We start from the raw sequence: 40,994 nt of genomic DNA on the forward strand, positions 1-40,994 counted from the left end.
GGCGGGGCTGCCCGCCGCCGATGCCCTTCAGGAGCAGAGCATTGCCGCAGACGGGGATCTTGTTGAGGCAGAACGGGCAGCCTTGGTGCGCGCCCTTTCCCGCTCAAGCGGAAATGTGTCTCAGGCTGCCGTTGCACTCGGCATGAGCCGGGCAACGCTGCACAGGAAGATGAAGCGGCTCAATCTGCATTGACAGCCTTGGCGCTGGCCTGTCGCACGGGTGCGACACTGTGCACTGCGGTATTCTCCAGGGTAACTTTCTCCCGTTGCAAAACTCGCGCAGTTTCCTCTCACCGGTTCGCTCCGAACCTGGCCCTTTCAAGGAGGAGGATCAAATGCTGCATCAGAAGATCGTCGAGTCGCCGTTCAAGACGAGATATGGCAACTTCATCGGCGGAGAATGGCGCGAGCCGATCGAGGGGCGCTACTTCGACAACATCACGCCCGTTACCGGAGGAAAGCTTTGCGAGGTGGCCCGCTCCAGTGAACTGGATGTCATTGCCGCACTTGATGCTGCACACGCCGCCAGGGAGAAATGGGGCAGGACGTCGGTCGCCGAGCGCTCCAATATTCTGATGAAGATCGCCCAGCGCATGGAGGATAAGCTAGAGCTCCTCGCGCAAGCCGAAACATGGGACAACGGCAAGCCGATCCGCGAGACGATGGCTGCTGACATCCCTCTGGCGATCGACCATTTCCGCTACTTCGCCTCCTGCATTCGCGCGCAGGAAGGTTCTATCGGCGAGATCGACCACGATACCGTAGCTTATCACTTCCACGAGCCGCTCGGTGTTGTCGGCCAGATCATCCCCTGGAACTTCCCGATCTTGATGGCGGCATGGAAGCTTGCTCCCGCACTGGCCGCCGGCAATTGCGTCGTGATCAAGCCGGCGGAGCAGACCCCGGCGTCATTGCTGGTCTGGGCTGAACTCGTCGGTGATCTGTTGCCGCCGGGTGTCCTCAATATCGTCAACGGTTTCGGTCTTGAAGCCGGCAAACCCCTGGCGTCCAGCCCGCGGATCGCCAAGATTGCCTTTACTGGCGAAACGACGACCGGTCGTTTGATCATGCAGTATGCCAGCCAGAACCTCATTCCGGTGACGCTTGAACTCGGCGGCAAGTCACCGAACATCTTCTTTGCTGACGTCATGACCGACGATGATGACTTCCTGGACAAGGCGCTGGAGGGCTTCGCCATGTTTGCGCTGAACCAGGGCGAGGTCTGCACATGCCCCAGCCGTGCACTTATCCAGGAATCGATCTACGACCGGTTCATGGAAAGGGCGGTCAAGCGTGTCGAAGCCATCAAGCAAGGCAATCCTCTCGACGCGGCAACGATGATTGGCGCTCAGGCATCGAACGAGCAGCTGGAGAAGATCCTCGCCTATCTCGACATCGGCAAGCAGGAGGGCGCTGAAGTGCTGGCGGGCGGCACGCGCAATGATCTCGGCGGCGAGCTCGCCAACGGCTACTACGTCAAGCCAACGATCTTCAAGGGCCACAACAAGATGCGGATCTTCCAGGAAGAGATCTTCGGGCCGGTCGTGTCCGTAGTCACCTTCAAGGATGAAAAGGAAGCGCTCGAGATCGCCAACGACACGCTCTACGGTCTCGGCGCCGGCGTCTGGAGCCGCGACGCCAACCGCTGCTACCACTTCGGTCGCGACATCCAGGCCGGTCGTGTATGGACGAATTGTTACCATGCCTATCCGGCGCATGCAGCCTTTGGCGGCTACAAGCAGTCGGGCATCGGTCGTGAAACCCACAAGATGATGCTCGACCATTATCAGCAGACGAAAAACATGCTCGTGAGCTACAGCCCAAAGGCCCTCGGCTTCTTCTGAGAGCGGTCGTTTGTGCGCGATCAACGGTTCGCTCCCATAACGGGAGCGGGCCGCTTCAGGAGAGATGGTGATGGAAACAACGAATAATGACCAGCCACGCGTGACCGCAACAGACAGTGCGATCGCACTCATCGAGGAGATCAGGAAAGATCATCCGGACATACTCTTTCATCAATCCGGCGGCTGTTGCGACGGCTCATCGCCGATGTGCTATCCGGCTGATGATTTCGTTGTCGGCGACCACGACGTCAAGCTCGGCGAGATCGCAGGCGTCCCTGTCTAAATCAGCGCCAGTCAATTCGAGACCTGGAAGCATACACAACTGATCATCGACGTGGTGCCGGGGCGCGGCGGCATGTTCTCGCTCGAAAACGGCCGAGAAAAGCGCTTCCTTACCCGTTCCCGCATGCTTGCGCCGGGACGTGACTAAGAGGGTTGGCGCGACAAGTCGGACGAGGCAAAAAGCAGCAGACAACGCAAGCCTGCCTGTGCAACGCGGGGCCAGGCGACGGATGTTATAAAAAGTTTGGGTACCGACTTGATATTTGGCGGCCATGATGCCATCTAGCGCTCACTACCCGTATCGATAGCCTGCAGACATGTCCTCCGGATGTGTCGCGTTCGCTGTCCGGGACAGAAAAGGCGCTCCCCGAAAGGGTTGAGCGCCTTTTTCTCTTTGACATCTGCTGTTGCTCGCCCGAAACAGCGTATGATGCGGCACGAGGAGAAACTGCAGATGAACGATAACGTCATTCAATTCCGACGTCGCAAGCCGCCGCGGCCGCCGCGGCCAGGCCTTCGCAAGCTCGCGATTGCAGTGGCGATTCTTGCGTTGTTCCTAGCGGCATGGGCTTATTTTACTTTTTTCAGCGCCCCGGTCTGACGTCTGTTCCTCCGGCGCAACGGCGTGCGGCTGACCGCGGCAGGTCCGGCGCGTTCTGATAAAGCTCTCCCATTCAGACTTTCATCTCCGACAAACCGCGCTACTGTGTGAACGGAACGGCATGCAAAACCCGTTCTGACTGCAGAGTTTCGCCGGAAGTGTCGTAGCATGAGAAACGTACGTGTCGCGAAATGAGAGATTCCGATGAAAATGCCTGAAATCGACAATGTCGACCGAAAGATTCTCAGACTGCTTCAAAGTGAGGGCAGTCTCAGCCACGCCGCGTTGGCCGAGCGGGTCGGGGCATCGAGCGCCTCTTGCTGGCGGCGCATCAAGGCGCTAGAGGCAGCTGGCATGCTTGGGCCGACTGTACGGCTAGTCAGCCCCGAGGCCGTTGGTCGTGGTCTGACCGTGTTTTGCCAAGTGCGGATGAAGGCACATGATCCGGTCGCGAGAAGTGAGTTCGAGCGCTTCGTGGAAAGTCACGAGGAGGTGCTCGAATGCTATTCGATGTCGGGCGATTGGGACTATCTGCTGCGGGTCGCCGTCGCCGATGTTCAGGACTATGAACGGCTGCTTATGCAAGGGATTCTGACACACCACGCAGTATCGACATCCTCGTCGCATTTCGCCTTGAAGCGGGTCAAGTACTCGACGTCGGTGCCGGTGTGAGCGGCGTATCTTACAAGGTGTCGATGTCTTGCGTTACCTCAGTCGTGTTTCCTCCACTGAAAATCCCCGGACCTTGGTCCTAGGCTAGCCGGACAAACGTCCTGCCGCCATCGAGGAAAGGTCTGAAAGTGGCGATTGCGAATTGACCTTCCGGTCGAGCCATGGGCAAATTCCAGGCAGGAATCTTGGAATGCACGGGAATGACGATACTCGCACGTCGAAAATTTGCTGCGGCCCTGTGCTGCACATCAATCGCGCTATCGCTGGTGGCGATGCCGTACAAGATCGTGGTCTCAGGCGCCTCGCTTAAGCTTGATCTCCAGACTGCCGAGGCCGCCAAAGGCGGGAACGGCAATGGTGGCGGCAACGGCAATGGAAACGGCGGAGGCAATAGTGGTGGCGGCAATGGCAATGGCAACGGTGGAGGAAGCAGCAACAGTGGAGGAAATGCCCACGGCAACGGGAATAGCGGTGGCAGATCGAGCAGCGGCACCACAACCGGCAGTGGCTCGACGACTGATCCCGACGATGAAGACAGCTCAGCGATGGAAGTTCGTCACCGGGATGGCATGAGCGAAGTTATAAGGAATGGCCGTTACATCATGAAAGACGCCAGGGGGCGCACGATTGTCAACCGGCGCGCGACCTCAGCGGATGAAACGCGCCTGGAATCCTTTTCTCATTGATCCTCGCGCCCGTCGATGGCATCTCGCAGTGCCATCGCCGCTTCCGTTCGGTTGGCGACACCAAGCTTGGCCATGATCTGCGTCATGTGATGTTTTATGGTCTTTTCGTGAAGATCGAGCTTGCGTGCGACATGCTTGTTGCTCAAACCGGACGCGACGAGTTGCAGGACCTGTTGTTCACGCGGGGTCAGTCCCACAATAGCCGAGGATCGCCTCGGAGCGGGCGAAGAGCGACTGGAAAGCAGCCGTGCTGATAGCGCCGGGGCGACATAGCTTTCGCCAGCCGCCACGCTACGGATGATTTCGGCAAGTGCCCTGGAGCCGACGCCCTTCAACACATACCCTTTTGCACCGCTGTTCAATGCAGCCGTAACGTCGTCGCTGGACTCGGAAACCGTGAGCATGACAATCTTCTGCAAGGGTACTGTTTCCAGAATTGGAGCGATCGCGTTCAAACCGCCGCCAGGCATGGAAATGTCCATAAGCAGGACATCCGGCTGCAGATTCTCAGCCACGTTGATCGCATCGTCCTTCGTGCTTCCTTCCGCGACGATTTGAAATCCGTCGATCTCCGAAAGGCTGCGAGTTACCCCCTCCCTGAATAACGGGTGGTCATCGATCACCGCGACGCGAATTGCTGTTGTCATGTCTGGGTAATCTCCTCGTTGCTGAGCGACATGCTGACAATGGTGCCTTGTGCGGACGATTGGAGATGGAAGGTCCCCCCAAGGCTTTCGATCCGCTCTCTGAGACCCGCAAGGCCGAGGCTGGTGGGCCCGACGTCATCGGGATTAAAACCGGAACCGCCGTCAGAAACCTCAATGCTGATGCGGTCACCTTCCATGCGATGCACCACGCGTTGTTCTATGCCGCCGCCGTGGCGGTAGCCGTTGTTCAACCCTTCCTGCACGAAGCGGTAGATACAGATCTTTGCGGAGGGCGAGAGATGCTCAGGCGCTTCTGCTATCGACAAATCAACGCGTGATCCGGTTCGCTGTTCATGCGCACGGACGCCGCGCTCCAATATCTCTGGCAGGCTCGCTGCCTCGATCTGCGGCAACACGAGGCCGTTGCAGATCGTCCTGATCTCATGCATGGCCTCGTCGAGGCTTGCCTTGATGGCTGCAATTTCGCGTTCGCGTAATGTCGCGGGCGTCGCAGGATCGACCAGCATATTGCTGTCCAGGCGTAACGAAGCAAATGCGACGAGTTGCGCCGGTCCGTCGTGAAGGTCGGCGCCAATGCGCCGCAGGTGGCTCTCGTTGAGCGCCGTGGCGCGCCGAGACGCGCGTTGGACGCGCGCCCGCAGCGCCTGATTCTGTGACAACAGCGCGGAAAGATCATCAATGCGGCGTCTCAGCGCGCGCCGCTGCTCTTCGATGGTCCTGCTGCCTCTCAAGACGATGGCCGACAGAACGATGAAAAAGGCGAGTGTGAACGCCGCGACGGCCATCCAGCTATGCAAACGCGCCTGATTGAGGCTGCGCTGGAAATCGTTGGCTACTTCATAGAATTCGGAGACGGCGACGACCTGCCCCGACCATGGCTGCAGAACAGGATTGTAGATTTCAAGCAGAGGCTTGTCGCTGGCTCGCTCGGCCTGATCCTCCGGGTCTTCCAGGCGATCGAATTGGGCGACCATCTTGCCGGAAAAAGCCGTCCTGAGATCGTCGCTTAGTTCGAAGCGCTTTCCTTGCATGCTTTTGTCGTTCGAGTAGAGAACGGTGCCGTCCGCGCGCCAAAGCCTAAACGACATCAGGCGGTTTCCAAGTGCGCCCTGCCCGAGGGTCTCGTCGAGTGCGCGGGAGACAGTATCGTCGAGCTCCTGGCCCGCGAGCATGTCAGGCAGGAGGGGCGCGATCACGCTGTCGACATAGAGGGCGGTCGACGCCGCCGAATTACGGGTGACCGCGTCCTCGATCAGACTGCTCACGAACGCGCCGACGAAAGCCATCGCCACCAGCGATACGACACCTCCGGTGAGCAGAAACTGCTTGGTAAGCGATTGCGAATTCCATCGTCTTATGAGTTCACGGGGCCGCACGAGATATCTCGGATCGACCGCCCAGCGGCGGCTCTTCAGTTCATTGAAATTGCAGAATTACCGCCTTCCTCCGAGGGGTCAAACAATATCGCGTCACAGCGAGTGGTTTTCAGACCTTTGGTCTGTGACGGATCAGACCTAGGTCCTAGATGGCTGAGCAATGGTCTGAGCGCCGTGGAACTGATGCCGAACGCAAGCTAACGTCGTTGTTGATTTGGAACGCGGGGTGACCGCGCCAGGCCGGAAAGCTGGCTTCGAGCCCGCCCCGCTCTCCGTCATGCTTTCCGGCCGAAGGAACAACGCATTGCGAAGTGGCATTGAGCCAGGAGGTTAATATGAGCATTTCCACTATTCTTGGACGCAGCGTTATTGCGCTAACAATTGCAGTTGCGCCGTTGGCAGGCGCCGCAATGGGCTTGCCCAATATCGCCTATGCGAAGGGCGGTAACGGCAACGGCAATTCCGGAGGTGGCAGTGGAAACGGGAATGGAGGCGGCAACGGCAGTGGCGGAAGCCATGCCGGCGGCAACTCCAACCACGGAAAATCGAGCGCTGCTGGTACCCATGGAAAGAGCAAGGATCGCGACAGCAGCCAGCGCCCCACGTTGAGGTCGTTGTTCACGCATGAGAAGAAGTCTGGAGCAGCAACAAAGACCAAGGTCGCGACGACCAGTGCGAAAGCTCCGAAGTCCGATTTTGCCGGAATGAGTTCGCTGAACAGAAACTACCACGCCTACATGCATTCCAACGATCCGCGAATGGCGGCGGTTTCGGCCTATGTGATGGCCTACGCCGAGTTCGAGGCCGAGAACGGGCCCGACGCCATTCCTACAGACCCGGCTCTTGGCGACGAAGCGCTGCGCGACGCGCTTTCGGGCTTCACCAAGGATGGCGTTGTGACGGACGGGGCTCTTGCACGCGCGAAGGACATCTTGGGTGTCGGCCCAGCCGTTGGCAAGATTGATCAGATTAGAGATACTCTTCCCGTGGAAGAACCTGTGTCCGATCCCGATGCCAGCGAGCCGGTTGAAAACGAGGCGCCAGCGGCCGTGATCGTCGTGCAGCCCTGAGGATTACGCAATGCAAGGTCATCGCGGGATGCACTCACATGAGGAGCCCCGCGGTGGCCTGTTACCTACGCGCGCCATGAGCCATCCTATTGCCAATTGAGACATTTGTGGCCCGATTGCGCCTCCGGTTCATTAGCCAAGTGACGTCGTTTTACGTCGCCACCACCCCGTGTCGTCGCAGTCCGAGGACAACTAGGTCACGGTAGCTGCCACCTGCTAGGCTCTTCCAAACTCCCACAATTGCGCTAGGCTCCTCGTCAAGGCGCTGAGGAGCGCTCTGCTGTGCGCCTGCCACAACGCAGGCGACACCAGGCATCCGCGAAGGGTTTGCCGAATCTCCCGAATCGAGTTAGTTCTGTAACTACGCAAAAAGGGCGAATTATCGTCCCAGGGCGAAACAATAACCGCATCAACCTTTCACGAACGATATCGGCGCTTAGGCTATTGAAACGAACTGAGGAAAGAATCGTGAACCGGCACTTAAGCAGCCTCGACTTCATGCAGAGCTTTTCCACCAAATTGGAACTCGCGCTGCAAAATCTCTCGATGGCGCAATATCCACCCGATGCGCGCCGCGAGATGCGGAAATTCTCCTCATCGGAAGTCGCAGCGCTCCTGGATGTCTCGGAAGCCTATATCAGGCAGATCGTTCTGAAGGACAAGGGTCTGTCGCCCGAGACGACGTCAAATGGCCGTCGCATGTATACGCTTGAGCAGATCCTCGAGCTTCGCCTGATGCTGGCTGAAAAGGGGCGCAAGAAATGGATGAACCCGCGCCGTGTCGAGGACGAGGAATGCCAGATCATTGCGGTCACCAACTTCAAGGGCGGCTCCAGCAAGACATCCACGACCATCCATCTCGGTCACTACCTGGCACTCAAGGGCTACCGGGTGTTGGCGGTCGATCTTGATCCGCAGGCATCACTTACCAGTTTGCACGGTACCCTTCCTGATTTCGATCCTCGGGAAGACGAAACGCTCTATGCTGCCATCCGCTTCTTAGATCCCAAGCCGACGAAGTCGCTCGTCCACAACACGCATATTGCCGGCTTTGACGTGATCTGCGCGGGTCTCGATCTGACGGAGTTTGAAACAGCGGTCGCTCTCGAGATGCGTAAGAACGGCGGCACGAGCTTCCTCCTGCGGGTCTCGCAGGCGCTCGAACAGGTCGCCGACGACTACGATGTCATTCTTATGGATTCGGCGCCTTCGCTGAACTTCCTGACGCTTTCGTCGCTGACCGCCGCCACTGGCGTCGTCATACCGGTTCCCGCCCACATGCTCGATGTCGATTCAACTGGGAAATTCCTCGAGCTTGCCTCGTCATACATGCAGATATTGAGCGAGATGGGAACCTCGGCGCAGTGGGATTTCGCGAAGTTCCTGGTGACGAAGTTCGAGGCCAACGATCACCCGCAGGCCAATATGACCGCCTTGATGCGACAGGTTTTCGGCGAAGACCTGTTGCTGAACATGGTGGCGAAATCAACTGCGGTTGCCGACGCGCTGACGTGGAAGCAGAGCCTCTACGAGGTACAGCGCTCCCGGTTCTCGGCACCGAAAACCTACGACCGCGCGATGGAGTCGATCAACGCTGCCAATGCTGAGATCGAGAAGTTGCTCTGGGCAGCATGGGGGCGCGAATGAGCCGCAAAGATTCCCGTGGCATGTTTGCCAATGTTCTTGGCCAGCTTGAACAACCGACCGCCGCGCCGGTTGCCAAGCCGACGACGTCTCCGCACCTTCTCAAGGTCGCTGCAGGCGTCAGGCAGATACAAGAAAAGGGCGAGGTGCTCGACAGGCTTCTCAAGGACGGCGACCACATCGTTGAGGTAGACCCCGATGACGTTGCGCCGTCCACCATCCCGGACCGCTTCGACGGCGCCTATGACGAGGCGGCGATCGAAGAGATTGCGACATCCATCAGGGAGCGCGGGCAGATTGTCCCCGGCTTGATCAGACCGCACAAAGGCGATGGGCTGCCCTACCAGATCGTGTTCGGTCGGCGGCGATTGGCGGCAGCCAAGGCGCTTGGACTGAAGTTCCGTGCCATTGTGCGGGAACTTAGTGACGAAGAGGCAATCGTCTTCCAGGGCGAAGAAAACGCAAATCGCAATGATCTGTCGTTCATCGAGAAGTGTGCATTCGCATTGTCGCAAGAACAGGCCGGATATCGGCGTGACGTGATCTGCGCATCGCTGGCAACAGGAAAGTCGCACGTGTCGGAGATGTTGCGGATCGCAACCGCGATCCCACGAGATGTACTGCTTGCGATTGGCTCCTCGCCGGAGATCGGCCGCCGCCGCTGGATCGACTTCGCCGATGCCTTTGCCACGCGCCAAGACGGTGCGATACGCATCAGGCAATCACTGGGTGAGGACAAGGCCGGAACCGGAAAAGATCGCTTTGCGATCGCTCTTGGCGCGCTCAAGGCTGAAGCGGCGCCGACGGTTGCGCAGTCTGCCGCGACGGAAATACGAGCAAATGGCTTTCTTCTGGCGACTGTCAGCTACGCGAAGACGGGCGCCAAGATCAGCTTTACCAAGGCTGTTCCGGCGAGTTTCGTCGATTTCTTGAATGATCGTATGGAAGCGCTTCACAGCGAATTCGTGCAGTCGACACAACGCAGCAGCAAAGGATAACGCCGCAAAAGAAAAAAGCTCCCGAACGTTGCCGTCACGGAAGCCCTTCTCATAGGTTAGCAGCTAGAGAATCGCATTTCCGGGAATCGCTGTCAAGAGTTGGCACCAGTCTGGTGGGCCTATTTCTTTTGCCTTCGAGAAGGTGAAGGTGATGGAATCAGGAAATGTGACGACGCCCTTTGGGCGGCGTTCAATGACGCTTGGCATGCTCGCCAGCCAGAAGGCGGCGAGCGAGCTTCAGGCCGATCAATCGGTCGACAAGTGGAAAGTCTACAGGTCATTGTGTGCAGCCAAGCCTTTGCTTGGCGTGACGGATCGCGCTCTTGCAGTCCTGAATGCGCTGCTCAGTTTCTATCCGAAGAATGTCCTATCGGAAGAAAATGGTCTTGTTGTCTTTCCATCGAACGAGCAGCTTTCGTTGCGTTCGCACGGCATGGCCGAACAGACGATCCGTCGCCACCTGGCGGTGCTGGTAGACGCCGGACTGATCATCCGCAAAGACAGTCCAAACGGCAAACGCTATGCCCGTAGGGCCAGGCAAGGCGAGATCGGAGAGGCGTTTGGCTTTTCATTGGCGCCGTTGATCGTACGCTGCGAGGAAATCGAACGTTTGGCAGCGGAGGTGGCGGCGGAACGGCTTCACCTGCAGCGTTTGCGCGAGCAGTTCAGCCTTTGTCGCCGGGATGTTGCGAAGCTGATTGAGACCGCGATGGAAGAAGACCTGGCGGGCGATTGGGAAACTGCGTTCAGCTACTTCAGGGAACTGGTCGATACCATACCGCGCACGCCGACGGCCGATCAGATTGCAACGGCGCTTGAAGAAATGAAGACGCTGCGCGACGACATCACTAACAGATTGGAAACACTGCTAAAAACAAGAAATACGAGCGGCAATCCCGCTCAAAATGAACGCCACATACATAATTCAAACCCCGACTCTACTTTTGACCTTGAACCAGCTTTTGAGACAAAGCAGGGGGCAAACTCGGCATTCAAAATTGAGCCTCACACCGTTGCGCTGGGGCAAAAGCAAGAGCAAGAGCGTGACGATCGAAGTGCGGCCCGGCCGCAAAACAGTGCAAGAGACGATGGCTCGGGCCTGAAGTCCTTCCCGCTCGGTCTCGTGCTGCAGGCTTGCCCCGACATGGTGAGCTACGGGCCTGGTGGCAAGATTGCAAATTGGCGGGACATGATGGCCGCGGCGGTCGTTGTCCGCGGGATGCTGGCTGTCAGCGCGTCGGCCTATGAGGAGGCAGCCACGACGATGGGACCGGAGAATGCAGCAACAGTGATGGCATGCATCCTTGAGCGCGGCGGCCACATCAACTCGGCGGGCGGTTATCTCAGAGATCTGACACGTCGCGCGGAAAAAGGCGAATTCTCGATCGGGCCGATGTTGATGTCGCTTGTCCGCGCGCGAGGTGGCGGAACGAGAAGAGCTGGGTAGCGGCACGTGCGGATGGGCAACAACTGGAACGGGCCGAGGGTAGTGTGTCATCGATCCAGGTCGGAACCGCGGCATTGCAGATATCGCGCACGGTGCGTGGTTTGGTGATCGGTCGCCTAATCAGGTGATGCGAAACGGTAGCGGCAGCGGAGCTGGCACATCGAGCGAGGTTTCAATTGGGAAGATCGCCTGCTAGGCGTCGTTGGCCCAGATGACCTGGGCTCGCGTCACGCCCTGGCTGGCATTGGCTATGGGTGACAGCCCGAGATTCGTTGCGTCCGCCAGGATCGCTGCCAAAAGAGGACTTTCGTTCGGGTACGTGCCTCCGGTCCGGCAGATTGGTGAATGCGCCGAGGAAACCAGTGTGCTCGACAACCTCGTTGAGCAATTCGGTAATGCGAATTCTCGGTATCATTGCGTCGAGTTGATTGGCCAGGACTTCACCTTCGCCGGAGATGATGGCCTTGACCGGTGTGATGCTCAGACAGCTTCCGTCGAAGCTGACGTCTTCGGAATTGCTCGAAACCGCGAAGATGCTCCGCGATCGCCAGGTCGACCTGCTGAGTCTCGAAGAGAAGATCGACACGTCTTCAGCCGCCGGCGAGCTGATCTTTCATGTGTTCGGCGCCATCGCTCATTTCGAAAGACGTCGGATCTCGGAGCGAACAAGGGATCGTATTGCCGCTGCGCCGGCGAAAGCAAACAGCCCGGCCGCGAACCGCTCGACGTGAAAAGGGTCGAAGCGGCGATCAAGCTTATCGGGGCCAGAAGAGCGAGTTGTCGCGCATGAACTGCCAGACGTCCTCGACGGGGGTTCAGTTCCGGTGAGCGCGGGGGTCGGAACATCAGGGTGATGCTGTCCGACAGTTTGAGTTTCGGCGTGACGTGCCATCCGGCTTGATCGAGAATGAGCACCGCATGCGCGCCGTCATCGGCTCCGGCTGATCTCGGCGAGGATGAGACCCGCTCCCTTTCCCTTCCGCGGGCAGACGGCCCCTAAGATGTGGGCCCGCATTTGCTCTTCTACGTTTTGAGAGTAAAATTCGCGTTAGGGCAGAATGGAGCGCCAAAACCCACTTTTGATTGGGGGGTTAGATCGATGTATATTTCCCACGACGCGTCGCATGTGCGACAGCGAGAGGCGAGCCTCGCCCGGGAAAACCGAGCCGAGATCGTCAGAGCGCTAAATCAGCAACAAGTTACCCGTCGCGAATTGCTGCGGTGGGGTGTTTTCACAGCGAGCGGATATCTCGTCTGCAAAAACGGTCTCAGTCCTTTTGCGAAGAGCGCTTACGCCGCCGTTCCGACCGGCGCGCCGCTGACACCGCTGTTCGGTATCAGGAAATTCTCCCAGCGGCTGAGCCGGCTACACCTGCTCAAGCCGCTGCCGATGGTCCGGACGCCCGACGGCCATGCCGCCTTTCCCGCCCGCCTGGGCGAGCGGCCGGCAAAGCGCCTATCCTACCACACCGACTTTTCGGCCGATCCGACGAACCCGGCATTTGTTAATCCGCTGACACACCGTGGGCCGATTGAAGGCCGCCCGCCCGGCGAGATCTTCGCACATCAGCGCTGGGACGAGTTCTTTCCAAAGGTCGGCTACATACTCAGGCTCGGCCAGATTACCCAAAGCGGAACCGGCGGATTCCTCCACGACGATTTTCCGCGCCAGCAGCCAAACAGCGTCTGGACCTATGGCGATGGCAGGGCTGCCGAGTGCACGCTGCCCCCGTTCCTGATCAAGGGCCGGTACGGCGAACCCATCATCGCCCGCGTCTACAACGACCTGCCCGTCGACCGGGCCCAAAACAACGGCTTCGGGCGCAACGAAACCCAGCTTCATTTCCACAACGCGCACAATGGCGCCGAGAGTGATGGTGCCGCGAATGTGCATCATTTCCCCGGCACGTTCTACGATTACCGCTGGAGCACGACGCTTGCCCGGCGCGACAAGATCAACACGCAGGCAACCGATCGACGGGCATCAGGACCGGACGACAACACCAGCCTTGTCAACGTCTCTGGAGATTTCCGCGAACTGCAGGGCAGCATGTTCGCGCATGATCACCGTTTCTTCTTCACGGCGGAGAACGTCTATAAAGGTAACCTTGGCACTATCAACTACTATAGCGGCCCCGACCGTGGCAACGAGGCGTTGTCGGACGGCGTCAATCTACGGCTGCCGAGCGGCAAATTGCTGGGTTGGGGAAACGTCGATTTTGACGTCAATCTGATATTTTCCGATGCCGTATGCGACGCTGCGGGCCAGCTTTTCTTCGACATTTTCGACACTGACGGAATGCTCGGGGACGTGCCGTTGGTCAATTTCGGCTATGCGCCATTCTTCGAAGTGCTGCCGCGAAAGTACCGTTTCCGCACCCTGAACGCGTGCGTGTCGCGATTCCTGAAACTCGCACTCGCGGATGCCAGGGGAAATGCCGTCCCCATCAAATTTATTGCCAATGATGGAAATCTTGTTGTCAACACCCTGACATTAAAGTCGCTTCCTTTGCAGGGGATCGCCGAACGCTACGACTTCGTCGCTGATTTTTCCGGTTTCCGCATTGGTGACAGAATACAGGTGGTCAATCTGATTCGTCACGAAGACGGTCGTGGTCCCAAGGAGGAGCTCAGCCTGGCCAACGCGCTGCGGGGCGTTTCCTCGGATCCGGTCGTCGGGCCGATGCTTGAGTTTCGCGTGGTTGGCGCAGTCGAAAGCGTGGATGTCCCCGGTGTCATCCACCGCGCCACGGACCCGGACAGCAGTCAGGTTCCGCCCAAGTTGACTGAGCAGATTCCGATCGTCGCTCCGGTGCGCACAAGACTCGTCGAGTTTGGCAGGTCGGGGAAGGGAGATGCCCGCGGGGTCAACGGATGCGTGCCCGATTGCGGCGAATTCGTCAGCTTTCCGTGGACCATTCGCGTCAACGGCGAGGCTTCCCACTCGATGAACGCCAACAGGATTTCCCTGCTCATCCCGAAGCCTGGCGAGGTTGAACATTGGACCTACAAGAACGGCGGCGGCGGGTGGGATCATCCCATTCACCTTCATTTCGAGGAGGGGATAACCATTTCGCGCAACGGAATGAAACTCGATGCGACCGAGAACCTGCAGAGGAAGGACGTCTGGAGGTTGGGCGAAGGCGGCAGCGTCACCTTCCAGGTTCAGTTTGGCGAATTCGGCGGCGCCTACGTCAACCATTGCCACAACACGGTGCATGAGGATTTCTCGATGCTGGCGCGGATTCAGCTGCTGACCGGTGTCGCTGGCACGCCTCAGGCTGCGGTGACCCCAACTCCCAATCCAACCCCGGACGGAGTCTTTTTCACCACACCGGAAATTCTGCCCGAAGGCGTGCCGAAAGGCTGGATCAACACCCAGTCGCAGGCGGCCGTCCAGGTCGGAAGCATTGTGAACCCTTGATAGGGCGGTTATTCGAAGTGTTATTATACCGACGAGCGCCGTTTCCGACTCTCATGGTTTCCCAAAATGGCGCGAGTCTGAATCTGGAGGGGTCGATTCCGGCAGGGGGCGAAATGACACCCTAATTTAGGACAGCGTCCACGCGGAACCCCGTCGCGGTGGCGGTCGGTCTGCCTGACGCACCGGAGTTGATTACGCGCGCCGCTCGGGGCACCGAGCATGGCGTTCCTCGAACTTAATTGCGAACGTCGCAATGCTGGCATCACCGCACCAGTGCGCAGAAAATGCTTTTCTGATCGCGCTTCAATTGAAGAAGGCCATCGATTTCGACTTGTTCACGGAGGACGCCCTCGGGTGGTGGCGGTGAAGCTGGCCGTGGAAATTCATGAGCCAAACGTCGAAGGCAGTCCTTGGAGCTATGACGGCTCGGGCTGCGACCGAACGGCACAGCATCTAAACATATATTGTAAGTATATCTTATAGGGGTTACGTCAGCAACGTTGACGGAAAACATTTGGAGATGATGATGACGCAAATACTGACCGAGACCACGAAGGCGATCGTGCGCGCGACCGTGCCTGCGCTTGCAGAGCACGGCACCGAAATTACGGCGGCCATGTACAAGCGGCTATTCGAAAATGCAGAGGTCCGCGAGTTGTTCAACCAGTCGAACCAAGGTGAAGGCGGGCGTCAGACGAAGGCACTAGCCCAGGCAATCCTCGCTTACGCCCAGAACATCGACAATCTGCCCGCACTCACCGGGGCCGTAGAGCGCATCGCACAGAAGCATGTCGGCCTCAACATCCGGCCTGATCACTATCCTCATGTCGCCACCGCCCTCTTGGGTGCCATCGGGGAGGTTCTCTGCGAAGCAGCAACGGAAGACGTCCTCAGTGCTTGGGGCGAGGCCTTCTGGTTTCTCGCCAATATCCTGATCGGACGTGAGGAGCAGATCTATGATGATCTGCAATCGAGCGAGGGTGGCTGGAATGGTTGGCGTCGGTTTGCCGTCGTGTCGAAGCGACGCGAGAGCGACATCATCACATCATTCGTGCTGCGACCGGTTGATGGTCGGGCAGTGGTCCGCCATCGGCCCGGTCAGTACCTGACGTTCCGGTTCGACATTCCGGGCCTGCCGCCTCAGCACCGAAATTACAGTATCTCTTCCGCGCCCAATGGTGAGACCTATCGCATCTCGGTCAAGCGTGAGACGCATGGGTTGGTGTCGCGGTTCCTCCACGATCAGATCCAACAAGGTGCGGTCATTGAGGTGGCCCCGCCAACAGGAGACTTCCACCTGCAGCCCGGCCAGGACAGACCCGTCGTGCTCCTCAGCGCAGGTGTCGGACTGACACCGATGGTCAGCATGCTGGAGACGATCGCAAACAGCGGCCATGACTTTCCGGTTCATTACGTCCATGGTGCCGAGAACGGGCGGGTCCATGCGATGGGATCGCACGTACGCGACATCGCCAAAGATCGGAAGTCTTTTAGAACGGCAATCTTTTATGGCAATCCGCATGAGCGAGACGAGAGAGGCATTCACTTCGACCACGATGGCTACATCACTGTCGATTGGCTGGCCGAGAATACACCGATCGCGGAAGCAGACTTCTACCTCTGCGGCCCAAGACCTTTCCTGGCCGCGTTTGTGAGCGGTCTCGCAAAGGCTGGGGTCCCGCAGGACAGGATCCACTACGAATTCTTCGGCCCGGCCGACGAACTCGAAGCCGCATAGGCATTCGAAACGGCAAAGCGGTCAGGAATGGCCGCTTTGCTAATTGATGCATCGTTTGAATATCTTTATGCCGGTGCCTACGATTTTCGTGAAGGATCTGCGAATGCGTCTGACCGTCTATTCCGACTACGCGTTGCGGCTCATGATGTATCTGGCGCTCAAAGGAGAGCGGCTGTCGACGATCGCAGAAGTTGCCGAAGCCTATGATATCTCGAAGGCGCATCTGATGAAGATCACCCATGAGCTCGGGCAGAAAGGTCTGATCGATACGGTGCGCGGTCGTCAGGGCGGCATGCGGCTAGCGCGTGGTGTCGAGCAGATCGGTGTCGGCGAGATCGTTCGGGCCTGCGAGCCTGATTTTGCGATCGTGCCTTGTATGGAAAACACCAGCGAGATTGTCTGTGTCGTGCAGCCTGCCTGCGTGTTGAAGCGGGCGTTGGCCGCCGCCGCGGCTGCATTTCTCGATGTGCTCGATGGCTATACGCTGGCAGACCTTACCCGACCGTCGATGGCGTTGCGTCGTCTGCTTGCACTGCCGGAGCCGGACGCCCAGGCGGGACGGCCGGCATAAGCGAAGGTGGTAGGCCGATCGTTACGCCGGGCGGGCGTGAATGGGTTCTGCGCGGTGCCAGTTTTCCAGGATCCGACCATCGGTGTGGCTTTGCTTGGCCCAGCGGATGCCGTTCGCGATAACCTTGTGCACGGTCTTGTCGTGGTAGATCGGATAGGTCTCATGTCCAGGGCTGAAGAAGAAGATGCGGCCACGACCGCGCTGGAACGTGCAGCCGCTGCGGAAGATCTCGCCGCCGGAGTACCAGGAGATAAAGACGAGCTCGTCGGGCTGCGGGATGTCGAAAGGTTCGCCATACATTTCCGAGGCGTTGACCTCGAAATAGGGCGGCAGCCCCTCTGAAATCGGGTGCGCCGGATTGATCACCCAGACCCGCTCGAGATCACCTTGCGGTGTTTCGCGCCAGGAGAGATTGGCGTTGGTGCCCATCAGCCGGCGAAACAGTTTCGAGTGATGGCCGGAATGCAGGATAAGAAGACCCATCCCCCTGAGAACACGCTGCTGGATGCGGTCGATCAGGCCATCGCTCACTTCCTCATGCGCCATGTGCCCCCACCACAGCAGCACATCTGTGTCGTTGAGCAGGGAATCCGGCAGTCCTTGGTGCGGATCGTCGAGCGTGCCGCGGCGGATCTCGAATTCCGGGTGAGCAATGCCGGCTGCGATCGCACCGTCGATCCGATCAGGGTAGATTTCCTGAACCTCTTTGTGCAGCTGTTCGTGGCGGCCTTCGTTCCAGATGGTGACCTTGATTGACATGGGATCCTCGATGTTATGAAGCTTGGGCCGGACGGATGACGCGGCCGGCGGAATCAAACAGATGGCAGGCGGATGTATCGGCTGTGAGCGACACGCGGTCGCCCGGCCGCAGCGCGATGTCGCCTTCGGCGCGGACGACGATCGGCTGCTCTTGCGAGCCGACGGTCATGTAGGTTTCAACGCCGAGACGTTCGACAATGATGACCTCTGCCGAAAGATCGCCCTGCCCGTCCGCTGCAATCTTCAGATGCTCCGGACGGATGCCAAGTGTCGCCTGGCCCTGCGGCACAATCGCGCCGGCATCGGGCAGGTCGAGCGACAGACCGAGCGCGCTTCGGGCATGAACCTTGCCGGCGATCGGTTTCGTGACCGTCACCGGAATGGTGTTCATCTTCGGAGAGCCGATGAAGGTCGCGACGAACTCGTTGTCGGGCTGGTGGTAGAGGGTCATTGGTGCGCCCTGCTGGGCAACGACGCCTTTGTTGAGAACCACGATGCGGTCGGCCATCGTCATGGCCTCGACCTGATCATGCGTCACGTAGACGACGGTCGCCTTCAGCTCGCGATGCAGGCGCTGCAGCTCGGCACGCATTTGCACCCGCAATGCCGAATCGAGATTGGACAAAGGCTCATCGAAAAGGATCAGCGACGGCTTCTTGATGATGGCGCGACCAATGGCGACGCGCTGTCTCTGGCCGCCCGACAAGGCAGCGGGGCGGCGATCGAGATAGTCGGTGAGCTGCAGAATTTCGGCGACGGCTTCGACCTGGCGGCGGATTTCCGCCTCCGGGACCTTCTTCAGGCTGAGGGAGAAGCCGATATTCTCCGCAACCGTCATATGCGGATAAAGCGCGTAGGATTGAAACACCATGGCGATGCCGCGCTGGTCAGGGGGAACATCGTTGATGCGCTTGTCATTGAGGATGAGGTCGCCAGCATCGATGCCCTCAAGACCCGCGATCATCCGCAGCAAGGTGGACTTGCCGCAGCCCGACGGGCCGACGAACACCGCGAACTCGCCGTCTTCCACAGTGATATCGACGCCCTTGATGACCTCCAATGCGCCGTAGAATTTGCGAACGTTCCTGAGATTGATCATCGTAAAACTCTTTCTGGTGTCAGCCTTTGACGCCGCCGGCAAATGTCTGCACGAGGAAGCGACGTGCAAAGCCGAAGGCGACGACGGCCGGCAGGAGGTAGATGAAGGCGAGCGCGGCAAGTAGACCGTAGTCGATCTCGTTGATGCGCAGGAATGCGCGGAACAGGCCGAGCGGCAGCGTCTGCAGTTCCGGCGAGGAGAGGAAGATCAGCGGTAGCAGGAAATCACCCCAAGCCGACATGAAGGCAAATAGTCCGGCGGCCGCCAGTCCCGGCAGCGCCAGAGGGATGAGCACACGGCGAATGCGTTGCAGGAGTGTCGCGCCGTCCATCAGCGCGGCCTCTTCATAGTCGCGCGGCAGGCCGTCGAAGAAGGTCTTCATGATCCACAGCGCCAAGGGCAACTGCATTGTCGCAAGCACGAGGATCAGTCCGAGATAGCCATCGATGAAACCGGTCCAGCGCATGATCGGCCTGGTGTATTCGCCAAAGATTGGTCGCAGGACGGCGCCTTCGGCATTGTTTAGCGTTAGGAGGAACTTATAAAGCGGAACGACGAGCGCCGTCGGCGGCAGGACGCGGATCAAGAGGATGGCGTAAAGGAACGGCAGCTTCCACCAGGCCCTGGTGCGCGACAGTGCGTAGCCGCCGAGGCCGGCCAGCACCATCACCAGCACGGTTGCGCTGCCGACCACGAAGAGCGAGTTGAACAGCCACTTCGCGCCGTCTTCCTTGGTGAAGACACGCAGGTAGTTGGCGAAGCTCCATTGTTCGGGCCAACGAAGGAACAGTTGGGCGTTGCCATCGAAGGACGCAAGAAGCACCCAGAAGAAGGGAACGGCGCAAAAGATCGAGATCAGTGACAGCGTTGCATAAGCAAGCAGGTCAGACCGGGTCTTGTTGGCATTGTCGCTCGGGGAAATCACAGCCATCTCAGACTTCCACCTTCATGGCTCTGACATAGCCAATACCGAGGACAAGCGAGATCAATAGGGCGACTACCGCCACAGCGGCGCCGTAGCCAAGTTGGAATGCCGTAAAGGACTGGTTGTAGATATAGATGCTGACCAGTTCCGTCGCCCCGCCCGGGCCGCCGCGGGTCAGCGCGTAGACGAGACCAAAGACGGCGATGGTCGAGACGGCGGAGATCAGCATGTAGAGCAGGATCGTCGGCATCATCAACGGCAGGGTGATACGGCGAAACATCTGCGAGGGTGTTGCACCATCCATGCGGGCAGCCTCATAAATCTCGTTGGGGATCGTGCTGAGGCCGGCGGTCAAGAGGATCATCGCCGTGGCGATCCCACGCCAGGTGTTGACGATGATGATCATCGAAAGCGGAAAGACCTGTAGCCAGTCGGCCGGCGTTACGCCAAAGAAGCTGACGATGCGGCTGAGCGTCGCTTGCTCGCCTCCCGCCAGCATGGAGATCCACATGAAGCCGGCAACAACCTCCGGCGCGGCGTTCGGCAGAAGAATGATCGAGGAGAAGAGCCGCCGGAAATGGATGCGACGACGAAGCGCCATCGCACAGACCAGGCCGAGCACGAACTGGCCGATCACCGCCGAGCCAACGACAAACAGGAAGGTGACGAGCAAGGCATTCCAGAATTTCGCGTCGTTCAGCAACCGTGCGTAGTTGCGAATGCCGACAAAGCGCGGACGAAGCGCGGCAGCGCCGGTCAGCGCTTCATTGGTGAAGCTCAGATAGACGGAGTAAAGCGCGGGATAGATCACGAAGGCCAGAAGCAGCGCAAGTGATGGCAACAGGATCAGAAGAAGCTGCCGTTCTGCGCGCCTTTCGTGGACGTTTCGGGCCATGGAAAGCTCTATAACTCGTTCGAACGGAAATCTGGAGACGTGGGCTTACCCACGTCTCCCTCGCGTTAGGGGGTAAGCCCCAGCTTACTTTACGACGTCGTCGCCCAGTGTTTCCTTGACGTAGTCGACAAGAATCTTCTGTGCGCCGGCGGCATCGGTTTCCTTGCGCAGCAGCGCTTCTGTAGCGCGCGCAACACCTTCCGAAACGGTACCGAAGCCGGAGGCCTGCTTGAGGAAGGTGCCGTTTCCTGCTGCGGCATGGATCGGAACGAGTTCCGTCAGCTTCTGGAAGTCGGCGTTTTTAGCCGCATCCTTGCTGGATGGAATGTTGCCGATACGGGCTGCGTAAGAGACTTGTGTCTCCACCGAGCCAATCTCTATCAGCGCCTTCTTGGCGAGTTCCACGTTGGCAGACTTCGAGTTGACGGCCCATGGGGCTGCCAGGTTGGCAAGGACATACTGACCACCGGTTTGGCCGGGAACGGTCCAAGTGCCGACGACCTTGGTCACCTCAGGGATCGGGTTCTTGCTTTCACGACCCCAGTCGAAGATGTAGCACCAGGAACCGCAGGTGGTTGCGGCCAGCTTGCCGGCTGGGAACATCTGATACTTCGGCACGACCCAAGGCTCCGGTCCGAGCAATGGCTGCGTTGGCATCAGGTCATTGTCGATGAGCCGCTTGTAGACATCAAAGACATCCTTGATGCCCTCGCCGCTAAGATCGAGCTTGCCGTCGGCATCGACGAGCTGCGGCGTCTTGGAGCCAACGACCAGATGCTGGAAGCCCTCGTCGAAGGCCCCGCTTCCCCAGGAAACACCGGCCGGGAAGAGCAGACCATAGGCGCCGGTCTTCTTCTTGATTTCAGCGGCTCGATCGAGAAGGTCCTTCCAGCTCTTCGGCTGCTCGGTCGAGATACCAGCTTTGTCGAGAACGTCCTTGCGATAGTAGATTTCTTGGATGCCGAGCATGAACGGCATGACATAGGTTTCGCCGTCCGGGCTGACCGCCAGCTGCTTGGCGACATCGTAGAAATTGGCATAGCCGTCCCATGCCTTGATTTCCTTGGTCACCGGTGCGAGGTAGCCAGCCTCGACCATGTCGGCGACGGCGGCCGTTGTCGGGATGGAAAAGAGGTCAGGCGCGTTGCCGGCGCCGAGCTCGGTCAACAGCTTCGTCAGGTAGTCTTTGTCAGGCGCGGGGTATTCGACGACCTCGACGGTCACGCCGTATTTCTTCTCGATCTTCTCGACCGTCGACTTCATGGCGTCGATGCCGGCCTGACCGTGATTGGCAATTCGGATTGTCTCAGCATGCGCCAGCGTCGAAACGGCGCTGAGCAAAATGGCGCACAGGCTACCAATGACCGTCTTCTTCAACGGAAGTCCTCCCTTTTTTGGTTCGCGGCACCCTCCAGCACCACAGCTGAAAATGTACACGCATTCCAAGTGCTGGCAAGTTGGTTTTTGATTGGATTTTATATGCAATGATAACTAATTGAATTTACGTCATTTAATAGATCTTGTCTTCATTGCGCCATTTGTGTAACCGTATACAAACTGCATACGGGAGGATTTTTCATGTCACGAAAATTGCGGCTTGGTGTCATTGGCGCAGGCCTGAAAGCGGCTGAGTATGCGGCAAGCTGGGCCCGCATGCCCGAGATCGAATTTGTCGCGCTTGCCGATACGACCCCTTCATCTCGCCAGCGTCTGATCGACGTATGCATTGCCGCTGGTGCGCCAGCGCCCCGAAGCTTCGATGATTGCCGAGAGATGCTGACGTCTTGCCGGGGCGAGCTTGATATCGTCTATGTCTCCACGCCACATGCGTTTCACGGCGAGCAGGCAACGGCTGTCGCAGAAGCCGGGCTCGATCTCTTCCTTGAAAAGCCGATGGTGACGACGGTAGCGGAAGCCGAACGGCTGATCGCGGCACAGAAGAAGAGCGGTGTGACCATTGTGACCGCTTTCCAGGGCGGTCTCTCTCCCCTGGTGATCGATACGCGTAAGCGGGCACTTGCCAACGAGTTCGGCGATCTGATCGCCATATCGGGGATGATCTGGGAAAGCTGGTCCAGCAACTATGACGGTCACTGGAAGCAGCAGCCGGAGATATCGGGTGGCGGCTTCATGTTCGACACCGGCGCGCATATGATGAACACCGTTTGCCTGCTCGCCAATTCGGATTTCGAGAGTGTGTCGGCCTATATGAATAATCATGGCAAGAAGGTTGACATCGCCACGGCCGTTTCCGCCCGCCTCAAGAACGGCGCGCTGGCGACGCTGACGGCGGCCGGCGAAGGTCCTCCCGGCTGCGCCTCCTACATCACCTTCTTCTATTCAAAAGCGATCGTTCGCATCGACGCCTGGGGCGGCTGGCGGGAGATCAGTGTCGGCCGTACGTCCGAGCCGCGCGAAGAGGCGGAAATTCTCGACAACCCGATGAAAAACTTCCTCGCCATTCGCGCTGGGACGATGGAAAACACCGGCTCCGTTGAAATGGGCCTGCGATTCGCTAGGCTCTGGGATGCAATCAAGGAATCGGCTGCGGCAGACGGGATGCCCGTCAGGATTGCCGCACCATAACGATGGCTGGAATGCTTGGATGAACAAGAGACGGATCACCTCGAAGGAACTGGCAAAGCTCGCCGGGGTGTCGTCCGCCACGATATCACGGGCGTTCTCCCCCGATTCCAGAATCGGCAGCGCGACCCGCGACCGCATCCTGGCGGTCGCTCGCGAGTATGGGTATCAGCCGAACGCGATCGCCCGCTCCCTCAACAATCAGCGATCGCGGTTGGTGGCGCTGGTCGTCAATGCAATCGGAAATCCGTGCGAGGCAGAAGAGCAGCAGCTTCTCGTGCATCGGCTGCAAGCCCGTCAGCTTCTTCCAATCATTCTGTGCTGCGCCGACCACGATGACCGGCTGCAGCTCATGCGGCTTGCCTCCACCTATCAGGTGGATCACGTCGTCGTCTTTTCCGACATGGTATCGATGCAGGATGCAGTCGATATTTTCCACACGACGAAGCCGATCATCGTTTCCTTCGAACCGCTCGACAATGAGAAGGTCTCAAGCATCCGGATAGACGGGTCGGCCGCCGCTGACGAGATTATCGACAAGATTGTCGGCGACGGAAAGAAGCGGTTCGCCTACCTCTCGGGAACGAAGTCGAGCTGGATCGACAAGCTGCGGCGCAAGTGGTTTGTCGATGCGCTGGCCAAACGCGGCCTGACCCTGCAGGCGGAGGCCTTTGGTGACTACAGCTACGATTCCGGCTTTAAGGAGGCCGTTTTGCTTCTCCACCGCGCCAAGGTGGATGCCATCATCTGCGGCAATGACGTGATGGCGATCGGCGCTCGTGATGCGGCCCGGCGCGTGCTCGGCAAGAGCACGCCTGATGATATTGCCATTGTCGGTCAGGATGGGATCGCGATGGCGGCGTGGGACTGCAACGACTTGACGACGCTCAGTCTCGACCATGTCGCCTTCATCGATGCGGTCGTGGAACTCATCGAGCGCCACGATGCCGAACTGGAAGGCCCCCATAGCATTACGCTAACCTGCACGGCGCGATGGGGGTCGACGGCGTAAAGCGTTTAGCGGCCTCTGGACCTACCGAGATCGCGCGCTCACGACGTCTTCGGCCTCTTCGCGGCTCATGCCAAGCACGGTCCTTCCTATGTCGAAGCTGAAACCGTTGCGCGCGAATGCGGCCATCTCCTTGGTTGCGCGCTCCCGATCGGTGTCGGGACGGCGGAACGGCCCGAAGGCGCGCTTGCGTGCAAAGACGACGGCGGCCAGCAAGTCATCCGCTTCATCAAGCGCGGTCGCAATGACCTCTCGATCAACGCCCTTCTGTGACAGCTTTTGAGCAATGCGCCGTTTTGATCTGCCGTTGCGAACGCCAGAGCGCGCGCTGACTTCGGCATAGGTAGCGTCGCTCAGACCACCGTGTTCACAGGCGAAGGTCACGGCCGAGTTCGCAACCGCCTTGAGTTGCATCTCGCTGATATCCTCGAATTTATGTTTCGCTTTCCTGACAATGGCATCGAACAGTTGCCTTTCGGTCATCATCCGCCGCTCAAGCCGATAGATGGTCGAGTTTCTGGCCCAGCTCAGCATACGTGCCGTCGGGATGTCGGATGGCGTTTGATCGTCGCTCACGGTTCAGTCGGATCCTTGGTGCTTACCTGCGAGAGCAGCCAGGCGGTAAATGCCAGGCCAAGCGCATGTTCACGCTTACCGTCGGGTGTCACGACGTAATAGCTGTTTTCTGTCGACATCGGCTGATCGAAGACGATCTGCAGCTTTCCGGAGCTCAATTCTTGCTCGATCAGATAGAGTGGCAGAAGCGCAAACCCCATCGACATTGCAGCGGCTTCGATGATCATCGAGAACTGGTCGAACCGATTACCACGATATGAGGGATCAACGTCGATGTCGCAGTGTTCGAACCACTGTCGCCAAAGTCGCGGGCGAGTGGCCAGATGCAACAAGGGCTTGTGTGCGAGTTCCACCGGACGGGCAACCGGATCCGATTGCAGCAAGGTCGGGCTGGCGACGGGAACGATTTTCTCGTCGCAGAGAAACGTGCAGGTTGCCCGTGCCCAGATCGGTTGGCCGTAGTGAATGGCGAGGTCGAAGCTCTCCTGATCGAAATCGAACAGCTCCGAGCGCGATGCTATGTCAACGAGCGAGCCGGGATGGGCGGCCAGGAAGTCCGGCAGCCTGGGCGTCAGCCAACGACTGCCGAAAGTCGGCAGCGTGGCGACCGAAAGCGTTGCTGTCGCGTCCGCGCCGGATGCCGCGCGGATCATCATCTCTTCCGTTTGATGCAGCAGTCGCCGTGCCTCCGGCAGTAGCCGCTTGCCGGCTTCCGACAGGATCGCCCGCTGCCGAACGCGCTCGAAGAGCAGGACGCCGAGCTGGGTCTCCAAATCCTTGATCTGTCGGCTGATCGCGCTTTGGGTCAGATTAAGTTCGAGAGCTGCCCGCGTGAAGTTGCCGTGGCGAGCGGCAGACTCGAATGACTGCAGCGTGGTCAGGTCGGGCATCAGCTTTCGAGGCAACGTCATTCCAAAACCGCATCATCTCAGCTTCATTTATCGTTATTCATCTACTCCACGCGCGATATGATCGCAATCCAGAATGAACTCTCCATTGGTACTGTGAGATAAAATATGTCGACCAGAAGTTTCGTCTCTTCCTGTGACATCCGCTCTGCATTCTCCGCGGCGATGTCGGCCATGTACCGTACCGAAGTTCCCGCCTACGGTACGCTGATGGACATTGTTGCCAGGGTGAACGCCGCGACGCTTGCCGCCGATCCGGCTCTCAAGCAGAGGCTGGAGGAAACCGACTCGCTCGAGCGCGTCTCCGAAGAGCGCCACGGCGCCATCCGCCTCGGGACTGCTGTCGAACTCGCGATGATGAGACGCGTCTTTGCGGTGATGGGGATGTACCCCGTGGGTTACTATGATCTCAGCGAAGCTGGGGTACCTGTTCACTCCACTGCGTTCCGTCCGGTCGGCGACGAGGCGCTCAAGCGAAATCCGTTCCGTGTCTTCACGTCCCTGCTGCGCCTCGACCTGATTGCCGACGAGAAACTGCGCGCCGAAGCCGAGGCGATCCTGCGGAAGCGTCAGATCTTTACCGCCGGTGCCATCGAACTGACGGAAAAGGCCGAGCGCCAGGGCGGTCTCGATGATGACGATGCCAAGCGCTTCGTCGCGGACGTGCTGGAGACCTTCCGCTGGCATCATCACGCCAATGTCGACCTCGCCATGTATAAGCGTTTGCATGATGCGCACCGGTTGGTTGCCGACGTCGTTTCCTTCAAGGGGCCGCATATCAACCACCTGACGCCGCGTACGCTCGACATCGACGAAGTGCAGCGATTAATGCCGGAGTATGGCATTGCGCCGAAGGCGGTCGTCGAAGGTCCGCCCAGCCGTCGCTGTGCAATCCTGCTGCGGCAGACGTCGTTCAAGGCGCTTGAGGAAGCCGTCTCTTTCAAGGATGCGAGCGGCAGCTGGCAGGAGGGCACGCATACGGCCCGGTTCGGCGAGATCGAAAGCCGCGGCATTGCGCTGACGCCGGAGGGCCGCGCCCTTTACGACAAACTCCTGACGGGTTCGCGCAAGGTCGTGCGCCCGGCCGCGGACGGCTCGAATGCAGCCGCCTATGAGAAGGCGCTTGCCGATGCCTTCGTTCCCTTCCCCGATAGCTGGGCCGAGATCCGCGAACAGGGCCTTGGCTATTTCCGCTACTCGCTGACGGAGAAGGGCGAGAGCGCAATTGCCTCAGCCGATGCCGGCATCGATCAGCTGGTGGCGGACGGTCTCGTCTGCTTCGATCCGATCGTCTACGAGGATTTCCTGCCGGTCAGCGCAGCCGGCATCTTCCAGTCCAACCTCGGCGACGAGGCGGCGCAGGAGTTTGCCGCAAGCCCCAATCAGCAGCGCTTCGAGCGCGACCTCGGCATCCCGGTTCTCAACGAATTCGATCACTACGCCGGTATCGAGGCTCAATCGATCGCCGAATGCCAAGCACGCCTGACCGCTGCCCAAGCGGCCGAGTGAAACGGCGCCATCGACAAGATTCAAACACTTAAACAGAGGGTCGTTACATGACCGTAGCAGCAAGAACAGTGAACGTGACACAGGAAGCCGGTGCCCTTCTCGATAAGATCGGTGTCGACAAGGCGCTTTACACCGGCGGAGACATGGCCTCTTACAGCCCGGTCACGGGTGAGCAACTGGCAGCCCTGAAAACCGACAGCCGCGACGCAGCCACGGCGAAGATCGAGAAGGCCGCTTCAGCGTTCCAGTCCTGGCGCCTTGTTCCTGCGCCCAAGCGCGGCGAGCTCGTCCGCCTGCTGGGCGAGGAGCTGCGTAGCGTCAAGATGGAGCTTGGCCGCCTGGTCTCGATCGAAGCCGGCAAGATCCCGTCCGAAGGTCTCGGAGAGGTCCAGGAAATGATCGACATCTGCGATTTCGCGGTGGGTCTGTCCCGACAGCTCTACGGCCTGACCATCGCAACCGAACGCCCGGGACATCGGATGATGGAAACCTGGCATCCGCTCGGTGTCGTCGGTGTCATCTCTGCCTTCAATTTCCCGGTCGCTGTCTGGGCCTGGAATGCTGCCCTTGCGCTGGTCTGTGGCAACGCGGTGGTGTGGAAGCCTTCCGAGAAGACGCCGCTGACCGCACTTGCCTCGCAGGCCATCCTGCAGCGAGCCATTACGCGTTTCGGCGATGCGCCGGAAGGCTTGAGCGAAGTGCTGATTGGCGATCGCGCCATCGGCGAGGTGCTTGTCGACCATCCGAAGGTGCCAGTCGTTTCGGCGACGGGATCGACGCGCATGGGCCGGGAAGTCGGTCCGCGTCTCGCCCGCCGCTTTGCTCGTTCGATCTTGGAGCTTGGCGGCAACAACGCTGGTATCGTCTGCCCGTCTGCCGATCTCGACATGGCGCTGCGCGCCATCGCCTTCGGCGCCATGGGTACGGCCGGCCAGCGTTGCACGACGCTGCGCCGTCTCTTTGTGCATGAGAGCGTCTACGACCAGCTCGTGCCGCGCCTGAAGAAGGCCTATGCCAATGTCTCTGTCGGCAATCCGCTCGAAAGCACGGCATTGGTCGGCCCGCTGATCGACAAGCTCGCCTTCGATAACATGCAGAAGGCGCTTGGTGAGGCGAAGGTCCATGGCGGTCAAATCAACGGCGGCGAGCGCGTCGCGCTGCCCCACGACAAGGCCTACTATGTGAAGCCGGCCCTCGTGGAAATGCCGTCGCAGCTCGGACCGGTGCTCGAGGAAACCTTCGCGCCGATCCTCTACGTGATGAAATACACCGATTTCGACAAGGTCATCGAAGCGCACAATGCTGTCGGTGCGGGTCTGTCGTCGTCGATCTTTACGCTGGACCTGCGAGAAGCCGAACGCTTCCTGTCGGCCGATGGATCCGATTGCGGCATTGCCAACGTCAATATCGGGACGTCTGGCGCCGAGATCGGTGGTGCATTCGGTGGCGAGAAGGAAACGGGTGGCGGCCGCGAATCCGGTTCCGACGCGTGGAAGGCTTACATGCGCCGCGCCACCAACACGATCAACTACTCCAAGGCGCTGCCGCTCGCGCAGGGCGTCTCCTTCGAGATCGAGTAGGTGCAACCATGACGATCGACGTGAAAATTGAGGAGGCGGGCCTAAAGCCCGCCTCAAGGTTATCCGCTATCGGTGTCTCCCAAATCCTGCAGATTGGCGCGCGCGCGGCAGCCATGAAGCGGGAAGGCAAGCCAGTCATCATCCTGGGCGCCGGCGAACCCGATTTCGAAACACCGGACCATGTCAAGCAGGCTGCCTGGGATGCCATGCAGCGTGGTGATACGAAGTATACGGCGCTCGACGGAACACCGACGCTGAAGGAAGCCATCCGCACCAAGTTTCAGCGCGGGAACAATCTCTCTTTCGAAGTCAGTGAGATAACCGTCGCCACCGGCGCCAAGCAGATCCTGTTCAATGCGATGATGGCGACCGTCGATCCCGGTGATGAGGTCATTATCCCGACGCCGTACTGGACGTCATACTCCGACATTGTTCAGATCTGCGAAGGCAAACCCGTTCTCGTTCCCTGCGATGCAGACAGCGGCTTTCGGCTAACCGCGGAGAAACTCGAAGCGGCGATCACGCCGCGGACGCGCTGGTTGTTGCTGAATTCGCCGTCCAATCCTTCGGGTGCGGCCTATAGCGCCGATGACTATCGACCATTGCTGGACGTGTTACTCAGACACCCACATGTCTGGCTCATGGTGGACGATATGTACGAGCACATCGTCTATGACGATTTCCGCTTCGTCACGCCGTTGCAGTTGGAACCGCGCCTGCGTGAGCGCACGCTGACGATCAACGGCGTGTCCAAGGCCTACGCCATGACCGGCTGGCGTATCGGCTATGCCGGTGGCCCGAAAGTGCTCATTAAGGCGATGGCCGTGGTACAGAGCCAGGCAACGTCCTGCCCGTCCTCGATCAGCCAGGCCGCGGCTGTTGCGGCGCTGAACGGGCCGCAGGATTTTCTCGCGGAGCGGACGGAGAGCTTCAGGCGGCGGCGCGATCTGGTCGTTTCGGGCCTCAACGCGATCGATGGTCTTGATTGCCGCACTCCCGAAGGCGCCTTCTATACCTTCTCCGGATGTGGCGGAATTCTCGGCCGGACGACGCCGGGCGGCCGCAAGATCACGACGGACAGCGAGTTTTGCGCCTACCTTCTTGAAGAGGCCAATGTCGCCGTGGTACCAGGCTCGGCTTTCGGCCTTTCGCCCTTTTTCAGGATCTCCTACGCCTCGGCGGAATCGGATCTCAAGGAAGCACTGGAGCGGATCGCGACGGCGTGCCGTCAGCTTGGTTAAACTGGCAAGGAGGCAGGGAGTTCCGTTGCCTCCATCTTTCGTTTCAAGTGATTTACAGCTTCGATACAAAAACGCCCGGAGATTATCCGGGCGTTCTTATTGGCTACGCTATACCGACACGCTTAGCCGGCGATCTTTTCGCCATAAGCCTTTTGCGCATAGTAGTGGCCGAAGCGGCTGTCCAGGAACGCGTCGAGACCGATGTCTTCCTGCCGTACGAAGCCTTTCGTCGGCAGCTCTTCCTTGGCCAGCATGTCAAGCACGGCGCAGATGCTCGATGCGGTGGTGATCTGGATGGCGCTCATCATGCGACCTGCAACGACAGCGCTGTAGACCTTGTTGGCGTAGGTCTCCTGCACAAGTCGACCATTCTTCCAGCCGGAAACCGTCACGAAGATGATCACGACGTCCTGCATCGTCGAGGGTAGCGCGTGCTCCAGAATATCCTTCAGCACTTCGCGGCGGTGGCGCAGGCCAAGATCGCTGAGCAGCGCCTTCATGATGGCCGCATGACCGGGATAGCGGATGGTGCGGTAGTTCAGGGTCCGCACCTTGCCCTTCAGCGTTTCGCACAGGGTGCCGAGGCCGCCGGATGTGTTGAAGGCCTCGTAGGTCACACCATCAAGGGAGAACTCTTCCCGCTCTTCCAGAGCCGGAACTTCGATCAGTTGTCCGTCGACAATGGCCTCGCAGGGCTCGATGTACTCGTTGATAACGCCATCGGTGCTCCAGGTCAGATTGTAGTTCAAGGCATTCGAGGGATACTGCGGGAGGGCACCAACGCGCATGCGGACGCTGTCGAGCGTGTCGAAGCGGCTGGCGAGATCGTTTGCAACGATCGAGATGAAGCCCGGAGCCAGGCCGCACTGCGGAATGAAGGCGGTTGACGCGCTGGCCGCAATCGCCTTGACCCGGCGCGTGGATTCGACGTCCTCCGTCAGATCGAGGTAGTGCACGCCCGCCTCGGCGGCGGCCTCGGCAATTGCGATCGTCAGATGGAACGGTGCGGCACTCAGGACGGCAAACTTGCCGGAGAGAAGTTTGACCAGCGAAGCGTGGTCGGCAATGTCGACTTCAGCAAGCCTGAGCGCGGAATTCGCCTCCATGTGATCCAGCTGCTGCTTGCTGCGGTCGGCCAGCGTGACGTGGTAGTCGCCGGAATGGATGAGAAGACGGGCGATCGTCGAGCCGATCTTGCCGGCGCCAATGACGACGATGTTTTTCATATGCGTTCCCTCTACTGGATCAAGAAATCTTTATGCCTTCTTTATTCCTGTCTGTTTGGTTGATTCACAGCGCGAGAATGATAAAATCGACTAGATTTTTTTGGCGTATCGCCGGTGGGATTAATCAATATGACGATGAGTGATAAGGATCGGCAACTTCTGTCGATTCTCAGCGAGAATGCCCGTATGCCAACCGCCGTGCTAGCGCGCAGGCTTGGCTTGTCGCGCACCACGGTGCAGGCGAAAATCGAGCGCCTGGAACGGGACGGCGTTATTGCGGGCTATGGCGTGCGGCTATCGGATGATTTCGAGGGCGGCCAGATAAAGGCGCATGTGCTCATCACCTTGGCGGCCAAGGCACTCGGGCGCGTTACGCAAGAACTGCAGTCGATTGCGCATGTCCGTTCCGTCCATTCGGTGAGCGGCAGCTTTGATATGATCGCGATCGTTGCGGCGGCATCGATCAGCGAACTCGACATGGTCATCGACAAAATTGGCGATATCGATGGCGTCGAGAAAACGCTCTCGTCGATCATCTTGTCGACGCGTATCAATCGCTAGCGTCTTTAAGTTTTGCGCGCCTATCTTGCGTAATGGAAACTCGATCGCCGTCGCGCCCGCCGCCATACGCGGGCTCAAGACGCTGGATTGGATCCAACTGATAGGTCCATCCTGTGAACGTGAGTGGAGGCTATCGTGAGGCTGGGCGCTATCCGGACGAGGAGTGGAATAGCGGCCTGACGACGATCTTGCTGGTAAAGCCGCTGTGGCGCCTCGACAGTCAGGTCCCTTGACGTCCGCATGTCGGACCCACCGCTAGGCGCGATAGAGGACAGCTGCACCGGTAAGTCCGGCGCCAGCCGCCGCAAGAAGGAGGGTTTCACCATTCTGAAGAGGTCGATTGGCGGCATCCAGCGATAAGGAGAGCGGGATCGTTGCGGCCGAAGAGTTCCCAAATCGGTCAAGCGAACAGACGGTCCGTTCGGCTTCTATCCCGAGGTTGGCTGCGACCGCCTGAAATATCCGGACATTAGCCTGGTGCGGCACGAAGCGAGTGATTTCGCCAGCGTCTACGGCGGCTCTATCGAGCGCCCTTTGTGACGCGGAACTCATCATTTCGACCGCCCGCGAAAACACCTCGCGTCCATCCCGCATTGTCATGAGAAACTCGTCGGCGGCCATGCTGGGGGCGAAAGGCCTGTTGCTGCCGCCGGCTGGGATCGAAATCAGGTCGTAGCCGCTCCCATCCGAACATAGGTCAGCGCCAAGAACCCCGGCGGCGGGATCACTTGATGGTGTCAACACGACCGCCCCCGCCGCATCCGCAAACAGAACGCAGCTGGCGCGTTCTGCGGGGTTGATGCGCCGGCTGAGGATATTGGCGGCGATGACAAGAACGGCCCTGCCCTGTGCGCGCACGAAGGCGTCTGCGAGCGTCAGTGCGTACAGGAAGCCGGAACAGGCGCCGGCAAGGTCGATTGCGCCGGAGTGCTCTAGTCCGAGCCTGTGCGCCACGAGCGGCGCTGTTGGTGGCAGCAGGTGATCCGGTGTGGAGGTTGCCAGCAGCGTCAAGCCGATCTCAGAACGGCTGATCCCGGCATTGTCGAGCGCCATGGCTCCTGCTTCTGCGGCAAGGCCGCTCAGGGTGTCGCCCTCTTCGACCCAGTAGCGAGTGCGAATGCCCGTGCGGCGCTCGATCCAGCCGGTTTCCAGTCCGAGGGATTGTTCGATTTCGGCGTTTTCGACGCAGCGGCCGGGGACCCTGTGCCCGAAGCCTGCCATGCGCGCGGAGCGGACGTTCCTCATGCCGGAGTTCCGATCAAGACGCTTGCCGCCTCGTCGATCGCATCATAGAGGCGGTCGCTCTCGGCTTCCGATACGCAGTAGGGCGGCATGAGATAGATGACATTTCCAAGCGGGCGGATGAGAAGCTGACGCTCTCGGAAGAAGGCGCGCAACCGCGGTCCTATGTCGGCTAAATATCCGTCTGAGGGAACAGCCATGTCCAGAGCGGCAATGGTTCCGGACTGACGCACATTCCTGAAGCGCCGATCTTCGGCAAAGCGAGCTAGCCGCGTCCCTTGCAGGGCAACAAGGCGATCGATGCGTGCCTGAACCGGCTCCTGCGACCAGATCTTCAAATTCGCGACCGCAGCCGCACAGGCGATCGGATTGGCGGTGTAGGAGCTCGAGTGGAAGAAGGTCTTGCGGCGGTCGGTCGAAAGATGCGCATCAAAGATCTCGCTTGTGCAAAGTGTTGCGGCAAGCGGCAAAGTGCCCCCGGTCAATCCCTTCGATGTGCAGAGGATGTCGGGACAAATGCCCGCCTGTTCGGAGGCAAAAAGTGTGCCCGTCCTGCCCCAGCCGGTCATCACCTCGTCGGCGATCAGGAGCACGCCGTGGGATTGGGCGATCTTGCTGAGTTCGCCAAGCAGCGAGGGCTCGTACATCTTCATGCCACCGGCGCCAAGCACCAGCGGCTCGATCAATAGTGCCGCAACACGGCCGGAGCGGCAGGTGAGCTCGAAGGCGTCAAGCGTGCTCTGCTCCGTACCTGGCTCTGGAAAGGCAAGCCGGTCGACGCCAAACAGCAAGGGTTCATAGGCCGCATTGAAGACGCCCCTTTCGCCGACGGACATGGTGCCGATCGTGTCGCCATGATAGCCATGCTCCATGACGACGATCCGGTCGCGACGTCGCCCGGTGTTGTGGAAGAAACCGAGCGCCATTTTCAGCGCGACTTCGACGGCCGTCGAGCCACTGTCGGAATAAAAGACGTGCTCAAGCCCTGCCGGGCTTACGGCGATCAGTCCACGAGCAAGATCCTCCGCCGGGGCGTGAGTGTATTCGGCAAAGATGATTTGGTCATAGCACTCCGTTGCCGTTCGGATAGCCTCCATGATTGTCGGGTGCCGATGGCCGTGGGTGACCACCCACCACGAAGAGATGGCATCAAGAATGCGGTTGCCGGCCTCGTCGATGAGATAGGCACCTTCGGTCCCCACGACCTTCTTCATCGTTGGCTCAAGGGCATGCTGCGTGAATGGATGCCATACGGGGGAGCGTGTCATGACTTCGGGCTCCGAAACATCGCGACGTCGAAACCGCGATGAAAGGCCGCCATCAGTCGGTCGTGGGTAAGCGGGCTTGTTGGCTCCAGGCGACCCAGCGCGCGCGCTCCGCTCATGTGGACAATGATCTTCTGCGTCTCGATGTTCTCTTCGCCCACAAAGGCAATGCCGAAGATGGAAACCGAACGTCGCTGCAGTGCTTCCACCGACATCAGCGTATGATTGATGGTGCCGAGCGAGGTTCTGGCGCACAGGATGACCGATGCCTGCCATCGGGCGAAAACGTCGGCAAAAAGGATGTCTGATGTCAGCGGGACGAGAACGCCGCCGGCGCCTTCGATGACAAGCGGGCCGGAGGGCGTCGGCGGCACAAGTGCGTCCGGATCTATCCTCACGTCGTCGAGCGCTGCCGCGTGATGCGGGGATGCAGGCGTCTTCAGCCGATAGGCCTCAGGGACAATCCGGTCGGGTGATACGCTGCCCAATCGGGCGACGATTTCAGCATCCGTCTCCTCGTTGAGCCCCGCCTGAACAGGTTTCCAGTAGTGTGCCCCGAGCGCAGCTGTCAAAGCGGCTGAGAAGACCGTCTTGCCGATACCCGTATCGGTGCCGGTGACGACGAAGCGCTGCGTCATTGCGGCTCCTCCCGCAGGGTGATGGCGAGGTGCTCGAACAATCGGGAGACGGTCGTTTCATCGACGTTCAAGGTGATGGAGATGCGCAACCGCGCCGTGCCTTCGGGCACGGTTGGTGGACGGATGGGCCTGACGTCGAAGCCCTCGCTGCGCAAGCGCTCGGCGATGAGCACCGCGCGACGATTGTCGCCGATCACAACGGGCAGAATCTGCGATTTGCTCGCGTGTATCCCGGTTGCCGCTTCCAGCTCGCGACTGGCGAAAGATACGAGTCCGGCAAGCTTGTCGCGCCGCTCGGGCTCATCGGCGAGGATCCTCAACGCCTCTCGCACCGTCGCAGCCATGAGCGGAGATGGTGCTGTCGAATAGATGAAATTCCGGGCGCGGTTGATAAGGAAATCGCAGATGATTGCCGGTCCAAGGATGAGTGCGCCTGATGCGCCAAGCGCCTTGCCGCAGGTATGCAGGGTAATGCAGTTTTCTGGATGAACGAGACCTTCCGACAGACCGCGCCCGCCCTGGCCGTAGATGCCCGTCGCGTGCGCCTCGTCGATGATAAGAAAACCATCATGCTGCGTTGCAAGATCCATCAGCGCGCGAAGCGGGGCGCGGTCGCCGTCCATGGAATAGAGGCTTTCGACGGCGATCCACGGGCGCCCAGTGCCGCCGGCACGACGCCATGTGCGGATCGCATCGGCGACTGCGTCCACGTCGTTGTGTGTGGTTGCGACCGACGGTGCGCGACTTTTCGAGACCCCCTCATGGGCGCTGGCATGGATCAGCGCGTCGTACACGATGATGTCGTCGCGCTGCGGCAAGGTCGAAAACAGCGCCACATTGGCGGCATAGCCACTGCCGAAGTAGAGAGCCCGCGCCGCTCCGAAATAAGCGGCTGCCTCCTGCTCCAGCGCCTCATGCTCGGGATGATTGCCGCGAAGCAGCCGCGAGCCCCCTGCCCCGACCGGCACGCCGCGATCCATTGCGTCGCGAAGCGCGTCCTTGAGCCGCATTGAATCGGCCAGGCCGAGATAGTCGTTCGAGGTGAAATCGGTGCCGGATAGCGCGACGAGGCTCCGGCTCCTCCCCTTGCGATCGAGGCCGGCGAGCTTGCGCTCATAGACCGCAAGGCTGGCGGTGGTCATTCCGCTCGCTCCAGTTGCTCGGCCTTCAGCCCCAGGCGACGAAAGAGTGCCGCATCCTGATCCTCGCCGGGATTGTCCGCGGTCAGCAGGGTCTCGCCCACGAAGATCGAGTTGGCGCCCGCAAAGAAACAGAGCGCCTGGGTCTCGTCCGACATGTCCGTCCGACCTGCGGACAGGCGCACATAGGACGTGGGCATCAGAATGCGTGCCAGTGCGACGGTGCGAACGAAATCGATCGGATCGATCGGCTGAGCATTGGCGAGCCTCGAGCCGGCGATCGGAATCAGCATGTTGATCGGCACGCTCTCGGGGGGCGTCGGCAGGTTTGCAAGCGTGACAAGCATCGAGATGCGATCTTCGGCCGTCTCGCCCATGCCGAGAATACCGCCGGCGCAAACCTTGATGCCCGCTTCACGGACATTGGCGAGGGTCTCCAACCGATCGGCAAAGCTGCGGGTCGTGATGATCTCGCTATAGAAGCGCTCGGAGGTATCGATGTTGTGATTATAGTAGTCGAGGCCGGCGTCGGCGAGCCTGGCGGATTGCTGCGGCGTCAGCATCCCAAGCGTCATACAGGTCTCCATCCCCAGTGCGCGGACGCCCGCGACCATCGCGACAATCGCATCCATGTCGCGGTCCTTGGGGCTGCGCCAGGCGGCACCCATGCAGTATCGCGTGGCGCCCGCGTCCCTGGCTTTTCGTGCTTCGGTGAGAACGCGCTCGACTTCCATCAGTTTTGAAGCCTTGAGCCCGGTCGGATAGTGGGCGGACTGGCTGCAATAGCCACAATCTTCGGCGCATCCGCCGGTCTTGACCGAGAGGAGGCGGCTCATCTGCACCGCGTTCGGGTCGAAATTGGCGCGGTGGACGCCGTGAGCACGATGGAGAAGGTCGTTGAAGGGCAAATTATAGATAATCTGAGCTTCTGAGTCGGTTGCGAAGTCTAAGGGAGCGCTGCTGCCTTTGATTTCCTGCGTCGAATTCGCTGAGGGGGACTGCATTGGTTCAAAATCCTCTCGTCATGAAGCTTCGATTCGTAGATAGAAGATATTTTTATCTATAATTGTCTGAAACGGTATTAGGCAAGCGTGTTTTTCTGCTCATCCCTAATGACGGCAGTTGGCCGCAAAGCAGGCGCTCGTTCGGGCCTGCATCATCAGGACGTCTGGCCCTGGCTACCGCAACAGCCGGGATCAGGCGCGCCTGCCAGGAGCGAGCATGCCGTGACTGGCGGTAAGGGTGCCGCAGGACGGTCGGCTGAGCTCATCCATTTCGGGCGTTGCAGGCGGAGCAGTGTGACACCATTGGACCGGGTGTAAACCACGTCGGGCTTTCCGGTCGTCGACACTAGCCGACGATCGCAAACCGCTCGCGGGAGGCATGCTGCAGTCGCCGCGGCGGTCCCCCGATCCATTGCACGTGCCGCTCCAACGCTGTCACGGCATTTTCGACCTTGCCGGCACGAAGAAATGTGAGAATGGTGCGATGATCGTTGTCGACCCGCGGCTCCCAGTCCGTCAGCCAGGTGGCGAACAGAAATCGAGCGCTCGCGGCATGGAGGTCGTCAATGGCGGAGAGCAAGCGCGGCATACCGCAAGGCTCGAGGATGAGCCGGTGGAATCTGCGATTGGCCTCTTCCCAGGTGCGGACATCGCGCGCATTGTCGCCGTCGATCGTCGCCTGTTCGGCTTGATCGAGACGTGACGGCGTGAGGTGTTCGGCCGAGTGGCGCAGTGCAAGACCTTCGAGGGCGGCGCGCATCTTCGCAACCTCCTGCACCTCCTTGAGATCGAAGGAGGCAACACGAACGCCGCGGCGCGGTTCGCTGACGGCGAGGCCTTGCGCTTCCAGGCGGCGCAAAGCCTCGCGCACGGGGACGTGCGACGATCCGAACTCCTCGGCGATATGGTCCTGCTTGAGCTTGGAGCCGGGCGGCAGGGCGCCTGTCACGATGCGCTCTGCGAGCGCGCGACTTATACGGCCGGCTATCGTGTCGTCGTTATGAATAGTCATATTTTAGAGATAGTTCCTGCGCTCGACGCTGTCGAGGTGCGTGCCACGCGTGGCTGTGGATTTGTCTGCGGCATCTATCCGGGAAGACGATGGATCATGACAATCTGGCCGGCAGCATCCTTGGCGGATGTTGGCGGCGTTGCGAAGCGGATTCAGGCCTCTCGCGGAGGGGGATTGCACGTATCCTGCGTGGCCGATTGCTCAGCATCGCGGCGGCGATGGTCTTAGAAGCAGCTTTCCAGACATTGAACCGGGGCTCAAGCGTCATTTCGTTTCCAGTCGCGATGAGGCATGTCTAGTGGTAGTCGGTATAGGCATCCGCCTTGGTGATATACCATGCAATCGTTGGGTCGGCCTGCGCGAGGCAGTGAGCGGATCTCGGCGCCTTGGGTTGGTTGCGCGGTTTGTGATCGCCATCTGCTTGAAGCCGGATAGCGGGCTCGGCAGAAGCTGTTTGCTGATGATCTCAGTTTACATCGATGCCGTTGGGTTGAGCCGGCGTCGCGTGCGAAGGCGGTGCAGCCGTGGGCCTCCTATGCCCCGGAACGTCTGAAAGGGATCCGCAATTTCACGTAGGCCGGGCGCCGAATTTGAGGCGCATGCGCAAGCTGCTTTTGGCGAATACTGGCAGTCATCGTGATCCTTTGATGGGGCGCTTTTCCTGGCAGGGGCCTCTGGCGCTCAGGCAGACCAGCGCAAGATGTTCGGCGCATAGGCCACGGCATACGATCACCGGGAATGCCTGGGGCATTTCGTTCGCCTGCCGCCAGTGAGGTCGGCAGTGGGAAGCACCGTTTCGTAGGAGTGCATTGGCGAGGCCTCAAGGTAGGGTGAGGCCGTGGCATCGTCGTTGGTTACGGCTGGTGTCGGATGGGCTTGGTACGCTCATTGGTGGCGAGACGGGCGGCTGTCATTGTGCAGTTGGACAGAGTTCCCCGCGGGGAACATTTGGGGAGCCATCGGTCCTGTGCTGCCGTTGAAAGGGGCGCAGGTTCGCCCGATAGCCCGCCACGCTAGGTCTTTGCTGGCTGTTGATTTCGCAGATAGCCGGCAGAATGCGGTTGACAAATCACTGTCTCGTCGCGGATTCTATCAATAGTTCACGATGCAGGATCGTTCGCAGGAGGCGAAAGCGGTTCATTTCTGGACCCGATGCCCCCGCAAGGCCCTTTGGCTGCATTTTTCCAGTCTCTGCCGCCGGTCAAAGCCATAAGGCCTAGCGGAAGCGAATACGGCATTAATTGCCGTAAGCGAAAATAGGCATGGTTAACCAATGGGTTAGTCGACGTAAATGCAACCTCGTCAGCAGACGCTTCGGAAGCGATCGACGCACGTCGAAAGCACTTTTTCTCCCGGCTGTTTCCACCAGTTCCCCGCCGAAAAGATCTCCACTTCCTGCGGACCGCGATAGCCGGCCGTTTCGAGGGCGCGGCGGATTCCCTTGAGGTCTATGACACCATCTCCCATCATCCCGCGGTCGAGTAAAAGATCCGTTGTCGGAACCAGCCAGTCGCAGATGTGGTGTGCCAGGATGCGGCCCGACGCGCCGGCGCGCGCGATCTGCTGCTCAAGTTTCGGATCCCACCAAACATGGTAGACGTCGATGGCAACACCGACGCCGTCGCCAAGTAGGTCGCAGATATCGAGCGCCTGCTCGAGCGTATTCACGCAGGCGCGATCGGCGGCATACATCGGATGCAGCGGTTCGATCGCAAGCGGTATGCCGGCGGCGCGCGCATGCGGCAGGATTGCGGCGATACCATCGGCCACCATTTCGCGCGCGTGCGCGATATCTCGGGATCCTGCAGGCAGGCCGCCAACGACCAGGACGAGGCAGTCCGCGTTGAGAGCGGCAGCCTCATCGATGGCCTTTCTGTTGTCGTCGATTGCTGCGGCGCGTGCCGCAGCGTCGGCCGCGGGGAACATGCCGCCGCGGCAAAGGCCTGTCACCTGCAACTTGTTGTCGGCCACGATGCGGGCGGCTTCCGAGAGGCCGATGGCGTGAACCTGATCGCGCCACGGGGCGATTGCAAGGATATCCTGCTTGAGGCAGGCTTCGATAGCCTGTCTCAGGTTATACTGCTCCCGAACGGTCGCGAGATTGATCGAAAGGCCGTCGACTGCCATGCGTGTTTCTCCCTCACCTCGCCGGTGCGAAGTGGATGCCGAGGTGTCTCAAATCCCTGCTGTGGCGAGGATTGTTTTCATTCTGTCGGTGGCGAGATCCGGGTCGCGCAGGACGCGAGCCTGGTCGGCAAGGCGGAAGAGTTCCGCAAGATGCACCACCGAGCGCGCGCTCTGTTGCCCGCCGAGCATCTGGAAGTGGTTCTGGAAGCCATTGAGATATGCAAGGAAAACGACGCCCGTCTTATAGAACCGCGTCGGCGCCTTGAAGATATGGCGCGATAGCGGCACGGTCGGCGCCAGGATATCATGGAAGCCAGTAAGATCGTCTTTCGCAAGCTTTTGTAGGGCTGCGCTCGCCGCAGGTGCGACGGCATCGAAAATGCCGAGCAGCGCGTGTGAGTACCCCTGTTCGTCCCCGGCGATAAGCTCGGCGTAGTTGAAGTCGTCTCCGGTGTACATCTTGACCGCCGGGTCGAGCCTCCGGCGCATGACGATCTCCTTTTCCGCTGAAAGCAGTGAAATCTTTACGCCATCGACCTTGCTTGCATGATCATTGATGATGGCGACCGCCGTTTCCATGGCCTGCATATCATTGCGCGAGCCCCAATAGCCGGCGAGCGCAGGATCGAACATGTCGCCGAGCCAATGGATGATCACTGGCTGGGGAACCTGCCT

The 40,994-nt window shown here is 59.7% G+C and carries 35 protein-coding genes and 3 pseudogenes; 19 read left to right on the forward strand and 19 right to left on the reverse strand.

All coding sequences use genetic code 11. The annotated features are described in order from the left end of the window. From PMI09_RS23760 to PMI09_RS23780, 5 genes and pseudogenes are all read left to right on the forward strand, one after another. The coding region (locus PMI09_RS23760; RefSeq protein WP_007800458.1) for a helix-turn-helix domain-containing protein at positions 1–193 on the forward strand (193 nt) is incomplete at its 5' end. A gap of 142 nt (positions 194–335) precedes the next feature. Further along, complete coding sequence (adh, locus tag PMI09_RS23765; protein ID WP_007800460.1) at positions 336–1,844, forward strand: aldehyde dehydrogenase; 1,509 nt, start codon at positions 336–338, stop codon at positions 1,842–1,844. A 70-nt stretch (positions 1,845–1,914) separates the two neighbouring features. Then, positions 1,915–2,274 (forward strand): annotated as a pseudogene (locus tag PMI09_RS23770) (DUF779 domain-containing protein). 657 nt (positions 2,275–2,931) lie between these two features. Further along, positions 2,932–3,399: an Lrp/AsnC family transcriptional regulator gene (locus tag PMI09_RS23775; RefSeq protein ID WP_007800464.1), complete on the forward strand. Its 468-nt coding sequence runs from the start codon at positions 2,932–2,934 to the stop codon at positions 3,397–3,399. Between the two features lie 200 nt (positions 3,400–3,599). Beyond that, positions 3,600–4,085 (forward strand): hypothetical protein, encoded by a 486-nt coding sequence (locus PMI09_RS23780; protein WP_007800465.1) that lies wholly within the window; start codon positions 3,600–3,602, stop codon positions 4,083–4,085. Here PMI09_RS23780 and PMI09_RS23785 read toward each other — a convergent pair. Beyond that, entirely contained in the window at positions 4,079–4,732 is a 654-nt protein-coding gene (locus tag PMI09_RS23785) for a LuxR C-terminal-related transcriptional regulator (protein WP_007800467.1), read from the reverse strand. The two genes, PMI09_RS23780 and PMI09_RS23785, sit on opposite strands and share 7 nt — an antisense overlap. Next, positions 4,729–6,129, reverse strand: a complete 1,401-nt coding sequence (locus PMI09_RS23790) for a sensor histidine kinase (RefSeq protein ID WP_007800469.1) — start codon at positions 6,127–6,129, stop codon at positions 4,729–4,731. Before PMI09_RS23790 ends, PMI09_RS23785 begins: the two co-directional genes overlap by 4 nt. A 335-nt stretch (positions 6,130–6,464) precedes the next feature. Between PMI09_RS23790 and PMI09_RS23795 the strand changes: the two genes are divergently transcribed. The 5 genes from PMI09_RS23795 to PMI09_RS23815 all read left to right on the forward strand — a co-directional run bounded on the left by PMI09_RS23795 (position 6,465) and on the right by PMI09_RS23815 (position 12,019). After that, entirely contained in the window at positions 6,465–7,199 is a 735-nt protein-coding gene (locus PMI09_RS23795) for a hypothetical protein (RefSeq protein WP_007800472.1), read from the forward strand. Between the two features lie 468 nt (positions 7,200–7,667). Continuing rightward, positions 7,668–8,846, forward strand: coding sequence for a plasmid partitioning protein RepA (repA, locus tag PMI09_RS23800; protein ID WP_007800474.1), 1,179 nt, complete (start codon positions 7,668–7,670; stop codon positions 8,844–8,846). Then, a complete protein-coding gene (repB, locus tag PMI09_RS23805) occupies positions 8,843–9,841 on the forward strand; it encodes a plasmid partitioning protein RepB (protein ID WP_007800475.1) in 999 nt (332 codons plus the stop codon). Before repA ends, repB begins: the two co-directional genes overlap by 4 nt. A 151-nt stretch (positions 9,842–9,992) precedes the next feature. Continuing rightward, entirely contained in the window at positions 9,993–11,288 is a 1,296-nt protein-coding gene (gene repC / locus PMI09_RS23810) for a plasmid replication protein RepC (RefSeq protein WP_007800477.1), read from the forward strand. A gap of 473 nt (positions 11,289–11,761) precedes the next feature. Continuing rightward, the gene (locus tag PMI09_RS23815; RefSeq protein WP_443216200.1) at positions 11,762–12,019 is read left to right on the forward strand and encodes a recombinase family protein; all 258 of its coding nucleotides are present in this window, start codon (positions 11,762–11,764) and stop codon (positions 12,017–12,019) included. Between the two features lie 39 nt (positions 12,020–12,058). Here the strand turns inward: PMI09_RS23815 and PMI09_RS32350 are convergent. Then, positions 12,059–12,297, reverse strand: a pseudogene (locus PMI09_RS32350) (transposase); the annotation flags it as partial. 6 nt (positions 12,298–12,303) lie between these two features. On the opposite strand from PMI09_RS32350, the gene PMI09_RS23820 reads away from it, so the two are divergent. The 3 genes from PMI09_RS23820 to PMI09_RS23830 all read left to right on the forward strand — a co-directional run bounded on the left by PMI09_RS23820 (position 12,304) and on the right by PMI09_RS23830 (position 17,021). Then, positions 12,304–14,712 carry a multicopper oxidase family protein gene (locus PMI09_RS23820; RefSeq protein ID WP_244423817.1) on the forward strand — a complete coding sequence of 803 codons (2,409 nt, stop codon included), beginning with the start codon at positions 12,304–12,306 and terminating at the stop codon, positions 14,710–14,712. Between the two features lie 526 nt (positions 14,713–15,238). Next, a complete protein-coding gene (gene hmpA, locus PMI09_RS23825) occupies positions 15,239–16,450 on the forward strand; it encodes an NO-inducible flavohemoprotein (RefSeq protein WP_007800484.1) in 1,212 nt (403 codons plus the stop codon). Positions 16,451–16,553: 103 nt separating this feature from the next. Further along, a complete protein-coding gene (locus PMI09_RS23830; protein ID WP_007800486.1) occupies positions 16,554–17,021 on the forward strand; it encodes an RrF2 family transcriptional regulator in 468 nt (155 codons plus the stop codon). Positions 17,022–17,042: 21 nt separating this feature from the next. Here PMI09_RS23830 and PMI09_RS23835 read toward each other — a convergent pair whose 3' ends face one another. The 5 genes from PMI09_RS23835 to PMI09_RS23855 form a co-directional block, all read right to left on the reverse strand. Next, positions 17,043–17,780, reverse strand: coding sequence for a ThuA domain-containing protein (locus PMI09_RS23835; RefSeq protein ID WP_007800488.1), 738 nt, complete (start codon positions 17,778–17,780; stop codon positions 17,043–17,045). Between the two features lie 13 nt (positions 17,781–17,793). Then, positions 17,794–18,879: an ABC transporter ATP-binding protein gene (locus tag PMI09_RS23840; RefSeq protein WP_007800489.1), complete on the reverse strand. Its 1,086-nt coding sequence runs from the start codon at positions 18,877–18,879 to the stop codon at positions 17,794–17,796. A 19-nt stretch (positions 18,880–18,898) separates the two neighbouring features. Continuing rightward, positions 18,899–19,810: a carbohydrate ABC transporter permease gene (locus tag PMI09_RS23845; protein WP_007800492.1), complete on the reverse strand. Its 912-nt coding sequence runs from the start codon at positions 19,808–19,810 to the stop codon at positions 18,899–18,901. A 1-nt stretch (position 19,811) separates the two neighbouring features. Next, positions 19,812–20,699 (reverse strand): carbohydrate ABC transporter permease, encoded by an 888-nt coding sequence (locus PMI09_RS23850; RefSeq protein ID WP_007800494.1) that lies wholly within the window; start codon positions 20,697–20,699, stop codon positions 19,812–19,814. 84 nt (positions 20,700–20,783) lie between these two features. Next, positions 20,784–22,076, reverse strand: coding sequence for an ABC transporter substrate-binding protein (locus PMI09_RS23855; protein WP_007800496.1), 1,293 nt, complete (start codon positions 22,074–22,076; stop codon positions 20,784–20,786). Between the two features lie 201 nt (positions 22,077–22,277). On the opposite strand from PMI09_RS23855, the gene PMI09_RS23860 reads away from it, so the two are divergent. Together PMI09_RS23860 and PMI09_RS23865 are read left to right on the forward strand one after the other, a co-directional pair. Continuing rightward, positions 22,278–23,285 carry a Gfo/Idh/MocA family protein gene (locus PMI09_RS23860; protein ID WP_007800498.1) on the forward strand — a complete coding sequence of 336 codons (1,008 nt, stop codon included), beginning with the start codon at positions 22,278–22,280 and terminating at the stop codon, positions 23,283–23,285. Between the two features lie 19 nt (positions 23,286–23,304). Then, the gene (locus PMI09_RS23865; protein ID WP_007800500.1) at positions 23,305–24,294 is read left to right on the forward strand and encodes a LacI family DNA-binding transcriptional regulator; all 990 of its coding nucleotides are present in this window, start codon (positions 23,305–23,307) and stop codon (positions 24,292–24,294) included. Between the two features lie 21 nt (positions 24,295–24,315). On the opposite strand, the gene recX is transcribed toward PMI09_RS23865, so the two are convergent. Beyond that, positions 24,316–24,867: a recombination regulator RecX gene (gene recX, locus PMI09_RS23870; RefSeq protein WP_007800502.1), complete on the reverse strand. Its 552-nt coding sequence runs from the start codon at positions 24,865–24,867 to the stop codon at positions 24,316–24,318. Beyond that, positions 24,864–25,778 carry a LysR family transcriptional regulator gene (locus PMI09_RS23875; protein WP_007800504.1) on the reverse strand — a complete coding sequence of 305 codons (915 nt, stop codon included), beginning with the start codon at positions 25,776–25,778 and terminating at the stop codon, positions 24,864–24,866. The genes recX and PMI09_RS23875 overlap by 4 nt, the downstream gene beginning before the upstream one ends. Positions 25,779–25,883: 105 nt before the next feature. On the opposite strand from PMI09_RS23875, the gene hglS reads away from it, so the two are divergent. The 3 genes from hglS to PMI09_RS23890 are packed head-to-tail and all read left to right on the forward strand — an operon-like array spanning position 25,884 to position 30,105. Beyond that, complete coding sequence (hglS, locus tag PMI09_RS23880) at positions 25,884–27,284, forward strand: 2-oxoadipate dioxygenase/decarboxylase HglS (RefSeq protein WP_007800506.1); 1,401 nt, start codon at positions 25,884–25,886, stop codon at positions 27,282–27,284. Positions 27,285–27,331: 47 nt separating this feature from the next. Then, positions 27,332–28,864, forward strand: a complete 1,533-nt coding sequence (gene amaB, locus PMI09_RS23885) for an L-piperidine-6-carboxylate dehydrogenase (protein WP_007800508.1) — start codon at positions 27,332–27,334, stop codon at positions 28,862–28,864. A gap of 8 nt (positions 28,865–28,872) precedes the next feature. Then, positions 28,873–30,105, forward strand: coding sequence for a pyridoxal phosphate-dependent aminotransferase (locus tag PMI09_RS23890; protein ID WP_007800510.1), 1,233 nt, complete (start codon positions 28,873–28,875; stop codon positions 30,103–30,105). Positions 30,106–30,227: 122 nt separating this feature from the next. Here the strand turns inward: PMI09_RS23890 and PMI09_RS23895 are convergent, their stop codons facing one another. Beyond that, positions 30,228–31,331: a saccharopine dehydrogenase family protein gene (locus PMI09_RS23895; RefSeq protein WP_007800512.1), complete on the reverse strand. Its 1,104-nt coding sequence runs from the start codon at positions 31,329–31,331 to the stop codon at positions 30,228–30,230. 129 nt (positions 31,332–31,460) lie between these two features. Here PMI09_RS23895 and PMI09_RS23900 point away from each other — a divergent pair, with 129 nt between their 5' ends. Then, positions 31,461–31,892: an Lrp/AsnC family transcriptional regulator gene (locus PMI09_RS23900; RefSeq protein ID WP_007800514.1), complete on the forward strand. Its 432-nt coding sequence runs from the start codon at positions 31,461–31,463 to the stop codon at positions 31,890–31,892. 255 nt (positions 31,893–32,147) lie between these two features. On the opposite strand, the gene PMI09_RS23905 is transcribed toward PMI09_RS23900, so the two are convergent. From PMI09_RS23905 to PMI09_RS23945, 8 genes and pseudogenes are all read right to left on the reverse strand, one after another. Next, complete coding sequence (locus PMI09_RS23905; protein ID WP_007800516.1) at positions 32,148–33,137, reverse strand: beta-ketoacyl-ACP synthase III; 990 nt, start codon at positions 33,135–33,137, stop codon at positions 32,148–32,150. After that, complete coding sequence (locus PMI09_RS23910) at positions 33,134–34,402, reverse strand: adenosylmethionine--8-amino-7-oxononanoate transaminase (RefSeq protein WP_007800517.1); 1,269 nt, start codon at positions 34,400–34,402, stop codon at positions 33,134–33,136. The genes PMI09_RS23905 and PMI09_RS23910 overlap by 4 nt, the downstream gene beginning before the upstream one ends. Further along, positions 34,399–35,037 carry a dethiobiotin synthase gene (gene bioD / locus PMI09_RS23915; protein WP_007800520.1) on the reverse strand — a complete coding sequence of 213 codons (639 nt, stop codon included), beginning with the start codon at positions 35,035–35,037 and terminating at the stop codon, positions 34,399–34,401. The genes PMI09_RS23910 and bioD overlap by 4 nt, the downstream gene beginning before the upstream one ends. Next, positions 35,034–36,179 (reverse strand): 8-amino-7-oxononanoate synthase, encoded by a 1,146-nt coding sequence (locus PMI09_RS23920; RefSeq protein WP_007800522.1) that lies wholly within the window; start codon positions 36,177–36,179, stop codon positions 35,034–35,036. The genes bioD and PMI09_RS23920 overlap by 4 nt, the downstream gene beginning before the upstream one ends. Then, positions 36,176–37,105: pseudogene (bioB, locus tag PMI09_RS23925) on the reverse strand (biotin synthase BioB); the annotation flags it as partial. The pseudogene bioB and the gene PMI09_RS23920, both read right to left, overlap by 4 nt. Before the next feature lie 421 nt (positions 37,106–37,526). After that, positions 37,527–38,192: a GntR family transcriptional regulator gene (locus PMI09_RS23930; RefSeq protein WP_007800526.1), complete on the reverse strand. Its 666-nt coding sequence runs from the start codon at positions 38,190–38,192 to the stop codon at positions 37,527–37,529. 1,302 nt (positions 38,193–39,494) lie between these two features. After that, positions 39,495–40,319: a sugar phosphate isomerase/epimerase family protein gene (locus PMI09_RS23940; RefSeq protein WP_007800528.1), complete on the reverse strand. Its 825-nt coding sequence runs from the start codon at positions 40,317–40,319 to the stop codon at positions 39,495–39,497. Positions 40,320–40,367: 48 nt separating this feature from the next. Further along, positions 40,368–40,994 (reverse strand): DUF993 family protein (locus PMI09_RS23945; RefSeq protein WP_007800530.1); only part of this gene is annotated, 627 nt, incomplete at its 5' end.

Origin of the sequence: Rhizobium sp. CF122 (assembly GCF_000282035.1) — a bacterium.
In the GTDB taxonomy this organism is placed as follows: Bacteria; Pseudomonadota; Alphaproteobacteria; order Rhizobiales; family Rhizobiaceae; genus Rhizobium.

Bases quoted from the DNA above. Each gene is read 5' to 3' on its own strand.
- adh (WP_007800460.1), top strand. From the start codon at position 336: ATGCTGCATCAGAAGATCGTCGAGTCGCCGTTCAAGACGAGATATGGC.
- PMI09_RS23775 (WP_007800464.1), top strand. From the start codon at position 2,932: ATGAAAATGCCTGAAATCGACAATGTCGACCGAAAGATTCTCAGACTG.
- PMI09_RS23780 (WP_007800465.1), top strand. From the start codon at position 3,600: ATGACGATACTCGCACGTCGAAAATTTGCTGCGGCCCTGTGCTGCACA.
- PMI09_RS23785 (WP_007800467.1), bottom strand. From the start codon at position 4,732: ATGACAACAGCAATTCGCGTCGCGGTGATCGATGACCACCCGTTATTC.
- PMI09_RS23795 (WP_007800472.1), top strand. From the start codon at position 6,465: ATGAGCATTTCCACTATTCTTGGACGCAGCGTTATTGCGCTAACAATT.
- repB (WP_007800475.1), top strand. From the start codon at position 8,843: ATGAGCCGCAAAGATTCCCGTGGCATGTTTGCCAATGTTCTTGGCCAG.
- repC (WP_007800477.1), top strand. From the start codon at position 9,993: ATGGAATCAGGAAATGTGACGACGCCCTTTGGGCGGCGTTCAATGACG.
- hmpA (WP_007800484.1), top strand. From the start codon at position 15,239: ATGACGCAAATACTGACCGAGACCACGAAGGCGATCGTGCGCGCGACC.
- PMI09_RS23830 (WP_007800486.1), top strand. From the start codon at position 16,554: ATGCGTCTGACCGTCTATTCCGACTACGCGTTGCGGCTCATGATGTAT.
- PMI09_RS23835 (WP_007800488.1), bottom strand. From the start codon at position 17,780: ATGTCAATCAAGGTCACCATCTGGAACGAAGGCCGCCACGAACAGCTG.
- PMI09_RS23840 (WP_007800489.1), bottom strand. From the start codon at position 18,879: ATGATCAATCTCAGGAACGTTCGCAAATTCTACGGCGCATTGGAGGTC.
- PMI09_RS23845 (WP_007800492.1), bottom strand. From the start codon at position 19,810: ATGGCTGTGATTTCCCCGAGCGACAATGCCAACAAGACCCGGTCTGAC.
- PMI09_RS23850 (WP_007800494.1), bottom strand. From the start codon at position 20,699: ATGGCCCGAAACGTCCACGAAAGGCGCGCAGAACGGCAGCTTCTTCTG.
- PMI09_RS23860 (WP_007800498.1), top strand. From the start codon at position 22,278: ATGTCACGAAAATTGCGGCTTGGTGTCATTGGCGCAGGCCTGAAAGCG.
- PMI09_RS23865 (WP_007800500.1), top strand. From the start codon at position 23,305: ATGAACAAGAGACGGATCACCTCGAAGGAACTGGCAAAGCTCGCCGGG.
- PMI09_RS23875 (WP_007800504.1), bottom strand. From the start codon at position 25,778: ATGACGTTGCCTCGAAAGCTGATGCCCGACCTGACCACGCTGCAGTCA.
- hglS (WP_007800506.1), top strand. From the start codon at position 25,884: ATGTCGACCAGAAGTTTCGTCTCTTCCTGTGACATCCGCTCTGCATTC.
- amaB (WP_007800508.1), top strand. From the start codon at position 27,332: ATGACCGTAGCAGCAAGAACAGTGAACGTGACACAGGAAGCCGGTGCC.
- PMI09_RS23890 (WP_007800510.1), top strand. From the start codon at position 28,873: ATGACGATCGACGTGAAAATTGAGGAGGCGGGCCTAAAGCCCGCCTCA.
- PMI09_RS23895 (WP_007800512.1), bottom strand. From the start codon at position 31,331: ATGAAAAACATCGTCGTCATTGGCGCCGGCAAGATCGGCTCGACGATC.
- PMI09_RS23900 (WP_007800514.1), top strand. From the start codon at position 31,461: ATGACGATGAGTGATAAGGATCGGCAACTTCTGTCGATTCTCAGCGAG.
- PMI09_RS23905 (WP_007800516.1), bottom strand. From the start codon at position 33,137: ATGAGGAACGTCCGCTCCGCGCGCATGGCAGGCTTCGGGCACAGGGTC.
- PMI09_RS23910 (WP_007800517.1), bottom strand. From the start codon at position 34,402: ATGACACGCTCCCCCGTATGGCATCCATTCACGCAGCATGCCCTTGAG.
- bioD (WP_007800520.1), bottom strand. From the start codon at position 35,037: ATGACGCAGCGCTTCGTCGTCACCGGCACCGATACGGGTATCGGCAAG.
- PMI09_RS23920 (WP_007800522.1), bottom strand. From the start codon at position 36,179: ATGACCACCGCCAGCCTTGCGGTCTATGAGCGCAAGCTCGCCGGCCTC.
- PMI09_RS23930 (WP_007800526.1), bottom strand. From the start codon at position 38,192: ATGACTATTCATAACGACGACACGATAGCCGGCCGTATAAGTCGCGCG.
- PMI09_RS23940 (WP_007800528.1), bottom strand. From the start codon at position 40,319: ATGGCAGTCGACGGCCTTTCGATCAATCTCGCGACCGTTCGGGAGCAG.